Genomic DNA, 57671 nt, shown 5'->3' with positions numbered 1-57671 from the left:
AAGCGGGGTTCGCCCGGCTCGGTGGGGTCCGGGTAGCCGTGGAAGGCCCAGGCGTCGGCGTAGCGCACGACGTCGTTGGCGAGCATCAGGTCCTGGAAGGGGCCGGTTTGGGCGATGCCGGGCAGGACGACGAGGCAGGGTTCGCGCCCGTCCCTGATGCCGAGTGCGGCGGCCTTCACGAACGCGGCGTGGGCGTCTCCGGTGCTGCGGGTGGTGTCGACGTCCGGTTCGTTGGACAACTGGAGCGCTTCGGGAGCGGCGGCTGCGAGGCGCCGGGCGTAGCGGTAGGCGTGCCGGAGGTCCGCCGGGAGGGGCAGTGAGGCGTCGGTCATGGACCACTCGGGGGCGGCGGAGAGCACGTCGAGGACGGCCAGGCCGTGCGCGCGCAGGGTGCGGGTGCGGCGGTCGTGGTGGCCGGTGTCGTAGATGCCCGGTGCCGGCTCGGCCGCGGGCCAGGACTGGCCGTCGCGTACCCAGCCCGCTCCCATGTCCCGCAGGGCTGAGGCGAAGTCCGCCAGCCGGGACGGCGGGACGAGGGAGGACGCCCAGACGTTCACGCCGAAGCGGCCGGCCGGACCGGTGACGGCGGGTCGTGCCGGCAGGCAGGCGAACCGCCCCGTCACGCCGTCCGCCATCACGCGGTAGTGGCCCGGGTCAAGGGCGGGCAGGGTGGCCCTCGCGCTGACGTCGCCTGCGGCGACGGTGGCGTGGCCGACGGCCACACGGTGGCCGCGGTGGTCGCTCACGACATACCGCACGCGACGGTCGCGTGGGGTGTGCCCGTCGAGGGTCAGACGCAGCCATGCCCGTTCGCCTTCGCGGTGCCGGGGGACCGACAGGTCGCGCAGGGCGGGGCCGGTGTGCTGGTGGCGCAGGGTGAAGCGGTCCAGGGCCAGGACGTATGCCGTCGTGTCGTCCGAGACGACCGGTGCGCTGACGCGGAAGGTGAGTGTGTCGGCGCCGCCCCGCAGTTCGACCGGGCCCAGGTCCAGCTCGGACAGGTCTCCCCAGACGGGCCGTGACTCGTACCAGTGCGGTTGCGAGTACGCGATCTCGGTGAAGGGGCCGTCGTTCACGGACAGGTGCAGACAGGAGGCCACCGCCTCGGTGTGTGGCGTCTCGACCGGTGCTGTGGCCACTGCGGTCAGTGCGTACACCCCGGCCCGCGGCGCGCGCACGGTGTACGTCGCGTACCAGCCGGTTCGGGCGGGGGGTTTCCGCGTCGTCCGTAACCTCAGATACCGCCCTCCGGAGGCCCGGCGGTCCCTCACCACCGGGATGTTCGTCCGCACCGCGGACTCGCCCTGCACCGTCACCGTTGTGTGCGCTGCTGCCCGGGCGGTACCGCCGCTCGTCGCCGTCGCCGTCGCCGTCGCCGTCGCCGTCGCCGTCGCCGTCGCCGCCATCGCCCCGAGGCCCGCTGCCATCGCCGTGCGCCTGTTGAAGTCCATGCCACCAGCAGACACGCACGGCCCGTCACTCCGCGTCACTCGTAAGAGTGTGCGAACCCGGAAACGCGTCAGGGGCGAGCCCTAAGGGCCGTCGGGGGTGGTGTCGAGGAGCCGGCGCTCGTAGCGGACCCCCGGCTGTCCATCCACCGTCGTGTTCTCCACCCGGGTGAAGCCGCTGCGGGCCAGAACCCTCATGGAAGCCGGGTTGTCCAGAGTCGTGACCGCGGTCAGGGACGTCAGCCCGTAGTCGGTGACGGCCAGTCGGCACACCTGCGCGACCGCTGCCGTCGCCACGCCCCGGCCGGCGGCCTGTTCGCCGACGCGGTAACCGAGTTCGGCGTTGCCGTCCACCAGGTCCATCAGGTTCACTCGGCCGATCAGCTCGCCGTCCTCCCCGAGGACCACATGGAAGCGGCACACGCGCGCGTGCTGCTCGTCGAGGAGCGCCCGGAGACGTGCGGCGAACCCCTCCGCCGTGAAGAAGGCGTCCCCGCGGTCCGGCACCGTGCGGGCGAAGTACGCCCGGTTCTCCCGCTCGAAGGCGAGCAGGGCGTCCGCGTGATCCGCCCGCAGGGGCTGCAAGGTCACCATGGGCGGGAGGATACGGAGGTTCAGTCCGTCAGCACCGGGAATTTCCGGGGCGCGAGGAACAGCAGCACCAGGAACGCCAGGGCCGCCGCGCACGCCGCCCCCAGGTAGACCGCGTGCACCGCCTCGGCGATCGCCCGCCGGGTCGCCTCCGGCGCGCTGCCCGAGTCGAGCGCCCGCGTCACCGAGTCCAGGTCGCCCGCGCCGCCGAGCCGCGCGGCCAGCACCCCGTTGGCGACCGCGCCGAACACCGCCGCGCCGATCGTCTGGCCGGTCTGGCGGCAGAACAGCACGGACGCGGTCGTCGTGCCGCGCTCCGCCCATCCCACCGTCGACTGCACCCCGACGATCAGCGGCAACTGGAACAGGCCCAGCGCGGCGCCGAGCAGCAGCATCAGCAGCGTCGGCTGCCACGCCTGCCCGGGGTAGGGCAGGAAGGGGAACGCGAACAGGATCAACGCGGCGGTGCCGATGCCCAGCATCGCCGTGTTGCGGAAGCCGATCCTGCGGTACACGTGCTGGCTCAGGGCCGCCGACACCGGCCAGCTCAACGTCCACACGGACAGGACGAATCCGGCGGCCACGGGTGGGAGGCCCAGCACCGACTGGGCGTAGGTGGGCAGGAAGACCGACGGCGCGACCATCAGCAGCCCCAGCGCGCCCAGAGCCAGGTTGACGGCGGCGATCGTACGGCGCCGCCACACCCAGCCCGGGATGATCGGTTCCGCCGCCCGGCGTTCCACCAGCACCACGACCGCGACCAGGGCGAGTCCCGCGCCGAACAGTGCCAGGGAGGGCGCCGACAGCCACGGCCACGCCACCCCGCCCTGCACCAGTGCCGTGAGCAGCACGCCGCCGCAGGCGAACACCGCGAGCGCGCCGGCCCAGTCCACGCGCGCGTGCCCGGTGATGTCCCGCTCCGGCTCGTGGAGGTGACGGACGATCAGCCACAGCGCGACCGCGCCGATCGGCAGATTGATCAGGAAGATCCACCGCCAGTCCGCGTACGCGGCGAGCACCCCGCCCAGGCCCGGGCCGGCGACCGCGGACACCGCCCACACCGTGGAGAGCTTCGACTGGATCCGGGGGCGGTCCTTCAGCGGGTACAGGTCGGCGGCGAGGGTCTGCACCGTTCCCTGCAGCGCGCCGCCGCCGAGGCCCTGCACGACGCGGAAGGCGATGAGCGCCCCCATGTTCCACGCCAGCGCGCACAGCAGGGACCCGAGCAGGAAGACCACCGAGCCGACTACGAGGACCGGTTTGCGGCCGAAGGTGTCGGAAAGCTTGCCGTACACGGGCAGGGTGACGGTCACGGCCAGCAGATAGCCGGAGAACAGCCAGGAGAAGACGGAGAAGCCGCCGAGGTCCCCGACGATCTGCGGGACGGCGGTCGAGACGATGGTCGCGTCGAGCGCCGCCAGCGCCATCGAGAGCATCAACGCCGCGACGACGGCTCCGCGCCCGCCGGTCGCGGCGGGACGTGCGGCCTCACGCGCTGCGGAACTGGCGCTGCCCACCCCGGTGCCTCCCCCTCGCCCCGGCCGCGCCCGCGCCACGGGTCCCCTCGCATGTCTGCCCCTTGCAGCTATCTGTCGCGGACAGCTTCCCACTTGACCCGGACGCAGCGGGAGGGTGGAGCCTGATCGGGCCGACGGGTGGAGCCAACCCTGAGACGACCTCCACCCTCCGGTGGAGTGCCCCTAGGGGTACCTCCGTACTACGACCTGGGGAGGGTTCGTACCGACGGAGGACGAGAGGGTCAGGGGGCCCTCCTTAACCTGGCTTTACGCCGCCGGGGGGCGGTACGGAACACCGGCGGGGGTGGGGTTTTCCACAGCAAAAGACTGCGCTGAACACCAGGGCGCGGTACCCCTCCCCGCCGCGAGACTGAAACGCGTCGGACGGATTCCTGATCCGGCGCCGCGCACAGCGGCTGCCGACCAGGCGACCGCCTTCACCATCTGCTGACCGATATAGGAGACATACCGTGACTTCGGCTGTGACCATTCCCAGGCACGGGGGTACTGGAGGGCGTACGGCCGTTGCCGCGCGGGCGCGGCAGGTCGTGAAGGCGTACGGATCCGGAGAGACCCGCGTCGTCGCCCTCGACCACGTCGACGTGGACATCGCACGCGGCCAGTTCACCGCGATCATGGGTCCCTCGGGATCCGGCAAGTCCACCCTCATGCACTGCCTCGCCGGCCTCGACACCGTGACGGGCGGCCAGATCTATCTCGACGAGACCGAGATCACCGGGCTGAAGGACAAGAAGCTCACACGGCTGCGCCGGGACCGGATCGGGTTCATCTTCCAGGCGTTCAACCTGCTGCCGACGCTGAACGCGATCGAGAACATCACCCTGCCCATGGACATCGCGGGCCGCAAGCCCGACAAGGAGTGGCTGACGCGGGTCGTGGAGACCGTCGGGCTCGCCGACCGCCTCAAGCACCGGCCCACCCAGCTGTCCGGCGGCCAGCAGCAGCGCGTCGCCGTGGCGCGGGCGCTCGCCGCCCGTCCCGAGATCATCTTCGGGGACGAGCCGACCGGAAACCTCGACTCCCGCGCCGGCGCCGAGGTCCTCGGCTTCCTGCGCAGGTCCGTCGACGAGCTGGGCCAGACCATCGTGATGGTCACCCACGACCCGGTGGCCGCCAGTTACGCGGACCGGGTGCTGTACCTCGCCGACGGCCGCATCGTCGACGAGATGTACAAGCCGACCGCGGACGCCGTCCTCGACCGCATGAAGGACTTCGACGCCCGGGGGCGCACGTCATGACCGTCATGAAGACCTCGATGCGCAACTTCTTCGCGCACAAGGGGAGGATGGCGCTCTCCGCGATCGCCGTCCTGCTGTCGGTCGCCTTCGTCTGCGGCACGCTCGTCTTCACGGACACCATGACGACCACGTTCGACAAACTCTTCGCGGCCACCTCCTCCGACGTGACGGTGAGCGCCAAGGGCGCCTCCGACAGCGGTGAGACGACCGCGGACAACGGCAAGCCGCCGGTCATGCCGGCTTCCGTGCTGAGCGAGGTCCGCAAGGCGCAGGGCGTGAAGTCGGCCGAGGGCACGGTGTTCGCCACCTCCGTGACCGTCGTCGACGGCGACAAGGACAACCTGTCGCCCTCCAGCGGCGCCCCGACCGTCGTGGGCAACTGGAACGACACCGACGCCCGCACCATGAAGATCACCTCCGGTGCGGCGCCCAAGGGCCCCGCACAGATCATGGTCGACGCCGACACCGCCGACAAGCACGACCTGAAGCTCGGCGACGAGATCGGCGTGATCAGCGCGGTCGGCACGCACGAGGCGAAGATCTCCGGCATCGCCGACTTCACCGTCACCAACCCCGGCGCCGCGATCTTCTACCTCGACACCAAGACCGCCCAGCAGGCCCTGGTGGGCGAGAGCGACGTCTACACCAACGTCAACGTCACCGCGGCCGCCGGCGTCAGCGACGCACAGCTGAAGAAGAACGTCAGTGCCGAACTCGGCGCCGGCTTCCAGGTGAAGACGGCCAAGGAGACCGCCGACGCCAACCAGAAGGACGTCGAGGGCTTCATGAACGTCATGAAGTACGCGATGCTCGGCTTCGCCGGGATCGCCTTCCTCGTCGGCATCTTCCTGATCATCAACACCTTCTCCATGCTGGTCGCCCAGCGCACCCGGGAGATCGGCCTGATGCGGGCCATCGGCTCCTCCCGCAAGCAGGTCAACCGCTCCGTGCTGACCGAGGCGCTGCTGCTCGGCGTCGTCGGATCGGTGCTCGGTGTCGCCGCGGGCGTCGGCCTCGCCGTCGGCCTGATGCAGGTCATGGGCACGGTGGGCATGGAACTGTCCACCGACGACCTGACCGTGGCCTGGACGACCCCGGTGGTCGGCCTCGTCCTCGGCGTGGTCGTCACCGTCCTGGCCGCCTACCTGCCCGCCCGGCGCGCCGGCAAGATCTCCCCGATGGCCGCCCTGCGCGACGCGGGAGCCCCCGCGGACGCCAAGGCCGGCTGGATCCGGGCCGCCGTCGGCACCGTCCTCACCGGCACCGGCGGCTTCGCCCTGTACCTCGCGGCCGCGGCCGACAAGGCCAAGGACGGCTCGATGTGGCTCGGCCTCGGCGTGGTGCTGTCGCTGATCGGCTTCGTCGTCATCGGCCCGCTGCTCGCCGGTGCCGTGGTCCGCGTCCTGGGCGCCGTGCTGCTGCGCATGTTCGGCCCCGTCGGCCGCATGGCCGAGCGCAACGCCCTGCGCAACCCGCGCCGCACCGGCGCGACCGGCGCCGCACTGATGATCGGCCTCGCCCTGGTGGCGTGCCTGTCCGTGGTCGGCTCCTCCATGGTGGCGTCCGCCACCGACCAGCTCGACAAGACCGTCGGCACGGACTTCATCATCCAGTCCGACCGTGGCCAGCTGATCACCGCGCAGGCCGTCAAGGCCGCCAAGTCGGCGCCGGACGTCGAGCGGGTCACCGAGTACAAACTGGGCAAGGCCGACTTCACCACCCCCGACGGCAAGACGCTCAAGGACACGTCGATCACCGCGGCGGACCCGTCGTACGCGACCGACCTGCGCACCGAGACCGTCGCCGGCAAGCTCCCCGACGCGTACAAGCCCGACTCGATGTCGGTCCACGAGAAGTTCGCCCAGGACCACGGCATCACCCTCGGGTCCAAGATCAAGGTCGACTTCAAGGACGGCTCCGCGGCCGACCTGACGGTCCGCGCGATCACCAGCAGCGACGTCGTGATCGACGCGGGCGCGATGTACACCTCCATCTCGACGATGGCCGAGTACGTCCCGGCCGACAAGATGCCGCTGGACTCGCTGGTCTTCGCCAGCGCCAAGGACGGGCAGCAGGACGCCGCCTACAAGTCCCTGAAGTCGGCGCTCCACGACTACCCGCAGTACATCGTGCGCGACCAGACCGACTACAAGGACGCCCTGAAGGACCAGATCGGCCAGCTGCTCAACATGATCTACGGCCTGCTGGCCCTGGCGATCATCGTCGCCATCCTGGGCGTCGTGAACACCCTGGCCCTGTCGGTCGTGGAGCGCACCCGCGAGATCGGCCTGATGCGGGCCATCGGCCTCTCCCGTCGCCAGCTGCGCCGCATGATCCGCATGGAGTCGGTCGTCATCGCCCTCTTCGGTGCCCTGCTGGGCCTCGGACTGGGCATGGGCTGGGGCGCCACGGCACAGCAGCTGCTCGCCCTGGAGGGCCTGATGATCCTGGACATCCCCTGGCCGACGATCATCGGCGTCTTCGTCGGCTCGGCGTTCGTGGGACTGTTCGCGGCACTCGTCCCGGCGTTCCGCGCGGGCCGGATGAACGTCCTGAACGCGATCGCGACGGAGTAGCGGGCCGCCGCCGAGAACCACCGCACACGGGGGTTGCGGGGGAACCGGGCGCCGGGGAGTCCAGTCCAGGGCTCCCCGGCGCCGGGTGTTTCGACGAGCCGCGAGTCCGGCTTCCTGCCCGTTCGTCCTGGGCGGCGGGTGGGCACAGGTCCCGGGGGTCAGGGGCGGAGCCCCCTGGGGGCCTTGCGGCAACGCCGAGCACCTCACACCCGGTGCGTCATCCACAGGCCCCGACGCCGAGCCGCGCAGCGACGTACGCTGGAGACCCCCCGGCCCGCGGCGCGCGTCGGGCCCGTGGTGTTGCCCACCCCCCTGGACGGAAAGCCCCGAATGAGCCTGCACGGTCTGCTCGACGCCGTAGTCAAGGACGCCGCCCTCGCGGAAGCGATCAGGGCGGCCGCAGACGGCAACCGCATGCACGTCGACCTGGTCGGCCCCCCTGCCGCCCGCCCCTTCGCGGTCGCCGCCCTGGCCCGTGAGACGGCCCGCCCGGTGCTGGCGGTCACGGCGACGGGCCGTGAGGCGGAGGACCTGGCCGCGGCCCTGCGCTCCCTCCTCCCGGCCGAGGGGGTCGTGGAGTACCCGTCCTGGGAGACGCTCCCGCACGAGCGGCTCAGCCCCCGCAGCGACACCGTCGGCCGTCGCCTGGCCGTGCTGCGGCGCCTGGCCCACCCCCGCCCCGACGACCCCGAGACCGGCCCCGTCTCGGTCGTCGTCGCACCCGTCCGGTCCGTGCTCCAGCCGCAGGTCAAGGGCCTCGGCGACCTGGAGCCGGTCTCCCTGAGAACCGGGCAGAGCGCGGATCTCGGTGAGATCGTCGAAGCCCTCGCGGCAGCCGCCTACGCGCGCGTGGAGCTCGTCGAGAAGCGCGGCGAGTTCGCCGTGCGCGGCGGCATCCTCGACGTGTTCCCGCCCACCGAGGAACACCCCCTGCGCGTCGAGTTCTGGGGCGACGACGTCGAGGAGATCCGCTACTTCAAGGTCGCCGACCAGCGCTCCCTCGAAGTCGCCGAGCACGGCCTGTGGGCGCCGCCGTGCCGCGAGCTGCTGCTCACCGAGGACGTCCGCACCCGCGCGCGTGCCCTGGCCGAACAACACCCCGAGCTCGGTGAGCTGCTCGGCAAGATCGCCGAGGGCATCGCCGTCGAGGGCATGGAGTCCCTCGCGCCCGTCCTCGTCGACGACATGGAGCTGCTGCTCGACGTGCTGCCCAAGGGCGCCATGGCCGTGGTGTGCGACCCGGAGCGGGTGCGTACGCGCGCGTCGGACCTCGTGGCCACCTCGCAGGAGTTCCTGCAGGCCTCCTGGGCGGCCACCGCCGGTGGCGGCGAGGCTCCCATCGACGTCGGCGCGGCCTCCCTGTGGTCCATCGCGGACGTCCGGGACCGGGCCCGCGAGCTGGACATGATGTGGTGGTCGGTGTCGCCGTTCGCCGCGGACGAGGAGCTCACGGAGAGCTACGGCGCCGACGCGGCGGGAGACACCCTCAAGCTGGGCATGCACGCCCCGGAGACCTACCGCGGCGACACCGCCAAGGCCTTGGCCGACACCAAGGGCTGGCTCGCCGACGGCTGGCGCGCCGTGTTCGTCACCGAGGGCCACGGCCCCGCGGCCCGTACGGTCGAGGTGCTGGGCGGCGAGGGCATCGCCGCCCGCCTCGACTCCGACCTCGCCGAGATCTCCCCGTCCGTCGTGCACGTGGCGTGCGGCTCGATCGACCACGGCTTCGTCGACCCGGCCCTCGGACTCGCCGTCCTGACCGAGACGGACCTGTCGGGCCAGAAGGCGTCCGGCCGCGAGGGCGCCCGCATGCCGGCCCGCCGTCGCAAGACCATCGACCCGCTCACCCTGGAGCCGGGCGACTACATCGTCCACGAGCAGCACGGCGTGGGCCGCTACATCGAGATGGTGCAGCGCGCCGTGCAGGGCGCCACCCGTGAGTACCTGGTCGTCGAGTACGCCCCCGCCAAGCGAGGCCAGCCCGGCGACCGCCTGTACATCCCCACCGACCAGCTGGAGCAGATCACCAAGTACGTCGGCGGCGAAGCCCCCACCCTGCACCGCCTCGGCGGCGCCGACTGGACGAAGACCAAGGCCCGCGCGAAGAAGGCCGTCAAGGAGATCGCCGCCGATCTCATCAAGCTCTACAGCGCGCGCATGGCCGCCCCCGGGCACGCCTTCGGGGCGGACACCCCCTGGCAGCGCGAACTGGAGGACGCCTTCCCCTACGCGGAGACGCCCGACCAGCTCACCACCATCGCCGAGGTCAAGGAGGACATGGAGAAGACGGTCCCGATGGACCGCCTGATCTGCGGCGACGTCGGCTACGGCAAGACCGAGATCGCGGTCCGCGCCGCCTTCAAGGCCGTCCAGGACGGCAAGCAGGTGGCCGTCCTGGTGCCCACGACGCTGCTGGTGCAGCAGCACTTCGGGACCTTCAGCGAGCGGTACGCGCAGTTCCCGGTGAAGGTGAAGGCGCTGTCCCGCTTCCAGACCGACACCGAGGCCAAGGCGACCTTGGAGGGCCTGCGCGAGGGCTCGGTCGACATCGTCATCGGCACCCACCGCCTGTTCTCGTCCGAGACGAAGTTCAAGGACCTGGGCCTGGTCATCGTCGACGAGGAGCAGCGCTTCGGCGTCGAGCACAAGGAGCAGCTGAAGAAGCTCCGGGCGAACGTCGACGTGCTGACGATGTCCGCGACGCCCATCCCCCGGACCCTGGAGATGGCGGTCACCGGAATCCGCGAGATGTCGACGATCACCACCCCGCCGGAGGAGCGCCACCCGGTGCTCACCTTCGTCGGCCCCTACGAGGAGAAGCAGATCGGCGCCGCGATCCGCCGTGAGCTGCTGCGCGAGGGCCAGGTCTTCTACATCCACAACCGCGTCGAGTCGATCGACCGCGCGGCGGCCCGGCTGCGCGAGATCGTCCCCGAGGCGCGCATCGCCACGGCCCACGGCCAGATGTCGGAACAGGCGCTGGAGCAGGTCGTCGTCGACTTCTGGGAGAAGAAGTTCGACGTGCTGGTGTCCACCACGATCGTGGAGTCCGGCATCGACATCTCCAACGCCAACACCCTGATCGTGGAGCGCGGCGACAACTTCGGGCTCAGCCAGCTCCACCAGCTGCGCGGCCGGGTGGGACGCGGCCGCGAGCGCGGCTACGCCTACTTCCTCTATCCGCCGGAGAAGCCGCTGACCGAGACGGCGCACGAACGGCTCGCGACCATCGCCCAGCACACGGAGATGGGCGCGGGCATGTACGTGGCGATGAAGGACCTGGAGATCCGCGGCGCGGGCAACCTGCTCGGCGGCGAGCAGTCCGGTCACATCGCGGGCGTCGGCTTCGACCTGTATGTGCGGATGGTCGGCGAGGCGGTGGCGGACTACCGGCGCCAGCTGGAGACCGGTGAGATCGAGGAGGAGCCGCCGCTCGAGGTCAAGATCGAGCTGCCCGTCGACGCGCACGTCCCGCACGACTACGCGCCCGGCGAGCGGCTCCGCCTCCAGGCGTACCGCGCCATCGCCTCCGCCAACTCGGAGGAGGACATCAAGGCGGTCCGCGAGGAACTCGTCGACCGCTACGGCAAGCTGCCCGAGCCGGTGGAGAACCTGCTGCTCGTCGCCGGACTGCGGATGTTCGCGCGCGCGTGCGGGGTCGGCGAGATCGTGCTGCAGGGCAACAACATCCGCTTCGCGCCGGTGGAGTTGCGCGAGTCGCAGGAGCTGCGGCTCAAGCGGCTCTACCCCGGGGCGGTCATCAAGCCGACGGTCCACCAGGTGCTGGTGCCGCGCCCGAAGACCGCGAAGGTGGGCGGCAAGCCGCTGGTCGGGCGGGAACTGCTGGCGTGGGTCGGGGAGTTCCTCACGTCGGTGCTGGGGTCCTGAAGCCCGGGGCTGCCGGGGCGGAACGCGACGGACACGGCGAACGGGGCGACGCCGACAGCTCGGTGGCCAGGGCTCGCCGGCAACTCGGTGACCGGGTCCGGGGAACGGGACGTTGCTGACGCCCTGGTTCCCTGAGCCGCCGTCAGGCCACCGGCCGTACGGACGTGCCGCCGCCGGCTCGCCGCAAGGCCTCCGCGAGCCGGTCGCGGACCGCGATCTGCGCCGCGATACGGGCCTCCAGCACCGCGAGACGGTCGGCGGCCACCCGCACCCCCTTCCCGGAGGGGGGACCGGCCATGACGTCGCCGTCCAGACACGGCAGGAACACTCGTGCGTCGTCGAGCGTCAGCCCCACGTCGAGCAGCTGCCGGATGTTGCGCACCCGCACGGCCGCACCGGAGTCGTAGAGGCGATAGCCGTTCGCGGCCCGTTCGGAGGCGATGAGACCCGCCTGCTCGTAGTGGCGCAGGGCGCGAGGTGTCGTGCCGGTCGCCTCGGCGAGTTCACCGATCCGCATACGAGGGACCGCCCTGGGCGTACGAGGTTCTGCCATGCGCGCCAGTCTCATGTGACGACCGCGCCGCCGTCCACCGGAAGGATCACGCCCGTGATGAACGAGGCCTGCGGCGAGGCCAACCGGGCGATCGCCCACGCCACCTCCTCGGGGCGGCCGACCCGCCCGAGCGGCGTGTGAGCGAGCTGCCAGGCCCTGATCGCGGCCTGCTGCTCGCGGGTGTGGCCGGCGTGTTCACCGATGGGTGTGTCGATCGCGCCCGGGGCCACGGCGGCGACCCGGATCCCGAGGGTCGCGAGCTCGACGGCCCAGCTGCGGGTGAGCACCTCCAGGGCCGCCTTCCCGGCGGCGTACAGGGAATTGCCGGGCCAGCCGCGCTGTCCCACCGATGTCGTCACGTTCACGATGACGCCCCGGCCGGCCTCCAGTGCCGGGAGCGCGGCCTGGGTGAGCAGGACGGGCGCGAGGAGGTTCGTGGCGAGCAGGGGCTCGGCGGTGGCGCGCGTGTAGGTGCGCAGCGAACGGGAGTCGACGATCCCGGCGTTGTTCACCAGCACGTCGATACGGCCGTGCCGGTCGAGTGCCGTACGGACGACGGTCTCGGGGCCGTCGGCGGCCGTGATGTCGGCGACGAGCGGGCTGATGCGGGCCGGCGCGTGGCCGGCGGTCTCCATCAGGGGCGCCTCGCGGCGGCCCACCGCCACGACGTGTGCGCCCTCGTCGGCGAAGGCCTGCGCGGTGGCGCGGCCGATACCCGTACCGGCGCCGGTGACGAGCACCGTTCGCGGGGTCGTTCGCGCGTCGTGCTGCTTGTTCGGATGCGGGGAGGTCATGCGGGGATCGTCCGACCCTGACGTCAGTGTCAAGGTCAAGCGTCAAGGCCGAAGGGCGACCACGGAGGGGCCGGCCGCACACACTCCGGGCAGGGAAGCGGACATGGAAGCCGCCCGCTGGAGATGCGTCCGGATCTCCGCGGACGGCCTCGGAGTGGAGGCCTTACTGCTGTTCGGGCCGGTTGCGATCGCGGTCGCGGTCCATGCCCAGCGAGCCCTCGACGCGCTGCTGGCCGGAGTCGACCTGGTCCTCGTACTTGCCGCCGGTCCTCTCGTTGATCCGCTGTTCCGCGGTGTCAGAGCCCTGCTTGCCCTTGTGCCGCGCCTGACTCTTGAACTTGTCGAAGATGCCCATGCAAAGCTCCCTCCGGAACTGAGTCAGAACCGACGATACGCGCGAGATGCGAAGAATGCGCCTTGAGGCCCGATGTGGTCTGAACCTCTTCCTCGCTACCGTGGGACCTGGCACGGGCCGCCCGTGCCGGAGCGGAACAGGCAGACAGAGGAGGGGCGCAGGGTGAGGCGTCTGAGGGGCGGGGCGGCAGTGGCTGTCGTCATGGTGTTCACCGGTTCGGCACTGGCCGGCTGCGAGGGCCTGGCCCCGCCGGTGGAGGGCGGCGGAGCCTCCGCTTCCGGCGCCCCGGCCGCCGGCGACGGACGGGCCGCGAACCCGCTGGACAACCCGGACGGCACCGAACCGGGGCTGGCGGCGATCACTTCCGGCGCCGACAAGGAGCGGGCGCGTGCCCTCATCGAGAAGGTGGCGACCAAGGGCCGCGGCCCCAGGACGGGCTACGAACGGGACAAGTTCGGCTACGCCTGGATGGACTCGGCACCGCGCGACGTGCCCTTCTCCCACAACGGCTGCGACACACGGAACGACCTCCTGAAGCGGGACGGTGAGAAACTGCGCTTCCGGTCGGGATCGGACTGCGTCGTCACCTCGCTGACGCTGCACGACCCGTACACCGGGGAGGTCATCGAGTGGACCAAGTCCCATGCGATCAAAGTCCAGATAGACCACGTCATGCCGCTGTCGTACGACTGGCAGATGGGCGCCTCGCGCTGGACCGAGGACAAGCGGGAGTCCATCGCCAACGACCCGCTCAACCTCGTCCCGGTGGACGGGCCGACCAACGGCTCGAAGGGAGACTCCGGCCCGGCGTCCTGGCTGCCCCCGAACAAGCGGATCCGCTGCGCCTACTCGGTGCGCTTCGCCCAGGTGTCGCTGAAGTACGAACTCCCCGTGACGGCGCCCGACAAGGAGATGATGCTGAAGCAGTGCGGCGGGTAAATCGGTTCCGGTGTTCGCCACCTGTGCCTACCGTGATCACATGCAACCGAAGATATCGAGCCTCGCCGACCGCCCGGACATGCTGGAGCGGGTCGTCGGGATGGCGGACAGCTGGCCGGAGTTCGTGATCCAGGACCTCGTGGGCGCCGCCCACTTCCCGCGGATCGCCGCCGAACTCCCGGAGTACGTCCTGTTCGCCGAGGACGAGCAGGGCGAGATCGTGGCGAACGCCTACAGCGTGCCCTTCGCGCTCGACACCGAGCACCGCGGCGGCCGGCTGCCGGCCAACGGCTGGGACGCGATACTGGTGTGGGCGTTCTCCGACCTTCGGCGCGGGGTCCGGCCGGACACCGTCAGCGCGATCTCGGTCTCCATCGCCCCGCAGGCACAGGGCCGCGGCCTGTCCGCGGTGATGCTCTCGGCCATGCGCGACAACGCCCGGGCCCGCGGCTTCCGCGAGGTCGTCGCCCCCGTCCGCCCCAACGCCAAACACCTGGAACCGCACACGCCGATGGAGGAGTACGCCCACCGCGTCCGCCCCGACGGCCTGCCCCAGGACCCGTGGCTGCGCGTGCACGCCCGGGCCGGAGCCACCATCGACTCGGTGGCACCGGCGTCCATGACGGTGTCCGCCCCGCTCGCGGACTGGCGCCGCTGGACGGGCCTGCCCTTCGACTCCGACGGCGACATCGAGGTGCCGGGCGGTCTGGTACCCGTGCGCTGCGAGACGGAGCGCGGATACGCGGTGTACGTCGAACCCAACGTGTGGATGCGGCATCCCTTGTAGGCGGCATCCCTTGTAGGCGGCATCCCTTGTAGGCGGTATGCGTCTGTAGGCGGTATGTGTCTATAGGCGGCAAGCGTCTGTAGGCGGCGTGCGTCATGGGGCGTGACGCACGTTCCCGGCCGTACGGCCCATGACCGGCTCAGGGGCGGGTGTTCGCACGAAGTGATCAGCATGACAACGGTTCGGTACAACCCGTGACCGGTTGTCCGTGTCGGGCTATACGCTCGGAATCCCGACAGGGGTCCCTGTCATCCGCACGTCCGTCCCATCGGCCACACCGGTCCAGGAGCAGTCATGTACGGCCACGGCGCGGCGCCGCCTCCTCGCAGCGCGGCAACGGTCATCTCCCTGCGCGTGCTGTTCGCCGCAGCCGGTTTCCTCACGTGCGGCGTGCTGGCCTGCGTCCCGCTGTTCCGGGTGGCCGTCCTGCGCGGCCGCGCCCTCGACTGGGTGCTGGCCTGGGTGAGCCTGCCGCTGTCCATCGCCTGCTTCGCCGTGATCGGTTCGCTGCCGGAGGACGACGTCCGCACCGACGTCGCGCTGGCCGTGATCCTGCTGCTCGGGGCGGGTGCCGCCATCTACTTCCTCGTCGTGGACATCGGCCACCACGGCGAGCGGCGGACGTTCGCCGGTTACGCGTCGCCCCACGCGCCGACCGTCCCGACCGCAGCGCACACCCCGTACGGCTACCCGCATCCCGCGTCGCCCTACACCCCGGCGTCCACCCCCGTCCCGCGGCCTCCCGCACCCCACGCACCCGCCCCGCACGACACGCCCCCGGTTGCGATGCAGCCGCCCCCTTCCCCCCAGCGGCCGGCCCCCGCCCGCATCGACCAGGTCCGCGCCGAACTCGACGAGCTCAGCGACTACCTGCGCCGGCACGAGGGCGAAGGTCACAGGGACGGCCATCACGAGGACGGAAGGTGACCGCGGCGGCAGGACGTGTCGTCGCCGGCCGCTACGAGCTCGCCACCGTCCTCGGGCAGGGCGGCATGGGCCAGGTCTGGACGGCGTACGACCAGCGGCTCGACCGGCGTGTGGCGGTGAAGCTGCTGCGCCCCGACAAGGTCGCCGGTCAGGACGCGGAGGAGCTGCGCCGCCGTTTCGTGCGCGAGTGCCGGGTGACCGCGCAGGTCGACCACCCCGGCCTGGTCACCGTTCACGACGCGGGAAGCGAGGGCGAGGAGCTGTTCCTCGTCATGCAGTACATCGACGGCGCCGACCTCGCCGGCCACCTCGCCGAGCACTCCCCGTACCCCTGGCAGTGGGCGGTCGCGGTCGCCGCGCAGTTGTGCGCCGTGCTGAGCGCCGTGCACGCCGTGCCGATCGTCCACCGCGACCTCAAGCCGCGCAACGTGATGGTGAAGCAGGACGGCACCGTCACCGTCCTCGACCTCGGCGTCGCCTCCGTCATGGACGCGGACACCACCCGCCTCACCCACACCGGCACCCCGATCGGCTCGCCCGCCTACATGGCACCGGAGCAGGCGATGGGCGGCGCGGTCGGCCCGTACACCGACCTGTACGCGCTCGGCGTGGTCCTGCACGAACTGCTCAGCGGGGACGTGCCCTTCTCCGGCTCCACGGCCCTCGGCGTCCTGCACCGGCACCTGTACGAAGCCCCGCTGCCCGTGCGCCGCATCCGCCCCGAAGTGCCCGAGGCCCTGGAGGCCCTCGTCCTGCGCCTCCTCGCCAAGGATCCGCAGCACCGGCCCGCCTCCGCGCAGGAGGTCTACGAGCACCTGGAGCCGCTCCTGCCGGCGCGCGGCACGCCCACCGGAGCGGCCCTGGACCCCACCCGCCCGTTCCTGCGCCCGCACGCCCCCTGGCCGGATCGTGCGCGCACCCCCGCTCCCCAGCCCACTCCGGCGACACCCGTCACCGAGGCTCCGGGGCAGACGGACATCGCCCGCGCCGTCGACGAGGTCAAACGGCTCCTCGGCGAGGGCCGGGTCACCCAGGCCGTCGACATCCTGGGCGGAATCCTGCCCGCCGCGGCCGAACAGCACGGCGCGCACTCCCCGGTCGTCCGCACCCTGCGCAAGCAGTACGCGGCGACACTCCTGGACGACGGCCAGTACCGGCGCGCGCTGCCCGAGCTGCGCCGCCTCGCCGACGAACGCGCCGCCGAGGCGGGCCAGGCCGACCCACAGGCGCTGCGCTTCCGCTACGAGGCCGCCCAATGCCTGGAACAGATGGGGGAACCGGCCGCCGCGCTCGCCGAGTACCGGGCGGTGCTGCCGTACTACGAGAACCAGTACGTCGCCGCGGGCGGACCCGAGCTCGCGCACGACGTCCGGCGCCGGATCGGGCACCTCCAGCTCGCCCTCGGCGACCGCGGCGCCGCGCACGACACCCTGGCCCGGCTGCTGCACGACGTGGAACGCACCCACGGCCCCGGGCACCCGCTCGGCGCGGAGATCCGCAGGACGCTCCAGTGGCTGGGGCAGGTCCGCGGCTGACGACCGCCCGGGGGTGGGGCGCGGCGGTGCCGGAAGTCCCGGCGAATCGTTGGTCGAATGGGTTGGCCAGAGCCTGGTCACTGCCTACCATCGATCACCGCAAGACCTTGTGCACCGTCGCACAATCTCCTCAGGAGGTCTCCTTGCACCGCCGCCGTCGCACCGCGCTCCTCTTCACCGCCGCGATCGCCGCCGCGGCGCCCCTGCTCACCGCCTGCGGGAACGACGCGCATCCCGGCGCGGCAGCCGTGGTGGGCGGCCAGCGGATCACCGTCTCCCAGCTGGAAGAGCGGGTCGGCGAGGTACGCGCGGCCCAGCGGGCGGCCGTCCAGGACGAGGCCCAGTACCAGCAGGCCATCGCCAGAACCGGCACCCTCACCCGCGACACCCTGCACACCATGGTCCTGGACCGGGTGCTGCACCGTGCCGCCGAGGACGCCGGAGTGACCGTCTCCCGCAAGGAGATCCAGGCGATGCGGGCCGGTCTGGAACAGCAGGCCGGTGGCGCCAAGGGCCTGGAGACGACCTGGCTCCAGCAGTACGGCGTCCCGCCGCAGCGCCTCGACGACAACCTCCGCCTCCAGCTGGAGGCCCAGAAACTCGCCGAGAAGCTGGGCACGAACACCGACCGTCCCGAGTTCTGGAAGGCCCTCTCCGACGCCTCCAAGGACCTGAACGTCGACCTCAACCCGCGCTACGGCACCTGGGACGCCCAGAAGAGCAGGCCTGCCGACGCCAAGACGCCGTGGGTACGGGACGTCACGGCGGCGGCACAGACGCAGCAGGGGATGTAGAGCAGGCACGGCACGCCCGGGCGCACCCGCCCCCCGGCACGCCCGGGCGCACCCGCCCCCCGGCACGCCCGGCGCACCCGCCCCCCGGCCCGCCCGGGCGCACCCGCCCCGCACGGGCGCACCCGCCCCGCGATCCGGAAAATGCCGCTGTTGCCCTCCCCCTCCAGGCGGATCAGGTCGCCCTCCGGGCCCCTGTGGACAACTTCGGGCACGGTCGGCGGCGTGGGATAGCTTCGAACCGTGAACGCCAACAGCCCCGAAGCCACCCCGGGCCCCGAGCGGACCGCTCCCGACGCGGCCGTCGCCCCCGGCCGCATCGTCCTGCTCACCACCAGTCACCGCGTCGCCCCCGGTCTGCTCTCCTGGCCGGCGTGGCAGGCCCTGCACGAGGCCGACCAGGTGCTGTGCGCGGACGGCACACATCCGCAGCTGCCGTATCTGCGCGAGGCGGGGATCACCGTCGCCGAGGCGTCCCCGACCGCGCAGGATCTCCTCGACGCCTGCGCCGGCGGAAACACGGTGGTCGTGGTGGCGACGGGCGAGGGCGAACCGGCCCTCACGGACGGCCTGGCCCGTCTCGCCGGCACCGGCCGTATCGCCATGCCCGAGCTGGAGCTGCTGCCCGCCTCCTACGACCTCCCCGGTGCCCGCCTCCTCGACCTCGTCCAGGTCATGGACCGCATCCGCGTCGAATGCCCCTGGTCCTCCCGGCAGACCCACGAGGGCCTGGCGAAGTACGGCATCGAGGAGGCGTACGAGCTCGTAGAGGCGATCGAGGAGGGCGACCGCGACGAACTGCGCGAAGAGCTCGGCGACGTCCTCCTCCAGGTCGTCTTCCACGCCCGCATCGCCGAGGAGGGGCGGCCGGAGGACGGAGCGGAACCCTTCTCCATCGACGACGTGGCCGGCGGCATCGTCGCCAAGCTGATCCACCGCCATCCACATGTCTTCGGCGACGCGACGGCCACCACCCCCGAGGAGGTCAAGGAGCACTGGCTGCGCACCAAGGCGGTCGAGAAGCAGCGCACCTCGATCACCGAGGGCATCCCCCTCGGCCAGCCCGGCCTGGCCCTCGCCGCCAAGCTGGCCTCCCGCGTCCGCACAGCGCACCTGGAGATACCGCTCCCACCCGTCGAGGGCATCGGCTACGAGCTGCTGGCCCTGGCCGTGCGAGCCGAGTCGGAGGGCGTCGACCCGGAGGCGGCCCTCAGAGCGGCGGCCCGCGCGTACCGCGATGCGATCCGGCAGGCCGAGGGCTGAGCGACTCGGGGCGGGCTGAGCGACCCGGGGCGGGCTGAGCGAGCCGGGGCGGGGACCGAGGCGGTCCGGGGTGGCCCGGGGCGGGGCTGAGCGACCCGGGGCGGGGACCGAGGCGGTCCCGGGTGGCCCGGGGCGGGGCTGAGCAGCCGAGGCGGGGACCGAGGCGGCCCGGGGCGGGGCTGAGCGGCCGGGGCGGGGGCTGAGCGGTCTGTGCGGGGGAGGGGGAGGCCGCGGAAGCCGCCCGGCCGAGCCGTGACGGTGGAGGGCCGCTGCCGGAAGCCGGATACGGTCGACACGTGACCGACCAGCCCCAGCCCAGCCCAGCCGCGACCGCTCCCGATCTCTTCACCTGGGAGTTCGCGAGCAACCCCTACCCCGCCTACGCCTGGCTCCGCGAGCACAGCCCCGTCCACAAGACGCGACTGCCCAGCGGTGTGGAGGCCTGGCTGGTCACGCGGTACGCCGACGCCAAGCAGACGCTCGCCGACAACCGGCTCTCCAAGAACCCGGCGCATCACGACGAACCGGCGCACGCCAAGGGAAAGACGGGCATCCCCGGCGAGCGCAAGGCCGAGTTGATGACGCATCTGCTGAACATCGACCCGCCGGACCACACCCGGCTGCGGCGGCTGGTGTCCAAGGCGTTCACACCCCGCCGGGTCGCCGAGTTCGCGCCGCGGGTGCAGGAGCTCACCGACACCCTGATCGACGGCTTCGCGGCGAAGGGATCCGCCGACCTCATCCACGAGTTCGCCTTCCCGCTCCCCATCTACGCCATCTGCGACCTGCTCGGCGTCCCGCGCGAGGACCAGGACGACTTCCGCGACTGGGCGGGCATGATGATCCGTCACCAGGGCGGCCCCAGGGGCGGTGTGGCGCGGTCGGTGAAGAAGATGCGCGGCTACCTCGCCGACCTCATCCACCGCAAGCGCGAGGCGCTGCCCGCCGAAGCCGCCCCCGGCGAGGACCTCATCTCCGGTCTGATCCGCGCCTCCGACCACGGCGAGCACCTCACCGAGAACGAGGCGGCGGCCATGGCCTTCATCCTGCTGTTCGCCGGTTTCGAGACAACCGTCAACCTGATCGGAAACGGCACCTACGCGCTGCTCACCCACCCCGGGCAGCGCGCCCGGCTCCAGGCGTCCCTCGCCGCCGGGGAGAGCGGCCTCCTGGAGACCGGCGTCGAGGAACTCCTCCGCTACGACGGCCCCGTCGAACTCGCCACCTGGCGTTTCGCCACGCAGCCGCTCACCCTCGGTGGGCAGCGCATCGAGGCGGGCGACCCCGTCCTCGTCGTGCTGGCCGCCGCGGACCGCGACCCGGAGCGGTTCGCCGATCCGGACGTACTGGACCTCTCCCGCCGCGACAACCAGCACCTCGGATACGGCCACGGCATCCACTACTGCCTCGGCGCCCCGCTCGCCCGCCTGGAGGGCCAGACCGCCCTCGCCACCCTCCTCACCCGCCTCCCGGACCTTCGGCTCGCTGCGGATCCGGCCGAGCTGCGATGGCGCGGCGGCCTCATCATGCGCGGGCTGCGCACGTTGCCGGTGGAGTTCACACCGGCAGCACCGGCAGCACCGGCAGCACCGGCCGAACGTGACGAAACATCAGACCTGTGATCTTCACGTGATCTGCGCGGCATGAACTTGTGACAAGTGATCGTCTGCCGATACGTTCACCCATCAACGCGGAGGGATTCACGCCGCGTCGGTCACTGCTGTCGCGTGAAAGGTCTCCGTATGCTCTCCGGGAACGGTCGGCACCGTCGCCCCCGCCAGGCTCCGGCTCTCCTCGTCGCGGCCGGAGTGACCGGCTCCGCCATCGCGATCCCGCTCCTCGGGGCCTCCGGTGCCAGTGCGGCAGACGGCACGACCTGGGACAAGGTCGCCGATTGCGAGACCGGCGGTGCGTGGAGCGAGAACAGCGGCAACGGTTACTACGGCGGCCTGCAGTTGTCCCAGGAGGACTGGGAGAACCACGGCGGCCTCGACTACGCCGCGAGCGCCGATCTGGCCAGCCGCTCCCAGCAGATAGCCGTGGCCGAGAGAATCCTCGCCGACCAGGGAGTCGGCGCGTGGCGCACCTGTGGACTGCTCTCCGGCCTCGAGCAGGGCAAGGGGTCGGACTCGTCCGGGTCATCCGATTCGTCCGGCTCGTCCGGCGAGGTCGACTCGCCCGGCCTGCTCGACTCGCTCGGTTCGTCCCCCTCGGGCAGCCCTTCCTCCTCTCCTTCGTCATCGCCTGACGCGACATCGACCTCGAAGGATGAAACCGCCAAGACGGACAAGTCGACCGAATCCGCTGGTTCGTCACAGAAGCGGCAGTCCGACAGCTCATCGCCGGACGCCTCCGAGAGTGGCAAAGCCGGCAAGGCCCAGCAGGGCGACGACTCCTCGCGGCTGACCGACACCGGCTCCGGCCGTCATCGCGGTCCCAGTGCCGACGAAACCGGCGCGCCCGGCAGCGATCGCGCGGAGAAGTCCACGGGGCGTCACTCCGCGGGCGCCGACGAGGGTTCCGGGGACGCGTCCGAAGGTGCCTACATCGTGGGTATCGGCGACAGCCTCTGGTCCATCGCCGACGCCCTTCGGGTCGGCGGCGGATGGCAAGAGCTCTACGAGAGCAACGAGAACGAGGTCGGCGCCGACCCGGACCTCATCCACCCCGGTCAGGCGCTCACGGTCGAGGGCGAAGCGGACGAGAGGTAGCTGTTCGGGCAGTGCGGAAACGGCGGTCGAAGTCGCCCCGAAACCGGGTGAGTTCACGTCATGTTTCGCGCCGAATGTCCCGTATAAGCGCGGTGAGAGATAGATCTCAGAAGCCCTGATCGTCTTTGAAATTCGGCGGATCACCTGTCTACGGTCGTGATCGCTCGTCACCGCGAGCCCCGGCTGCCGCAACGCCGAATCCTGCCAGCGGCCGTACGGGAACAGTCGTCGCGTCAAGCGCCGTAGGCAGGAGCGGGGGACCCAAGGTAGGTGCCCGACCGGCCGGTTGTGCCGGAAGGGCTTGGGGTGAAGCCGTGTCCCGGGAGGGGCGCGGCCGGGCAACTCAACCGGCCCGAACCCGACAGCTCACCTCGCAGGCGTCGGTGAGGGGATCTCTCCATGCTGTTTTCCGGCAAGGGCACGCACCGCCGTCCGTCCAAGGCCTCTCGGGTCATCGCCATCGCCGGTGTCACCGGTGCCGCCGTCGCCGCCCCGCTGATGGCGGCCGGCAACGCCTCCGCCGCCACCGCGTCCGAGTGGGACGCGGTCGCCCAGTGCGAGTCCGGCGGCAACTGGTCCATCAACACCGGCAACGGCTACTACGGCGGTCTGCAGTTCTCCGCCTCCACCTGGTCCGGCTACGGCGGCACCAAGTACGCCTCCACCGCCGACCAGGCCACCAAGGACCAGCAGATCGAGATCGCCGAGAAGGTCCTCGCGAGCCAGGGCAAGGGCGCCTGGCCGGTCTGCGGCAAGGGCCTGTCGAGCGCCGGTTACACCGGTGGCGGCTCCTCCAGCGACTCGGGCAGCTCCTCGCAGAGCCAGAGCCAGAGCACCGAGACCCGCGAGACCCAGCAGCAGCCGGCCTCCCGCTCCGACGAGCGCCCGGCGGCCAAGAAGACCGTCACCACCCCGACCGGCAAGAAGGTCAAGAAGGGTGACGGCGAGTACAAGGTCACCAAGGGCGACACCCTCAGCTCGATCGCCGCGGACCAGAAGGTCAAGGGCGGCTGGGAGAAGCTCTTCGAGCTGAACAAGGACATCGTCGAGGACGCCAACCTCATCTACCCGGGCCAGCAGCTGCACCTGAAGTAAGCAGCGGCCCGCACGGGCCCCCCGGGGTCCACGGTCTCCCCGCCCCGGTGCGTCATCCCCCGTACGCACCGGGGCGGGGTTTTTTCGGGAACCGGCTTTGTTCCGTTCGGAAACAATTTACTCTCGGTTCTGTCCATGGGGTGGGCGACCCGGTGGCCGATCGCCCGGAGCCGGTTAGGCTCATGTCGCGAGCCACCACGGCCCGCACCTCGCCGGGTCCACGCGACCCGCGTCACCGCGTCACATTCAAGAAGGAGATGCTCGTGCCGTCCATCGACGTCGTCGTAGCCCGGGAAATCCTGGACTCCCGAGGCAACCCCACGGTCGAGGTCGAGGTCGGCCTCGACGACGGCAGCACCGGTCGTGCCGCCGTCCCGTCCGGCGCCTCCACGGGCGCCTTCGAGGCCATCGAGCTCCGCGACGGCGACTCGAACCGCTACCTCGGCAAGGGTGTGGAGAAGGCCGTCCTCGCGGTCATCGAGCAGATCGGCCCGGAGCTGGTCGGCTACGACGCCACCGAGCAGCGCCTGATCGACCAGGCCATGTTCGACCTGGACGCCACCGACAACAAGGGCTCGCTCGGCGCCAACGCCATCCTCGGCGTCTCCCTCGCCGTGGCCCACGCCGCCTCCGAGGCCAGCGACCTCCCCCTCTTCCGCTACCTGGGCGGCCCCAACGCGCACCTGCTTCCGGTGCCGATGATGAACATCCTGAACGGCGGCTCGCACGCCGACTCCAACGTGGACATCCAGGAGTTCATGATCGCCCCGATCGGCGCGGAGTCCTTCTCCGAGGCCCTGCGCTGGGGCGCCGAGGTCTACCACACGCTGAAGAAGGTCCTGAAGAGCAAGGGCCTGGCCACCGGCCTCGGCGACGAGGGCGGCTTCGCCCCGAACCTCGGCTCCAACCGCGAGGCCCTCGACCTCATCCTGGAGGCGATCAAGGAGGCCGGTTACACCCCCGGCGAGCAGATCGCCCTGGCGCTCGACGTCGCCGCCTCCGAGTTCTACAAGGACGGCGCCTACACCTTCGAGGGCAAGAACCGCTCGGCCGCCGAGATGACCGAGTACTACGCGGAGCTCGTCGACGCGTACCCGCTCGTCTCCATCGAGGACCCGCTGTTCGAGGACGACTGGGAGGGCTGGAAGACCATCACCGACAAGCTCGGTGACAAGGTCCAGCTCGTCGGCGACGACCTGTTCGTCACCAACCCCGAGCGCCTCGCCCGCGGCATCGAGGAGGGCGCGGCCAACGCGCTCCTGGTGAAGGTCAACCAGATCGGTTCGCTCACCGAGACCCTGGACGCCGTCGAGCTGGCCCAGCGCAACGGCTTCAAGTGCATGATGTCCCACCGCTCCGGCGAGACCGAGGACGTCACCATCGCCGACCTGGCCGTCGCGACCAACTGCGGCCAGATCAAGACCGGCGCCCCGGCCCGCTCCGAGCGCGTCGCCAAGTACAACCAGCTGCTGCGCATCGAGGAGATCCTCGACGACGCCGCGGTGTACGCCGGCCGCAGCGCGTTCCCCCGCTTCAAGGGCTGATCGCCAAAGGCCCGGCCAAGGCTGCGCCAGTCGTACGTACGTCCCCGTACCCGGTCCCGTACCGTGTCCGGGGACGTACGCGCGTATGACGGCGGAGCGGGAGGCGGACTGACATGGCCGTGAAGGACCGGGACCGGTTCTCCACCGCGACCAGGATCCGGTTGCTCGGCGAGCAGACCGCGGCCCGGGTCTACCGCTCCCAGACCAGGCGCCAGGCCCGCCGCTCGCGGCTGACCGGCCGGGCCGCGCTGCTCGCCCTGGTGATGTGCTCGCTGATCGTGGCCCTGGCCTACCCGATGCGGGAGTACGTCTCGCAGCGCGCCGAGATCGACGACCTGCAGCGGGAACAGCAGCAGGCCCGCGAGCGCGTCGAACGGCTGCGCGACCTGAAGGCGCGCTGGCAGGACGACGCGTACGCCGAGCAGCAGATCCGGCAGCGGTTGCACTACGTGATGCCGGGGGAGACGGGCTTCATCGTCGTCGACCCGCACGCGGCGAAGCAGTCGCGCACCGACCTGGGAGCGGCCGACCGCCCCTGGTACTCGAACGTCTGGGACGGGGTCGACAAGGCCGACGCCTCCGACCGGTGACCCAGCCCCAGCCAGTGACCTGAACCCAGAGAAAGACAGCCTGAAGACAGTCATGGAAACGCCCCCGCCGACCACCCCGCGCACCGAGCCGACCGACTCCGACGTCGAGGCCTTCAAGCAGCAGCTCGGTCGGCCCCCGCGCGGCCTGCGCGCGATCGCGCACCGCTGCCCGTGCGGACAGCCCGACGTCGTCGAGACGGCCCCCCGGCTGCCGGACGGGACGCCGTTCCCCACGCTGTACTACCTGACGTGCCCGAAGGCGAACTCGGCCATCGGCACGCTGGAGGCCAACGGCGTGATGAAGGAGATGACCGAGCGGCTGGCCTCGGACCCGGAGCTGGCGGCGGCGTACCGGGCCGCGCACGAGGACTACATCCGGCGCCGTGACGACATCGAGGAGCTGAAGAACTTCCCGAGCGCGGGCGGCATGCCGGACCGGGTGAAGTGCCTGCACGTCCTGGTGGCCCACTCCCTGGCCGCGGGTCCGGGCGTGAACCCGCTGGGCGACGAGGCGCTGGCGATGCTGCCGGAGTGGTGGCGCAAGGGCGCCTGTGTGATGACTGCCGAGGAGGACGCCCAGTGACCCGTGTCGCCGCCGTGGACTGCGGTACGAACTCCATCCGGCTCCTGGTCGCCGACGCCGACCCGGCGACCGGTGAGCTGGTCGACCTGGACCGCCGGATGACGATCGTGCGACTCGGGCAGGGCGTCGACCGCACCGGCCGGCTCGCCCCCGAGGCGCTGCAGAGGACCTTCGCGGCGTGCCGTGAGTACGCCGGGATCATCAAGGAGCACGGGGCGGAGCGGCTGCGGTTCGTGGCGACGTCCGCCTCCCGGGACGCCGAGAACCGTGACGAGTTCGTGCGCGGTGTGCTGGACATCCTGGGCGTCGAGCCCGAGGTGATCACCGGCGACCAGGAGGCCGAGTTCTCCTTCACCGGCGCCACCAAGGAGCTCGCCGGGGGCGACCACCTGCCCAAGCCCTACCTGGTCGTGGACATCGGCGGCGGCTCGACCGAGTTCGTCGTGGGCGACGACCACGTCCGGGCGGCCCGCTCGGTGGACATCGGCTGTGTCCGCATGACCGAGCGGCACCTGGTCCGGGACGGGGTGGTGAGCGACCCGCCCTCCGAGGAGCGGATCGCGGCGATGCGGGCCGACATCGAGGCCGCCCTCGACCTCGCCGAGCAGAGCGTTCCGCTGCGCGAGGCGCGCACGCTGGTCGGCCTGGCCGGCTCGGTGACGACCGTGTCGGCGATCGCCCAGGATCTGCCCGAGTACGACTCGCAGGCCATCCACCACTCCCGCGTCTCCTACGACCGGGTCCGCGAGATCACCGAGTGGCTGTTGCGCTCCACCCACGCCGAGCGCGCGGCCGTGCCCTCCATGCACCCGGGCCGGGTCGACGTGATCGGGGCGGGCGCCCTCGTACTCCTGTCGATCATGGAGCGAATCGGCGCGCAGGAGGTCGTGGTGAGCGAGCACGACATCCTCGACGGCATCGCGTGGTCGGTCGCCTAGCCCGCTTCTGAGCAGGCATGGATCACGAATGAGCGTCTCCGGGGGGCTCGGAGGGCCCCCCGGAGACAGCCCGTCGGAAAAGTTCGTGAAGTTCTTCACAAGGAATTCGGCCCTCCCGGGCGACGAGAGGGGCCCCGTTGACCCGTCCGGGGGCTGAACAGGCCTTTGAACATGTTCAGAAGCATGGTATGGAGGGGTCCGGGAAGGTGCCCGGAATGGCGCTCGAGGAGTGCCTCACGGAGGCTCCTCCGGCACAGAGAGGCAGCTCACGCGGCATTGACAACGCTTCGGGGTGCATAAAGGAGCCCGGTTGTCACCATGACGTGGATCACGCGGGCCGCGGAGGATAGCACACACCCTGCAAGAGCTTGTGAAGGGGCGCACGAGCCACCCCCCTGAGACGGGTGGATACTCGATGGCATGAGCACCACGGAGCGTCCCAGGATCCTCGTAGTAGGCGGTGGGTACGTAGGCCTGTACGCAGCTCGGCGCATCCAGAAGAAGATGCGCTACGGCGAGGCGACCGTCACGGTCGTCGACCCCCGGTCGTACATGACCTACCAGCCCTTCCTCCCCGAAGCCGCCGCCGGCAACATCTCCCCGCGCCACGTCGTCGTCCCGCTGCGACGCGTGCTGCCCAAGGCGGAGGTTCTCACCGGCCGGGTCACCACCATCGACCAGGACCGCAAGGTCGCCACGGTCTCCCCGCTGGTCGGCGAGGCCTACGAGCTGCCCTTCGACTACCTGGTGATCGCGCTCGGCGCGGTCTCCCGCACCTTCCCGATCCCCGGCCTCGCCGAGCAGGGCATCGGTATGAAGGGCGTCGAGGAGGCCATCGGCCTGCGCAACCACGTCCTCGAGCAGCTCGACAAGGCCGACTCCACCACCGACGAGGAGATCCGCCGCAAGGCGCTCACCTTCGTCTTCGTGGGCGGCGGATTCGCCGGTGCGGAGACCATCGGCGAGGTCGAGGACATGGCCCGCGACGCCTCGAAGTACTACAAGAACGTGTCCCGCGAGGACATGCGCTTCATCCTGGTCGACGCCGCCGACAAGATCCTCCCCGAGGTCGGCCCCAAGCTCGGCAAGTACGGCAAGGAGCACCTCGAGGGCCGCGGCGTCGAGGTCTACCTGTCCACCTCCATGGACTCCTGCGTCGACGGCCACGTGGTGCTGAAGAACGGCCTCGAGGTCGACTCCAACACGATCGTCTGGACCGCCGGCGTCAAGCCCAACCCGGCCCTGGCCCGCTACGGCCTGCCGCTGGGCCCCCGCGGTCACGTCGACTGCGAGCCGACCCTCCAGGTCAAGGGCACCGACTACATCTGGGCCGCCGGCGACAACGCCCAGGTCCCGGACCTCGTCGGCCGCAAGGCGGGCAACGAGAACGCCTGGTGCCCGCCGAACGCCCAGCACGCGCTGCGCCAGGCCCGGGTCCTCGGCGACAACGTGGTGTCCGGCATGCGGGGCTTCCCGCAGAAGGACTACTCGCACGCCAACAAGGGCGCGGTGGCCGGTCTCGGCCTCCACAAGGGCGTCGCGATGATCGTCATGGGCAAGATGAAGATCAAGCTCAAGGGCCGTCTCGCCTGGTACATGCACCGTGGCTACCACGGCCTGGCCATGCCGACCTGGAACCGCAAGATCCGCGTCTTCGCCGACTGGACCCTCGGCATGTTCCTCAAGCGCGAGGTCGTCTCGCTCGGCGCCATCGAGACGCCGCGCGAGGAGTTCTACGAGGCCGCCAAGCCGGCCCCGGTCGCCGCCGCGCCGAAGGAGAAGACCGAGGAGAAGGCCAAGGCCTCCTGACCTCCGGTCGGTCGTCCGCCTGACGAAGGGCCTCCCGCCATCCGTGGTGCGGGAGGCCCTTCGGCGTGCCGGGGCCCTGTCGAAGTCCTTCGGTACGTCAGGGAGCCGCGTCCGGGCGGGCGAAGCGGCGGTTTTGCGCAGACATGACGCGTGCCGGGGACTGCGCCGAAGCCCCGCAGGTGTTTACGTGGTGTCGGACATTCCGGGATTCCTCGTCACGGAGGTGTACACCATGGCAGACGCCGCGCCGCGGCTGCAGGGCCTTTTCACACAGCTGCTGGGAGCACCGCTCCCGGTGCGCATCCGCGCTTGGGACGGTTCGCAGGCCGGCCCGCCGGGCGCGCCGACCCTGGTCGTACGCAACCGCCGCGCGCTGCGCCGCCTGCTGTGGAAGCCGGGTGAACTGGGCCTGGCCCGCGCCTGGGTGGCGGGGGACCTCGACATCGAGGGCGACCTGTACGCGACCCTCGATCTGCTGGCCGGTCTCATCTGGGAGCGGGGCGAGGACGCCCGCACCCTCGCCCAGGCCCTGCGCGACCCCGAGGTCCGCGCCGCCGTCCGCGGACTGGTCAAGCTCGCCGGACTCCCGCTGCCGCCCGCCCCGCCCCGCGAGGAGGCCCGCAGCCCCCGCCGCCACCTGCACACCAAGCACACCGACCGACGCGCCATCAGCCACCACTACGACGTCGGCAACAACTTCTACGAGATCGTCCTCGGCCCGTCCATGGTGTACTCCTGCGCCTACTGGCCCACCCCGGACAGCACCCTCGAACAGGCCCAGCACGACAAGCTCGAACTCGTCTGCCGCAAGCTCGGTCTGAGACCCGGCCTGCGGCTGCTCGACGTCGGCTGCGGCTGGGGCTCCATGGCCGTCCACGCCGCCCGCGAGCACGGCGTGCGCGTCGTCGGCGTCACGCTCTCCCAGGAGCAGGCCGCCTACGCCCGCAAGCGCGTCGCCGACGAGGGCCTCACCGACATGGTCGAGATCCGCGTCCAGGACTACCGCGACGTCCGCGACGGTCCCTACGACGCCATCTCCTCCATCGGCATGGCCGAACACGTCGGCGCCGAGCGGTACCTGGAGTACGCCGCCGACCTGTACGACCTGCTCAAGCCCGGCGGGCGCCTGCTGAACCACCAGATCGCCCGCCGCCCGCAGCGGGACGAGACGACGTACAGCGTCGACGCCTTCATCGACTCCTACGTCTTCCCCGACGGTGAACTCCAGCCGATCGGCGCCACCGTGACCCAGCTGGAGCGCTCCGGGTTCGAGGTGCGCGACGTGGAGGCGCTCCGCGAGCACTACGCCCTCACCCTGCGCCAGTGGGTCGCCCGCCTGGAGGACGACTGGCAGCGGGCCGTCCAGCTGGCCGGCGCCGGCCGGGCTCGCGTCTGGCGTCTGTACATGGCCGCCTGCGCCCTGGCCTTCGAACGCAACCGCATCGGAGTCAACCAGGTCCTGGCCGTTCGCGCCCCCGAGTCCGGGGCGTCGGGCCTGCCGCTGCGCGCCCGCACCTGGACCTGAGAACGCCGAAGGGCCCCTCTCCCACCCGTGGGAAAGGGGCCCTTCGCGCGTCCGCTACTCCGCCTTGATGGCCTCCAGCATGTTCAGCCGGGCCGCCCGCCGGGCCGGCCACAGCGCCGCGAGGACACCCACCGTCGCGGCCAGCAGCAGGAACACACCCATCCGCGCCCACGGCAGGACCAGCTCGTACGTCGCCATCTTCGAGGCCAGCAGCTCACCGGCCGCCCAGCCGAAGAACACGCCCAGGCCGATCCCCAGCACCGCGCCGAACAAGGAGATCACCAGGGACTCGATGCGGACCATCCGCTTGATGCCCTTGCGGTCCAGGCCGATCGCGCGGAGCATGCCGATCTCCTGCGAGCGCTCGAAGACGGACATGGCCAGGGTGTTGACGACGCCGAGGACCGCCACGACCACCGCCATCGCGAGCAGGCCGTAGACCATGTTCAGCATCAGGGTGAACATCTGCGCGATCTCGTCGGAGATGTCGTCCTTGGACTGGACCTTGATCGCCGGGTTGGTGCCGAGAGCCTTCTCCAGCTTGTCCTGCACCGCGCCGGACGTGCCGTCGGAGGTCTTCACCATGACCTTCATGTTGTACGGGTCCGACGTGTGCGGGGCGAGGGTCTTCTCGTCGAGCAGGATGCCGCCCAGGAAGTCGTTGCGCTCGTACGTTCCCGCGACCGTGAACTTCTGCTTCTTGCCGTCCTCGAAGGCCATGGTGAAGGCGGAACCGGCCTTCCAGCCGTAGGACTTGGCGGTCTCGCTGTCCACGACGACATCGCTGCCGCCGACCTTGAAGGAGCCTTCGTCGACCTTCGGGCCGACCAGGTCGCGGACCGCGGCGCCGTTGACGCCGGTCACGTACTCGCTCTGCCCGTCGATCCGGGTCTCGGCGTTGAGCATCGGGCTGGTGGCGGTGACGTCACCGGCCTGCTTCAGCTTCTTCTCGACGTCCGGCGACAGCGGGTTGCCGTTCGCCATGGACACCACGTAGTCGGCCTTGATCGACGCCGACGCCATCTTCTCGATGGCCTGCTGCAGGCTGCCCGCCATCACCGTCATGCCGGTGATCAGGGTCAGGCCGATCATCAGGGCGGAGGCGGTGGCGGCCGTGCGGCGCGGGTTGCGCACCGAGTTCTGCCGGGCCAGCTTGCCCGAGATGCCGAAGGCGCGCAGCACCGGCGCCGCGGCGGCGATCAGCGGGCGGGACAGCAGCGGGGTCAGGATGAACACGCCGATGATCAGCAGCACCGCGCCGAAGCCCATCGGCATCTGGCCGTCCGAGCCGTCCATGGTCGTGGCCACCAGGACCACCGCGATGCCCGCGGCCGAGACCAGGGCGCCCAGCGTGTTGCGCAGCACCAGCGACTTGGTCGTGGCCTTGGCGTGCACGCTGCTCATGGCCGCCACCGGCGGGATCTTCGCGGCCCGGCGGCCCGGGAGCCACGCCGCCAGCATGGTCACCAGGATGCCGACAGCGAGCGCGGCGACGATCGTGCCGGGCGTGATGACCAGCGGCCCGTCGGGCACGGTCGCGTCGAACGTACCCATCAGGGAGCGCAGTCCGGCCCCGATGCCGATGCCCGCGACCAGCCCGGTCACGGCGGCGACCGCGCCGACCACGAACGCCTCGATGAGCACCGAGCGCGTCACCTGCCGGCGCGAGGCGCCGACCGCCCGCATCAGTGCCAGCTCCTTGGTGCGCTGGGCGACCAGCATGGTGAAGGTGTTGGCGATGATGAACGTGCCGACGAACAGGGCGATGCCGGCGAAGACCAGCAGGCCCGTCTGCATGCCGCTCATCGACCGGGAGATCATCTCCGCCTGGTCGTCGGCGAGCTGCTTGCCGGTGGTGGTCGAGACGGTGCCCTCGGGCAGTGCCTTGTCCAGCTCCGCCTTCAGCGCGGCCTGCGTGACGCCCGGCTTCGCCTTGACGGCGATCTCGTCGTACACGCCCGGCTTGCCCAGCAGCTTCTGGGCGGTCGCCGTGTCGAACAGGGTGAGGCTGCCGCCGGCCGCGACGTTGCCGTCGTCGGTGGTGAAGATGCCGGTGATCCTCGGGGTCAGGACCGGCCCGTCGACGGACATCCGTACCGTGTCGCCGACCTTGTAGCCGGCGCGCTTCGCCGTCGCGGAGTCGATGAGGATCTCACCGGGGCCCTTGGGGGCGTGTCCGCTGACGAGCGGGTAACGCGGGTCCTTCGTGCCCCAGTAGTTGCCGCCCTGCGACTGGAAGCCCTCGCCGATCAGTTTGCCGTTCTTGTCGGCTATGGCCGTGAAGTTCTGCACGACCCCGATGGCGGACGCGGCGCCGGGCACCCGCTCGCTCTTGTCGAGGGTGGCCCGGGTCAGCTCGTGGAGCTTTCCGGCCTTGTCGCCCTCGGCGTCGTCGTAGTCCGCGGTCATGGAGACGTCGACCTGGTCGAAGCCCTTGGCGGAGCTCTTCTGGTAGGCGTCGGAGATGGTGTTGGTGAAGACCAGGGTCCCCGACACGAAAGCCACGCCGAGCATCACGGCGAGCACGGTCATCAGGAGCCGGGCCTTGTGCGCGAGCACATTGCGCAAGGCGGTACGGAACATGGGTTCTTCTTCTCAGTCCTGTCGGTCCTGACGGGGGATCAGCTGGTGCGGCCCTTGGCGTCGAACGCCTTCATGCGGTCGAGCACGGAGTCGGCCGTCGGCCCGTGCATCTCGTCGACGATCCGGCCGTCCGCCAGGAAGATCACCCGGTCCGCGTAGGCCGCGGCCACCGGGTCGTGCGTCACCATCACCACCGTCTGGCCCAGTTCGCGCACGGAGTTGCGCAGGAAGCCCAGTACCTCGGCGCCGGAGCGCGAGTCGAGGTTTCCGGTGGGCTCGTCGCCGAAGATGATCTCGGGCCGGGAGGCCAGCGCCCGGGCCACCGCGACGCGCTGCTGCTGACCGCCGGACAGCTGGGACGGCCGGTGGCCGAGTCGGTCCGCCAGGCCGACCATCCGGATGACGGAGTCCAGCCACTGCTTGTCCGGCTTGCGTCCCGCGATGTCCATCGGAAGGGTGATGTTCTCCAGGGCCGTCAGGGTCGGCAGCAGGTTGAACGCCTGGAAGATGAAGCCGATCTTGTCCCGGCGCAGCTTGGTCAGCTGCTTGTCCTTCAGCGAGCCGAGCTCGGTGTCGCCGATGCGCACCGATCCGGAGGAGAAGGAGTCGAGGCCGGCCACGCAGTGCATCAGGGTGGACTTGCCGGAGCCGGACGGGCCCATGATCGCGGTGAACTCGGCCTGCCGGAAGTCGACGGAGACGCGGTCCAGGGCGACCACCTGGGTCTCACCCTGCCCGTAGATCTTCGACAGATCCGTGGCGCGCGCGGCCGCTGCGGTGGCCCGGTCGGTGAGGGAAGCGGTGGTCACGGGATGGCACTCCTGTCGGACGGCTGTGCATGGGGGAAGGACGTGTTCCATCGTCCGGGTCCCACGCCGCCGTGTAGTCCCCCGTTGTTCCGGTTCCGAGGACCGACTGCGGTCTGACCGCGCGGGGCAGTGTCATACCTGGGGATGACGAACACCCCTGAGGCGGCCCCGGTGTCGGGAACAAATGCTTCCGGGTGTCGAGAACAGGTGGAGTGCCCTCGTTCAGGCGGTGAAATTCCGTCATTCCGCATACACGGCAGACCGCCGCACGCAAGGCTGTTGGCAAGTGCGGATGGCGTGTTCCGTGTGCTGATGCACCCTCAGACGTCAATAAAATAAGACAACATCGGTCCACGCTTCCGCTGTTCGGGGGACCCGTCCGGATAGTCTCGGAACCTCGATGCGGAGCCCACGGCCTGCCCGGATGGTGGAATGCAGACACGGCGAGCTTAAACCTCGCTGCCCCTTCGCGGGCGTGCCGGTTCGAGTCCGGCTCCGGGCACCTTCCGATCCCTGTGTGGTCCATTGAAGAGTTCACGGCGTGCCCGTTGACAGCACCCGCATGCCGTCGGAGACTCACACCCACGCGGTGAAAAAAATTTCACCTGACGAACGTGGATGAGAAGAGGTCGTCCGATGCGCACCACCGTCGGCATCATCGGAGCGGGCCCCGCCGGCCTCCTCCTCGCCCGGCTGCTCCACAACGCCGGCATCGACTCGGTCGTCCTGGAGAGCCGCGACCGCTCCTACGTCGAGCGACGGCAGCGGGCCGGGATCCTGGAACAGGGCACGGCGGACGTGCTGCGCGCGGCCGGCGCCGGGGAGCGCATGGACCGCGAGGGGCTGCGCCACGACGGCATCGAGCTCCGCTTCGACCGCAGCCGCCACCGCGTCGACTTCCCCGCCCTCACCGGCGGCCGATCGGTGATGGTCTACGCCCAGACCGAGGTCTGCAAGGACCTCATCGCCCTGCAGCTCCGGGAGGGCGGCCCGCTGCTCTTCGAGGCGGAGGCGCTGGCCGTGGAGGGCGCCGGCACCGAGGCACCGCGGATCCGCTTCCGGCACGGGGGCCGCGAGGACGTCCTGGAGTGCTCGTACGTCGTCGGCTGCGACGGTTTCTGGGGCGTTGCCCGCAAGGCGATCCCCGCCCGCCTCACCCAGGTCTTCGAGCGGACGTACCCCTTCGGCTGGCTCGGCATCCTCGCCGACGTGCCGCCCTCCCACGACGAGCTCGTCTACGCCCGCCACGACCGCGGCTTCGCGCTCCTGTCCATGCGCTCCTCGTCGGTCTCCCGCCTCTACCTCCAGGTGCCCGACGGCACCGACCCCGGGTCATGGGGCGACGAGGAGATCTGGGACGAGCTGGAGCGCCGGTTCGAGACCGCCGACGACTGGAGCCTGGAGCGCGGCCCGATCACCCAGAAGTCGGTCACGCCCATGCGCTCCTACGTCCACGAGCCCATGCGCCACGGCCGCCTCTTCCTCGCCGGTGACGCCGCGCACATCGTCCCCCCGACCGGGGCCAAGGGCCTGAACCTCGCCGTCGGCGACGTCGTGACCTTCGCCCGGGCCCTGATCCACCGGCAGGAGACCGGATCGGCGGAGCTGCTCGACGCCTACTCCGCGACCTGCCTGCGCCGCGTCTGGCAGGCCGAGCGGTTCTCCTACGACATGACGACCCTGCTGCACCGCGCGCCCGGCGCGACACCCTTCGAGGACCGGCTCCAGCTCGCCCGCCTGGAGCGGATCGCCTCCTCCCGCGCCGCCGAGACGGACCTGGCGGAGGCGTACACGGGCTTCCCCTTCGGGTGAGTCACCGGAGGACCCCCTCCGGTGAGGGGAATCACCACGCCACGTAGCGTGTTGCGCAGCATGACGAGGGAAAGATCCTCCCCAAGCAGTAGGGTCATTCCTTTGCCTACCTATTACTCTTGAGCCAAGGCCACGCCTGGTGGCCATGGAGGAGTGAAATGAGGAGCAGAAACCCGGTCTTCTCGCGACGGGGGTTCAGCCGCGACAACGGCTACGCGGGCTTCAACACCGCGCCGCAGGCCGGGGGTCCCGCTGTCGCCACCCAGGGCAACCCGTACGCCCAGCCGACGGGCAACCCGTACGCGCAGAACCCTTACGCGCAGAACCCTTACGCCCAGCAGCAGGACCTGCAGTACGGCGCGCCGCCGCAGGCCCCGGCCACCACCGGCCGGATGACCATCGACGACGTCGTCCTGCGCACGGCGAGCACGCTCGGCGTGCTCATCCTCACCGCGGCGCTCTCCTGGGCCCTGCTGCCGATCGACGACGCCAACATCAGCCGTAGCTACGGCATCGGTATCGGCGCCGCGCTGATCGGCATGGTCCTGGCGTTCGTGCAGTCCTTCAAGCGCAAGGCCTCGCCCGCGCTGATCCTGACGTACGCCGCGTTCGAGGGTGTCTTCCTCGGCGTCGTGTCCAACATCGTCGACAACCGCATCGCCGACGGTGCGGCCATGCAGGCCGTGATCGGCACCATGGCGGTCTTCGCCGGTGTGCTGATCGCATACAAGGCCGGCTGGATCCGCGTCAACCGCCGCTTCTACGGCTTCGTGATGGCGGCCGCGCTCGGCTTCATCCTGCTGATGACCGTGAACCTGCTGTTCGCGGTGTTCGGCGGCGGTGACGGCCTCGGCTTCCGCAGCGGTGCCCTCGGCGTCGTCTTCGGCGTCATCGGCATCATCCTCGGTGCCTGCTTCCTCGCCCTGGACTTCAAGCAGGTCGAGGACGGCGTCGCCTACGGCGCACCGCGTGAGGAGGCCTGGCTCGCGGCCTTCGGCCTCACGCTGACGCTGGTGTGGATCTACCTGGAGTTCCTGAGGCTCCTCTCGATCCTCAACAGCAGCGACTAGTCCTCGACGGTCGTAGCGCGAAGGGCCCCGGCTTCGGCCGGGGCCCTTCGTCGTCGGGGGGAGGGTGCGCGCGCCTCAGAGGAGTTTGCGCGCGGCCCTCCTCAGGTCGTACTCGTGGACGATCGCCTTGGCGTGGCCGTACGCGAGGTTGTGTTCGTGCCGGAGCCAGCTGACCTTTTCCTCGAAGCGGAAGAGCGCCGGGCCTTCGTCGACGGTGCGCAACCAGTCGGAGATCTGACGACCGGTGCAGTGGGGGATGCGGGCGAGCATGTTGCGATGGGTCTCTTCGGAGAAGACTTGGGACATCGGCGCCTCCGGACGCTGGGATGTAAGCCGGTCCTTCAGGTCACCGTGCCTGAGTGTTCGCCCGTTGGCAACAGTCCCGGCTCGGCGCGTACGCTCGCGGCGTGGTTGATACGACGCCTCTGACCCGTGCGGTGGAGCACTTCGCCGATCGATTGAGGGCCGCGCCCCAGAGCCGGTTGCAGCGGGGCGCTGCCGCCGAGGCTCTGGAGCTGGCCCGGGAGTTGGCCCGGAGGGCGCAGGTCCTCGAGGGCGTGGAGCCTCGGGAGATGCCGGATGCGGGGATGTTTGCGGCAGCAGATCAGATCACCGTGGCCGGACATGATCTGGCGGTGGTGATTCCGGCGGACGCCGATGTCGATGAGGCGGTGCGGCTGGTGGAAGAGGCGCAGAAGCGGGCGGGGGTCTAGCGCCGCTCGCGGGCGCGGGTGCGTCGTGGTTGTTCGCGCGGTTCCCCGGCGCCCCTGTTCGCGCGGTTCCCCGCGCCCCTGACGGGGCGCTCCACGAGGGGGCGCTTCCCTACAGGGAAGCGATGACGCGGTCCGCCAGGATGTAGACGTTCTCCTCGCCGCACTCGAACGTCAGGGTGTACGCGCCCGAGATGCCGGAGCCGCCCAGGAGGACCGGGGTGGCGCCCGCGCGGAGGGCCGCGGCGAGGTGCTCCGCCGTCTCCCGGTGGCCCGGGGTCATGCACAGGGTCGTGCCGTCGGCGAAGACGTAGACGTCCAGCGTGCCCAGCGGGCCGGGGCGCACGTCCGTCAGCTGGACGCGGGAGGAGGCCAGCTCCTCCAGGGTGGCGACGGTGCGCTCGTGGTCGTTCACGACCGGGGACTGGGCCGGCACGAAGTCCGGGTGGGAGGGGTGGCGACGGCGGGCCGCGGCCAGCTCCGGGGACTCGGCGGCGGGTTCCTCGGTGTCGGCGCCGGGCTCGGACACCGGCTCCAGGCCCGCGAAATCGGCCTGGCGGGGCAGAAACAGATCGTGCTCGGGCAGGCCCAGCAGCGGGGGTGCGTCGGAGGCGTCGCGGGCCTCCTGGGCGGCCCAGAACGCCCGCGCCTCGGCGAGTTCCCGCTCCCGCTCCTCGGCGAGCGCCGCGGCCACGGCGGCGCGTATCTCATCGGTGTCGGCAGTGGTACGAGCGGCGGGCAGCAGCGCACGGGTGGTGGCGGCGCGGCTCTCGGCCAGCGCCGTGTGCAGGGCCGCGACCTGTCGGCGCAGCTGCAGGACGGTGCGCAGGACGGCGACGCCCACGGCGCCCGTGGCGGCCGTGGTGACCAGCAACGCGATCGGCATGGCGCTCACTGACGTACTCCCGGTTCAAAGTCGACCCCCCGACTTCCTACATCAGCTTGAAGGGCGGACTAACCAGCTGTCAGTGCGTAACGTCACGAAACGGACAGGGCTTCGGTGCCGGGGGAGGGGGTGGGGCTACTGTGACCTGCGCTTCTCCCCTGGCGGAGGGAGATAGGTCACATCCTGGGGGAGATTGGATCACAAAACAGCCCAGAACCCTGGTGTTTCCAGGGTTCTGGGCTCAAGGCTCACAGCGGGTGCTATAGCGGCTACGGCCTGCCGCTCAGCTGAGGCGCTCGATGACCATGGCCATGCCCTGGCCGCCGCCGACGCACATCGTCTCCAGACCGAACTGCTTGTCGTGGAACTGGAGGGAGTTGATCAGCGTGGTCGTGATGCGGGCGCCGGTCATGCCGAAGGGGTGGCCGACGGCGATCGCGCCGCCGTTGACGTTCAGCTTCTCCAGCGGGATGTCCAGGTCGCGGTAGGAGGGGATCACCTGGGCGGCGAACGCCTCGTTGATCTCGACCAGGTCGATGTCGCCGATGGTGAGCCCGGCGCGGCGCAGGGCCTGCTTGGTGGCCTCCACCGGGCCGAGGCCCATGATCTCGGGGGACAGGCCGGAAACGCCGGTCGACACGATCCGGGCGAGCGGGGTGAGGCCGAGCTCGCGGGCCTTGGTGTCGGACATGATCACGAGGGCCGCGGCACCGTCGTTCAGCGGGCAGCAGTTGGCGGCGGTGACCATGCCGTCGGGGCGGAAGACCGGCTTGAGGCCCTGCACGCCCTCCAGGGTGACGCCGGCGCGGGGGCCGTCGTCCTTGGAGACGACCGTGCCGTCGGGGAGGGTGACCGGGGTGATCTCGCGCTCCCAGAAGCCGTTCTTGATGGCTTCCTCGGCGAGGTTCTGCGAGCGGACGCCGAACTCGTCCATGTTCTGGCGGGTGACGCCCTTGGAGCGGGCCAGGTTCTCGGCGGTCTGGCCCATCGCGATGTACGGGTCGGGCAGCAGGCCGTCCTCGCGCGGGTCGTGCCAGGTCGAGCCCTCGGACTCGGCGACCGCGGCGGTACGGGCCTCGGCGTCGGCGAACAGCGGGTTGTGCGTGTCCGGAAGGCTGTCGGAGTTGCCCTTGGCGAAACGGGAGACCGTCTCCACGCCGGCCGAGATGAAGACGTCGCCCTCACCGGCCTTGATGGCGTGCAGGGCCATCCGGGAGGTCTGCAGGGACGACGAGCAGTACCGGGTGATGGTGCAGCCCGGCAGGTGGTCCATGCCCATCTGGACGGCGACGACGCGGCCGAGGTTGTGGCCCTGCTCGCCGCCGGGCAGGCCGCAGCCGAGCATCAGGTCGTCGATGTCCTTCGGGTCCAGCTCGGGGACCTTGGCCAGTGCGGCCTGGATGATCGTGGCGGTCAGGTCGTCCGGTCGCACGTCCTTCAGGGAGCCCTTGAAGGCGCGGCCGATGGGGGAGCGGGCGGCTGAGACGATCACGGCTTCGGGCATCACGGCTCCATTGACGTACCGGGTGGTCTGGCAGGGCTGACTGGGAAGTTACCCGTACGTATGGTCTGGGTCACGGGTGTCACGGTGTGACCCTGACCGCAGTTTCCAAGCGCTTGCTTTTCGATGCTCCTCCACTCGAAGCGGTGTCCTCGACCCGAAGCGGTGCCCTCGACCGAAGCGGTGTCCTGGACCGAAGCGGTGTCCTCGACCGAAGCGGTGCTCCTCAGCTCGAAGGGGTCGCGGGGGCCGGCTCCTGCTCGGGTACCCGCCGGCGCCGCCGGCGCTTCAGCAGGGCCCACGGGCCGCGCGGCCCGCTCGGCATCGCCGCGGCGACCTCCGTGCCCGCCTCCGAAGCGGCCTCCGCCGCCGCCCGTGCCACCGGCAGGAAGCCCTCGCGGCGCGAGGCGTCCGGGCGCTCCTCCTCGGCGGGCCACAGGCCCAGGGACGCGCAGACGGTCGGCAGCACCGCCATCGCCGCCGTCGCGTAGCCCTCGGCCGAGGGGTGGTAGCTGTCCGGGCCGAACAGCTCGCGCGGGTTCTCGGCGAACTCGGGGCCCAGCAGGTCGCCCAGTGACACGGTGCGGCCGCCCTGTTCGACGACTCCGATCGTCTGGGCCGCGGCCAGCTGGCGTGAGGCCCGCCGCGCCAGCCAGCGCAGGGGCTGCCGGACCGGCTCGATCGTGCCGAGGTCCGGGCAGGTGCCGACCACGACCTCCGCACCGGCCGTGCGCAGCCGCCGCACCGCCGAGGCCAGGCAGCGCACCGAGCGGGTCGCCGGCATGCGGTGGGTGACGTCGTTCGCCCCGACCATGATCACGCAGATGTCGGGCACCGGAGCGGGATCGGCCAGCACCAGGGACACCTGGCGGTCCAGGTCGTCCGAACAGGCCCCCGGGGTCGCCACCGTGCGCAGCACCACCGGGCGCTCCGCCAGCGCGGCCAGCCCCGATGCCAGCAGCGCCCCCGGTGTCTGCCCGCCCCGGTGTACGCCCTGGCCCGCGGCCGTGGAGTCACCCAGCATCGTCAGCCTCAGCGGTGCCCCGGCCGGACCGGCGTACGTACGGCCGTACAACCCGTCCGCGTGCGGCACATGAGGAGACGTGCCGTTGCCCACCCGGCGCCGCGCCAGCTGCACCTCGGCCAGCACCAGCCCCAGTGCGGCCGCCCCGGCCAGACCGACCCCGCCGCCGCCGTACGCCGCGCCGGCCGCGATCCGCCGGGCCACCCTCGCCCTCGACATGCTCGTCATGCGTCGCTGCCACCTCCTCGAACCCGTACACCCAGTGCTTGCCCCGTACAGCCCGTCGCCCAATCTCAACGGGGAGTGAACGACCGTCACGGACCACGGCGAGGTCATAGGCTGGCGGCACCATCAGGATCACTTCTTTGCGGCATCCGGAGACAACGGTGCAATTCCACGACTCGATGATCAGCCTCGTCGGCAACACCCCGCTGGTGAAGCTCAACAGCGTGACCAAGGGCATCAGGGCGACCGTCCTGGCCAAGGTGGAGTACTTCAACCCCGGCGGTTCGGTGAAGGACCGCATCGCCCTGCGCATGATCGAGGCGGCGGAGGAGAGCGGCGCGCTCAAGCCCGGCGGCACGATCGTCGAGCCGACCAGCGGCAACACCGGCGTCGGGCTCGCCATCGTGGCGCAGCAGAAGGGCTACAAGTGCATCTTCGTGTGCCCCGACAAGGTGAGCACCGACAAGATCAACGTGCTGCGTGCCTACGGTGCCGAGGTCGTCGTCTGCCCGACGGCCGTCGACCCCGAGCACCCGGACTCGTACTACAACGTCTCGGACCGGCTGGTCCGTGAGACGCCCGGGGCCTGGAAGCCGGACCAGTACTCCAACCCCAACAACCCGCTCTCGCACTACCACTCGACCGGCCCCGAGCTGTGGGAGCAGACGGAGGGGAAGATCACCCACTTCGTGGCGGGCGTGGGCACCGGCGGCACCATCTCCGGGACCGGCCGCTACCTCAAGGAGATCAGCGACGGCTCGGTGAAGGTCGTCGGCGCGGACCCCGAGGGCTCCGTCTACTCCGGCGGCTCCGGCCGGCCCTACCTCGTCGAGGGCGTCGGTGAGGACTTCTGGCCGACCGCCTACGACCGGACCGTCGCGGACGAGATCGTCGCCGTCTCCGACAAGGACTCCTTCCAGATGACCCGCCGCCTCGCCAAGGAGGAGGGCCTCCTGGTGGGCGGCTCCTGCGGCATGGCGGTCGTCGCCGCGCTGGAGGTCGCCGAGCGGCTCGGCCCCGACGACGTCGTGGTGGTGCTGCTGCCGGACAGCGGCCGCGGTTACCTCAGCAAGATCTTCAACGACGAGTGGATGGCCGACTACGGCTTCCTGGAGGACACGGGCCCGAGCGCCCGGGTCGGCGACGTCCTCGCCGACAAGGAGGGCGACCGCATGCCCTCCCTCGTCCACATGCACCCGGAGGAGACGGTCGGTCAGGCCATCGAGGTGCTGCGCGAGTACGGCGTCTCGCAGATGCCGGTCGTCAAGCCGGGCGCCGGCCACCCCGACGTGATGGCGGCCGAGGTCGTCGGCTCGGTCGTGGAACGCGAGCTGCTGGACGCGCTGTTCAGCAAGAGCGCCTCGCTGGAGGACCCGCTGGAGAAGCACATGTCCGGCCCGCTGCCCCAGGTCGGCTCCGGTGAGCCGGTCGCGGACCTGATGGCCGTGCTGGGCAAGGCGGACGCGGCGATCGTCCTCGTGGAGGGCAAGCCGACCGGTGTGGTCAGCCGGCAGGACCTGCTGTCCTTCCTCGCCCGCACGGGGAAGTGACGGCGAACCTCCGGTGAACTGCCCGTGAACCGGGTGAACTTGCGGCGTCCGTGATCTTCGCGGACGTCGCGGAACCGGTACGCGGGTGTCACGTTCGCGCAGCACCCGCTTAACACGCGTCCTGCACATTGGTGGGTGTCGGCAAGGGCGGGAGCGGCTCCCCGCCCGGGCCGGCGGCGAACGGCGTCAAACGGACCTCCGGAGCGGCTCCCGGACCTCCACGGACGCCATGGACGCGCACGCCCGGCCCTGACCGGGCCCGCGTCCTTCGCGGGGACCGCCGTCGTCCCGCCCCCCGTTCACGGGGGTGCGGCGGTCCCCGCGCATCTCATCTCCCGCATCTCATGCGCGCATCTCACCCGCGCGGTGTCAGCCCGTGTGGCTCGTCGCCCAGCTCCCCAGCAGCGCCAGGCGCTCCGCCGTCTCCGAGCCCGGTTCGGGCGAGTACGCCACGATCGTCTGGTCCGGGGCCGCCGGGATCGTCAGGGTCTCGTACGGGAGGGTCAGCAGGCCCGCGACTGGGTGCCGCAGGAGCTTCACGCCGTGGTCGCAGGGCTTGACCAGGTGGTCGGCCCACAGATGGCGGAACCGCTCGCTGGCCCGGGTGAGTTCGGCGACGAGCTCGCCCGTGGCCGGGTCGCCGGGGTGGTGGCCCGCCTGCAGACGCAGGTGCGCGACCGTCTGGGCGGTGACGTCGGCCCAGTCCGGGTAGAGCTCGCGCGAGGCGGGGTCGAGGAAGAGGCGCCGCGGCAGACTGGGGTCGTCGCCCGGGCCGCCGAAGCCGAGCACGGCGTCGGCGAGGGCGTTCCAGGCGAGCACCTCCATGCGGTGGTCCAGGACGTAGGCCGGGGTGCGGTCCATGCCGTCCAGCAGCAGCTGGACACCCGGGCGCACCCGGGACGCGGCCGGCTTGCCCGGGGAACCGGGCCCGTCCTGCCGGCGGGGCCGGGCGACCGCCCGCAGATACGCGTGCTCGGACTCGTCCAGCCGCAGCACCCGCGCGATCGCGTCCAGCACCGCGTCCGACACACCCCCGGACCGGGTCCGCGAGGGGTCGCCGGGCCCCCTGCCCTGCTCGAGGCGGACGTAGTAGTCGACACTCACCCCGGCCAGCTGCGCCACCTCCTCGCGGCGCAGGCCCGGGACCCGGCGGCGTCCGTACGACGGCAGCCCCACCTCCTCCGGCCGGATCCGGGCGCGACGCGAGCGCAGGAAGTCTCCCAGTTCTCCGTCCATGGGCCCGAGCCTAGGCCGTCCCCGCCCGGCGAACCTGGTACTGGCGGACCCAGGATGAGCGCAGCCCTGGGTGAGGCGGGCGCAGCCGCCGAGGGTGGTGCCCGAGGCCGGGGAGACGCCCCGGCCGGCACCGAGGAGGAACCCATGTCGTACGACAGCCTGGCCGGCCGTACCGCCGTCGTCACCGGAGCCGCGAGCGGGATCGGCGAGGCCGTCGCCGTGCTGCTGGCCGCCCAGGGCGCCCGGGTGGCCCTGGTGGCCCGGCGCGCGGAACGGCTCACCGCGATCGCCGGGAAGATCCGGGCCGACGGCGGGCAGGCCCTGGCCGTCGCGGCCGACATCACCGACGAAACCTCCGTGGCGGACGCCGCCGACCGCGTCCACGCGGAGTACGGGACCGTCGACCTGGTCGTGAACTGCGCCGGTGTCATGCTGCCGCACCCCGTCGAGGCCCGGCGCACCGACGAGTGGCAGCGGATGCTCGACACCAACGTCGCCGGGGTGCTGCGGATGATCGGCGCCTTCACCGGCGACCTGGTGAGCGCCGCCGCGGACGGCCGTACGGCCGACATCGTGAACATCTCGTCCATCGCCGCGCACGTCAGCTTCCCGAACTACGCGGTGTACGGCGCGTCCAAGGCCGCCGTCACCTACCTGTCGGAAGCCCTGCGCGGGGAGTTCGGGCCGCGGGACGTCCGGGTCACCAACATCGAGCCCGGGTTCGTCGAGAGCGAGCTGCGCACCCACATCTCCGACGCGGAACTGTCCCGGCAGGTCGAGGGCATGCTCGACGTGGTGGGCGCACTGTCCGCGGAGGAGCTGGCCGACCTGGTGGCCTACGTGACGAGCCGGCCTCGCCGGGTCAATCTGCGGCAGATCGTCGCGCTGCCGACGCGGCAGGTCTGAAGCGGGCCGGGCGCTCAGTCCTCCCAGCCACTGTCCCGGGAGGACCTGGGGCGGCGGCCGAAGAGGTTCGGATTGGTACGGGCCGCCTGGGCGACGTTGACGCCGACGATGCCCGCCCAGGCGACCAGCATGCCGGGCCCCTGGGCCAGGGCCCCGGCGATCGCCGACAGCGGCACCGCGAGGACCAGGGAGACGATCCCGAAGCCGAACCGCTCGCCCCAGGAGTCCGTGGCCCTCGGTGACCGGGAGTCCCGGGCCGTCTGCATCTGCTGCTCCGCGAGCTGCCGGCGCACCCGGCGCTCCACCGCGCCGTCGATCCGCTGGTCGACCTTCTCCAGGAAGGAGTCGACCAGCACCGACTCGTAGTCCTCGCCCAGCTCCCTGCGGGCGTGCAGGGTGGCGTCGAGTTCCTTCTTCAGGTCGGTGTCCCGCGCGTCCATTCCCGTCATGCGGTCCACCGTAGAAAGCACCGCCATCGGCCGCACTGGGGTTAGCCCCCGTGTTCCGCAGGGGGATACCGGACGTACCGCCGCCGGCTTCCCGTCCGGCTTGCCGCTCTGCATATGCTCATGCAGAATCCTCAGCTACTGAATAGGCGAGGGGGAGCACGTCATGAGCGTGACCGACAGCCCTGCCGCGCGGCTGCAGGCGCTCTTCGAGGGTCACCGGCTGACGCCGACCCAGCGGCGCATCGCGCACAGCATGGTGCGGCGCGCGGCCGACGTGCCGTTCCTGTCGAGCGTGGAGCTCGCCGAGCTGGCCGGGGTCAGCCAGCCGTCCGTGACCCGCTTCGCCGTCGCCCTGGGCTTCGACGGCTACCCCGCCCTGCGCCGCCATCTGCGCGAGGTCGCCCCCGTCGAACCCGCCGAGGAGGCCGGGGCCCACAACGAGTACCAGCAGGCCGTCGAGGCCGAGATCGAGAACCTGCGGCACCTGGCGGAGGCGCTGGCCGACCCCGCGCCCGTGCAGCGCGCGGGGCGCCTCCTCGCGGCCTCCCGCCCCCTCCTCGTCCTCGGTCTGCGGGCGGCGGCCGCCCAGGCACACGGCTTCGCCTACTTCGCAGCCAAGGTCCATCCCGACGTACGGCTGCTCGGTGAGGGCGGCACGATGCTCCAGGACCGCATCGACGCCGCCGTCCGGGCCGGCGCGAGCGCACTGCTCTGTTTCGCACTGCCCCGGCACCCCCGCGAGGTCGTCGACACCCTGGCCTACGCCAAGGAGGCCGGGCTGACCGTCGTCACGGTCGCCGACTCCGCCTTCGCCCCCGTCGCCAAGGTGTCCGACCTGCTGCTGCCCGCCGCCGTCGGCACCGGCCTCGCCTTCGACACGGCTTGTGCGCCGATGCTGCTCGGCCGGGTCCTGCTGGAGGCCATGTGCGACGACCTGCCCCAGGCCCAGGCGCGCCTGGAGGAGTTCGACACGAGGGCGGCGGCGCGGGGCCTGTTCGTGGACTGACGGCACACCGCGGTTTCTCAGATTCGTCTCACATTGCGTCGCTACCCTACGGCTCCCCAAGGCTTCGGAGACCGGACGGAGGCTGGACGTGACACGCGGAGGACAGGGACTGGCCCGGGTGGCCGTCGTCGTACGGGCGGGCGCGGCCCCGCTGTGGTGGCTGGGAGTTCTCGCGGCGGGCATCGGCCTGCTCGCACCGGGCCTGACAGGACGCCGCATCGGCGTCCTGGCCGGAGCGGCCTTCTTCGTCCTGGCGACGGCCACCGTGGCCTGCAGTCGCCGCAAGCGCTACGCGGCCCTGGCCGCCTCGGCGTCCCGGGCCGGCAAACACGACGTGCTCCAGGACCGCGCGGTCACGGTACGCAACTGGCGCCGGGGACACCGCTGGTGGCTCCTCCTCGCCTTCCTCGCCGCCCTGGGCAGCGCGTTCGCCGCCCCGGCGGCCGGGGGCATGCTCCTGGCCGGCTGCGGCGTCGGCCTGTGGCTGAAGTCGGCCTGGCTGGGCCGCCGCGAGCAGACCGGTGAAGCGCTGCTGTGGGTCCGCGTCGACTGGCTGCGCGGGGGAGCGGCCCACCCGGCCGGCAAGCGGGTGAAGGCCTACCGCAGCACGGGCATCGCGGCGGGCGACGCGGCCCCGGGCGGGGCCCGGAGGAATACGCCGACGCTGGTGTGATCGAGCAGCGGTGCACCGCCCCAGGGGCGCGGGGAACTGCGCGACAAGCCACACCACACCGGCGGCCGGAAGCCTACGGAACCTCCCACGACGCCGGTGTCATCCGGCGGCCGGGATACTACGGAACCTCCCACGCTGCTCGCGTCAACGCATCCACCTCCGCCCCACCCGACTCCGCGACGACCTCCCCCACGGTCTGCGCCCGCCGCACCACCGCGAAGCGCCCACCCGGCCCGAACCCGTACACCCCGGGCCGCACCAGCGAGTTGTAGCCGTAGTGGTGCGCGAAGTAGTACGCCCCGGTGTCCAGCGCCGCCGCGTAGTCCCCCTGTTCCAGCAACGGCAGGGACCGGCCCTCCGCCAGCAGGTCCCCCGCGAAACAGGCCGGTCCCGCGACGTCCTGCACCACCACCGGCCCCTCCTTCGGCCGCCCCTTCGCGTCGTACGCGGAGATCCGCAAGGGCCAGCTCCCCGGCGCGTACACCGTCCGCGCCGCCACCTGCACCCCGGCATGCGTCACCGCCACCGCCCGACCGCCGGAGGCCTTCGCGTACTCGACCCGTGCCACCACCGTCCCGTGCTTCGCCAGCAGTGACCGCCCGAACTCGGTGACCAGCCCGTACCGCCCGTCGAACAGCCCCGGTACCTCTTCGGCCAGCAGTCGCGCGTACTGCGCGTACGTCGGGGTCGTCTCCTCCGACGCGAAGTTCACCGGCAGGCCGCCGCCGATGTCGAGCGTGTCGACCTGCCGCCGCCCGGCCCGCCGGTTGATCTCCTCCGCCAGCGCGTACGTCTCCGCCACGCCCCGTGCCATCAGTGCCAGGGGGACGCCCTGGGACCCGGTGTGCGCGTGCAGCCGGGTCAGCCACGGCCGGTCCAGATACGCCTGGACGACCCACTCCCGGGCCCCCTCGTCGCGCAGTGCCACGCCGAACTTCGAGGTGGCCGTCGCCGTGGACAACGCCTCGATGGAACCCCCGCCGACCTGCGGGTTCACCCGGATCCCCAGCGGGGAACGGCTGGTCGCCGACCGCATCAGGGCGTCGATCCGGTCCAGTTCCTGCGGGTTGTCGGCGTTGACGGCGATACCCAGGTCCAGCGCCTCGCGCAGCTCGTCCGGCGTCTTCGCGGGCGAGTCGAGCACCGTCGTCTCCACCGGCACGCCCGCCGCCCGTGCCAGGGCCAGCTCGCCGGGACTTGCGACCTCCGCGCCGACCCCCTCCTCCCGCAGCAGCCGCAGCACCGGCACCAGCGGGGTCGCCTTCACGGCGAAGGCGTGCAGCACGGGCGTGCCCGGCGCCACCACCGCGGCGAACGCCGCCCGCAGTTCCGCCGCCGACTCCCGGATGCCGACGACGTCCAGCAGCCCGACGACGGGGCTGCCGGGCCCGAGCAGCCCTTGTGCCACGGCGGCCCGCACCGCCTCGTCCCGCCGGGCCGCCCGCCCGGCCCCGGTGCCGTCCCGCTCTTCCGCCTCGATGTGTGCGCCCATGCATCCAGCCAAACATCCACGGCACCGCCGCGCCGACGCCCCGATGTATTGACTAGCTCTATTCATGAGGCCAGGATGTGAATAGAAGCGGCAACATTCCGCCGGGAGCACCCACCAGGAGGCAGACCATGTCAGGACCCCGCCCCGTCCGAGCGCCGCGCGGCACGGAACCGAGCGCCCTGGGATGGCAGCAGGAAGCCGCCCTGCGGATGCTGCAGAACAACCTCGACCCGGAGGTCGCCGAACACCCCGACAAGCTCGTCGTCTACGGCGGCACCGGCAAGGCGGCACGCGACTGGCGCTCCTTCGACGCCATGGTGCGCACGCTGAAGGGCCTGAAGCAGGACGAGACCATGCTGGTCCAGTCCGGCCGCCCCGTCGGCGTCATGCAGACCCACGAGTGGGCCCCGCGCGTCCTCATCGCCAACTCCAACCTCGTCGGCGACTGGGCCAACTGGGAGGAGTTCCGCCGCCTCGAACACCTCGGCCTGACCATGTACGGCCAGATGACCGCCGGCTCCTGGATCTACATCGGCACCCAGGGCATCCTCCAGGGCACCTACGAGACCTTCGCCGCCGTCGCCGCGAAGAAGTTCGGCGGGACTCTGGCCGGCACCATCACCCTCACCGCCGGTCTCGGAGGCATGGGCGGCGCCCAGCCGCTCGCCGTCACCATGAACGACGGCGTCGCGCTCTGCATCGACTGCGACCCCCGTGCCATCGACCGGCGCATCGAGCACCGCTACCTCGACGTGAAGGCCGACAGCCTGGACCACGCGCTGAAGCTGGCGACCGAAGCACGCGACGCCCGCCGCCCCCTCTCCATCGGCGTCCTCGGCAACGCCGCCGAGCTGCTCCCGCAGCTCCTCGCCATGGGCGCCCCCATCGACATCGTGACCGACCAGACCTCGGCCCACGACCCGCTGGCGTATCTGCCCCTGGGCACCGCCTTCGAGGACATGGCCGACGCCGCCGCCAAGGACCCGGCCGGCTTCACCACCCGGGCCCGCGAGTCCATGGCCCGGCACGTCGAGGCCATGGTCGGCTTCCTGGACGCCGGAGCCGAGGTCTTCGACTACGGCAACTCCATCCGCGGCGAGGCCCAACTCGCCGGATACGACCGGGCCTTCGCCTTCCCCGGCTTCGTCCCCGCCTACATCCGCCCGCTGTTCTGCGAGGGCAAGGGCCCCTTCCGCTGGGCCGCCCTGTCCGGCGAACCCTCCGACATCGCCAAGACCGACAAGGCGATCCTCGACCTCTTCCCGGAGAACGAGTCCCTGGCCCGCTGGATCAAGATGGCCGGCGAACGCGTCCACTTCCAGGGGCTGCCCGCCCGGATCTGCTGGCTCGGCTACGGCGAGCGGGACAAGGCCGGCGAGCGCTTCAACGACATGGTCGCGAGCGGGGAGCTCGCCGCGCCGGTCGTCATCGGCCGCGACCACCTCGACTGCGGTTCCGTCGCGTCCCCCTACCGCGAGACCGAGGCCATGCTCGACGGCTCCGACGCCATCGCCGACTGGCCGCTGCTGAACGCCATGGTCAACGTCGCCTCCGGCGCGTCGTGGGTGTCGATCCACCACGGCGGCGGGGTCGGTATGGGCCGGTCGATCCACGCCGGGCAGGTGACGGTGGCCGACGGCACGGCACTCGCGGGCGAGAAGATCCGCCGCGTGCTCACCAACGACCCCGGCATGGGCGTCATCCGGCACGTCGACGCCGGATACGACATCGCGGAGTCGGTGGCCGGGGAGCGGGGCGTCCGCGTCCCGATGCGCGAGGGTGACGGCGCGTGAGTTTCCACAACATGTGGGCGGAGCTGCTGCCGGTCGGCCGCAGCTCCGCGTCCGGCGGCTACCGTCGCTTCGCCTGGACGGACGCCGACGCCGACTGCCGCGCCTGGTTCGAGGACCAGGCCCACGCGCGGGGCCTCACCCACGAGGTCGACCGGAACGGCAACCAGTGGGCCTGGCTCGGGGACCCCGCCGAGGGCGACGCCGTCGTCACCGGGTCGCACCTCGACTCCGTGCCGGACGGCGGCGCCTTCGACGGCCCCCTCGGCGTCGTGTCCGCCTTCGCCGCGCTGGACGAACTGCGCGGCAGGGACGCCCGCTTCACCCGCCCCCTCGCCATCGTGAACTTCGGCGACGAGGAGGGTGCCCGGTTCGGACTCGCCTGCGTCGGGTCCCGGCTCACCGCCGGGCAGCTCACCCGCGAGCAGGCGCACCGCCTCACCGACGGCGACGGCGTGACACTGCCCCGGGCCATGGAGGCGGCCGGATACGACCCGGACGCCATCGGGCCGGACCCCGAACGGCTCGCCCGCATCGGTGCCTTCGTCGAACTGCACGTCGAGCAGGGCCGGGCCCTGGACCTGTCCGGCGACCGGGTCGGCATCGCCAGCGCCATCTGGCCGCACGGCCGGTGGCGGTTCGACTTCCGCGGCGAGGCCAACCACGCCGGCACCACCCGGCTCACCGACCGGCGCGACCCCATGCTGTCCTACGCCGAGACCGTCCTCGCCGCCCGGCGCGAGGCCGAACTCGCCGGGGCCGTCGCAACCTTCGGCAAGATCGCCGTGGAGCCCAACGGCGTCAACGCCATCCCCTCCCTGGTGCGCGGCTGGCTCGACTCCCGCGCCGAGGACCAGGTGAGCCTCGACACCGTGGTCGGCGGCATCGAGAAGGCGGCCCGGAGCTACGCGGACGCGCACGGCATCGAACTCGACATCGTCCGTGAGTCCTTCACCCCCGTCGTCGAGTTCGACCACGCCCTGCGTGACGAACTCGCCCGCATCCTCGGCACGGACACCGACCTCACGGTCCCCGTCCTCGGCACCGGCGCGGGACACGACGCCGGGATCCTGTCCGGGAGCATCCCGACCGCCATGCTGTTCGTGCGCAACCCCACCGGCGTCTCCCACTCCCCGGCCGAGTCCGCGAACGAGGACGACTGCGTGGCCGGGGTACTGGCACTCGCCGACGTACTGGAAGGACTGGCGTGCAGGTGACGACAGCAGCCCCGCGGACGTACTGGCTGGAACACGCCTGGCTCGGCACCGGGGTCGAGCCGGGTGTCGCCGTGGAGGTCGCGGACGGCCGCATCACCGCCGTCCGCACCGGGACCCCCGCACCACCGCCCGGCGCCGAGGTCCTGCGCGGGCTCACCCTGCCCGGCCTGGCCAACGCCCACAGCCACGCCTTCCACCGCGCCCTGCGCGGCACCGTCCAGGTCGGGTCCGGCACCTTCTGGACCTGGCGCGAGGTCATGTACGCCACGGCCGCCCGGCTCACCCCGGACCGCTACCACGCCCTCGCCCGCGCGGTGTACGCCGAGATGGCGCTGGCCGGCATCACGGCCGTCGGCGAGTTCCACTACGTCCACCACGCCCCCGGCGGCACCCCCTACGCCGATCCCAACGCGATGGGCGAGGCCCTCATCGCGGCCGCCGCCGAAGCCGGGATCCGCATCACCCTCCTCGACACCGCCTACCTCTCCTCCGGCTTCGGGCAGCCGCCCACCACCCACCAGCTCCGCTTCTCCGACGGGGACGCCGAGGCCTGGGCGGCACGCTCTTCACTTCTCAAGGAACGGGATCACGCACGGATCGGCGCGGCGATCCACTCCGTACGGGCCGTGCCCGCCGAGCAGTTGGAGACCGTCGCGCGGTGGGCCGGGGAGCGGCGGGCCCCGCTCCATGTGCACCTGTCCGAGCAGACCGCCGAGAACGAGGCGTGCCGGGAGATCCACGGCTGCACCCCGACCCAGCTCCTCGCCCTGCACGGCGTCCTCGGACCGCGCACCACGGGCGTCCACAACACCCACCTCACCGCCGAGGACATCTCCCTCATCGGCGGCAGCGGCACCGGCACCTGCATGTGCCCGACCACCGAGAGGGACCTCGCGGACGGCATCGGGCCGGCCGTCGCCCTGCAGAACGAGGGCTCACCGCTCTGTCTCGGCTCCGACAGCCACGCCGTGATCGACTTGCTCGAAGAGGCGCGGGCCCTGGAACTGAACGAGCGGCTGCGCACCCGCACCCGCGGTCACTGGACGGCGGCGGCCCTGCTGCGGGCGGCCTCGCCCGACGGCCACGCGGCCCTCGGCTGGGACGAGGCGGGGGCCCTGGAGACCGGCGCGCTCGCCGACTTCACCACCGTCGCGCTCGACTCGGTCAGGACGGCAGGGCCGCTTCCGCGGCTCGGGGCCGAGACGGCCGTATTCGCCGCGTCGGCAGCGGACGTGTCGCATACGGTCGTGGCAGGTCGGCACGTCGTACGGGACGGGGTCCACTCCCTCGTACCCGATGTGCCGCGGGCCCTCGCGGACGCCGTCGAAGCCCTGCGCGGATGACCGCGGGCCGCACGCCCGCGCGGCCCGCCTCCGCCCCCGAACCCGACCCCACCGCCGACCAGGCCACCAAGGACGCCATGAGCAACGCGACGACCGTCAGCCCCGCCCACTCCGCGAGCACCGCAAGCACGCTCATCACGAACATCGCCAGCCTGGTCACCAACGACCCCTCCTCCGGTGACGGTTCCCCCCTGGGACTGGTCCAGGACGCGGCCGTCGTCATCGAAGGCGACCGCGTCGTGTGGACCGGTGATCGAAGCAAAGCACCCGCCACTGACAATCGGGTCGACGCCGAAGGCCGGGCGGTCGTCCCCGGCTTCGTGGACTCCCACTCCCACCTCGTCTTCGCGGGCGACCGGACGCAGGAGTTCAACGCCCGGATGTCCGGGCGGCCGTACAGCGCGGGCGGCATCCGCACCACCGTCGCGGCCACCCGGGCGGCGAGCGACGAGGAACTCGAAGCCAGCGTCACCCGTTACCTCGCCGAAGCCCTCCGCCAGGGCACCACCACGTTCGAGACCAAGTCCGGCTACGGCCTGACGGTCGAGGACGAGGCCCGGGCCCTGCGCATCGCCGCCGCCCATACCGACGAGGTCACCTACCTGGGCGCCCACATCGTCCCGCCGGACTTCGCGGAGGACCCGGCCGGCTACGTCGCGCTGGTCACCGGCGAGATGCTGGACGCCTGCGCCCCGCACGCCCGCTGGATCGACGTCTTCTGCGAGAAGGGCGCCTTCGACGGCGACCAGGCCCGCGCCATCCTCATCGCCGGCAAGGCGAAGGGCCTCCACCCCCGCATCCATGCCAATCAGCTCTCCTACGGCCCCGGCGTGCAGCTCGCGGTCGAGCTCGACGCGGCCAGCGCCGACCACTGCACCCACCTCACCGACGCGGACGTGGACGCCCTGGCAGGCAGCCGTACGGTCGCCACCCTGCTGCCCGGCGCCGAGTTCTCCACGCGGGCGCAGTGGCCGGACGCGCGGCGGCTGCTGGACGCCGGTGTCACGGTGGCGCTGTCCACGGACTGCAACCCCGGCTCGTCCTTCACCTCGTCCGTCCCGTTCTGCGTCGCGCTGGCCGTACGGGACATGGGGATGACCCCGGACGAGGCCGTGTGGTCGGCGACGGCGGGTGGGGCAGCGGCCCTGCGGCGCGACGACATCGGCCGTCTCACCCCGGGCGCGTACGCGGACCTGACGCTCCTCGACGCCCCGAGCCACGTCCACCTGGCCTACCGCCCCGGCGTCCCGCTGGTCAGCGGGGTGTGGCGGCGCGGAGAGCGCGTGGTGTGATCACCGGCCCGCGATAATGCGATGCCGCGTCGGAGGACGACCGGCATCGGACGAGGGGCGGGACGGATGGCGAAGCACTGGTCGGCACCGTTGCTGGTGAACCTGCTGCTGGGGATTCCGGCCGTGGTGCCGGTCTGGCTGCTGTGGTACCTGGCGGCCAACTGGCCGCTGGCCGAACTCGGCCTGACGGTGCGGGAGCCCACGGAGAACGACGGCGTGCTGCCGTGGTTCCTCGTCGCCGGGCCGGTCGTCGCCGTGTTCGGGCTGCTCTGGTGGCTGGCCAACCGTCCGCTGCGGCGCAGTACGGCCCTGCCGCCGGGCCGCTACTGGGCGCTCGGCGTCCTCGCCACGCTGGTGCCGACGCTCGTCCTCGTCGCCGTCTCCGCGATGTGAGCGGGGCGACAGGGCATGCGCAGGGGGCGGACCGCACGGTCCGCACGGTCCGCCCCCTGAAGACAGCGTCATCCGGTGAGGATCACTCCTCGACGGTCAGCCCCTTGCGCAGCCGCACCAGCGTCCGCGACAGCAGACGCGAGACGTGCATCTGCGAGATGCCGAGCTCTTCGCCGATCTCCGACTGGGTCATGCCCGCGACGAACCGCAGGGACAGGATCTTCCGGTCGCGCGGCGGGAGTTCGGCGATCAGAGGCTTCAACGACTCGACGTACTCGATGCCTTCGAGTCCGTGGTCCTCGTAGCCGATGCGGTCCGCGAGCGCGCCCTCGGAGTCGTCCTCCTCCGGCTGGGCGTCCAGCGAGGAGGCGGTGTAGGCGTTCGAGGCGGCCATGCCCTCGACGACCTCGTCGTTGGAGAGGCCGAGTCGCTCGGCCAGCTCGGCCACCGTGGGGGCGCGGTCGAGCTTCTGGGCCAGCTCGTCCCCGGCCTTGGCCAGGTCGAGCCGCAGCTCCTGCAGCCGGCGCGGAACGCGCACGGACCACGAGGTGTCACGGAAGAAGCGCTTGATCTCGCCGATGATGGTCGGCATCGCGAACGTGGGGAACTCCACACCGCGGGACAGCTCGAAGCGGTCGATCGCCTTGATCAGGCCGATGGTGCCGACCTGGATGATGTCCTCCATCGGCTCGCTGCGGGAGCGGAACCGGGAGGCGGCGAACTTGACCAGCGCGAGGTTCAGTTCGACAAGCGTGTTGCGGACGTACGAGTACTCGTGGGTCCCTTCCTCCAGCGTCTCCAGACGCTCGAAGAGGGTCTTGGACAGCGCCCGGGCGTCGACCGCGTCGACTTCCTCGTACGGGGGGATGTCCGGAAGTCCGGCGAGGAGACCGTCCTGTGTGACGAGCATCTCGGCCTGCTCGATGGGATCCAGATGGTCCGGAGGGGGTGTCGACGTCGCTTTGTGGGTACGCGATCCGTCGAGCCGGGGTGACATGATGTCCTCCATCGTTCTCGGCATATGGCTGCCGGAGCCGTTAGGTGCACTGCGGTGTGCGGCGCCTCCAAAGCCGGCCGTGTCGGGTACGTGTCCTTACTAGGCCTACCCGCTTTCCCGAGCCCACCGCAAGTGCGTTCTGTGGGCATATGTCCGTTTGTGTGTAGTTGTTCGGGTGTCGGACCGTGCCGGGAAGGCGTAGTGTTCGAGGGCGTCAGCAACCAGCCTCGACGTCAGGAGAGAGAGACGGCATGGACCGCGGGACGGTCGGCAGCGCACAGTCTGGCCGGCTTCTGGTGGAGGTGCGGGAAGAGGGCTCTAGTGCCGTCGTGACCCCGGCGGGTGAGTTGGATCACCACACCGCCGATCTGTTGCGTGAGCCACTCGAGGACTGCCTCGCCAAGGGATTCAAGCGCCTGGTCATCGATTGCGCGCGCCTGGAGTTCTGCGACTCCACGGGGCTCAATGTGCTGCTCGGGGCGCGGCTGAAGGCGGAGGCCGCCGGTGGCGGCGTCTCGCTCGCCGGTATGCAGCCGGTGGTGGCACGCGTGTTCGAGATCACGGGTGCGGACGCGGTCTTCAGTGTCCATGACTCGCTCGAGGCGGCCCTGGCCGACGAGTCGGGCTGACCGGCGGTGCCTCGGCGCGCGGTGCCTCGGCGATCCCTCTGTGACCGGCATCCCGGCCCTGTCACGTCTTTCGTGCGGAATGCATGGGTGTTCAGCCGGTCCCCCAGGGCAGGAGACATCCTGAACCTGTCGGGTACCCGGGCGGCGGGAGCGCCGCGACACCGACGTGCCGCGCACTGCGTGACTGACTGTGTAGTGAATTTTTTGAATCGTGAACTGGTGAATCGGTGAGGTGAAGCGCTGATGAGCACCACCCGGCCTTACCCGCCGGGCGACCGCGGGCCGGAGCCCAGCGGCGCTTCCGGGGCGTCCGAGGGTGGCGTAGCGGCGACCGGTGCGTCCGGCGAGGGCGCGGGGGCGCCGTCCGGGGCCGCGGCTCCGCCGGCGGGCCCGCAGGTGCGTCGGCTGAGCTTCGACGACGAGAGCGGCGTCGTTCCGCTGGCCCGCGACTTCACCCGCCAGGCGCTGTACGCGTGGGGCTGGCTGCCCGCCGCCTCCGCCGACCAGCGGGCCGCCGCCGAGGATGTGCTGCTGGTCGTCTCCGAGCTGGTGACCAATGCCTGCCTGCACGCCGAGGGGCCGGACCAGTTGCGGATCTCCTGCGACAACAAGGTGATCCGCGTCGAGATCGCCGACCGGGGCACCGGCCAGCCCGCACCCCGTACGCCGCACCGCGCGGGACGCCCGGGTGGTCATGGCATGTTCATCGTCCAGCGCCTCTGCCTGGACTGGGGTGTGGTCCGTACGCCGGGGGTCTCCGGCAAGACGGTGTGGGCGGAACTGGGCGCACCTGCTTGATCCTGGGGTTCTCTGTTCGGACCCGGGCGCACTCGCGTGATCGCAGGTGCGCACCCGCGTGATCACGTGTGCGCACCTGCCTGCACGCGTTCTTCACCTCCCGCCCGGTGCGCTTTCGGTCGCGGTGCTCTCGCGGCGGCGCGTCCGAACGGGTGACCGCTCGTGCCGCTCCTCCGGGGCAGGAGCCGCCGCAGCACATCCCCGTACGTCGCTCGGCGCGGGCCGGATCCCTCGCAGATCCGCCGCGCGCTGTGTCTTCCTTCCTCAAGGCCCCGGGCGTACCTTGACGGCCCTATCTGATACGCCGTCAGGAACAGGAAGGGGAGCGGCACCGTGTCGTACCGGAAACGAACCGCCGCGCTCGCGTCCGCCGCGGCCCTGGCCGGCTCGGCGGTGTGGATGGCCGCCCCCGTAGCCCGGGCCGAGGTCGTCGACGTCAACTATCAGTGCAAGACGCCGATCGGCGACAAGAGTGCCGTCTCTCCCATCGACATCAAGGCCGTCAAGAGCGGCAACGGCTACCGGATCACCATGTCCTGGCAGAAGGGCGTCTCCTCCAGCCCGGTCGAACTGGGCAAGGGCGCGATGACGCCGAGCGCCACCATCGCCCTGGGCGGTGTGGACAGCGGCACCCTGTCGGTGACCGGCCCCGCCAACGACGCCGCGATCCCGGCCAACACGCCCATCAAGATCAGCGACCTCAGCGGCACGTACACCCCGAAGAAGAGCGGCGAGGTCGGCTTCACGGCCGGTGTGCTCACCATCAAGGCGCTCGGCACGACGACCACGTGCACCCCGACGAACGAACCGGGCCCGTCCCTCACCCTCGACGTCGAGGCCGCCGGGGGCGGCGGCCTCGACGTCGAGGGTGAGGGAGGCGGCTCCGGCCCCGACAGCGGCGCCGGACTGCCGCAGACCGGGCCCGAGGACTCCGCGGTCGCCCTCGGCACCCTCGGCGGCACGGTCCTGCTCGCCGGGGCGGCAGGTGCCCTGTGGCTGACTCGACGCCACCAGGGGGCCGGGGCAAGCGGTTGACCGGAAGCCCCCTGGCGGACGCACCGCTTCCGAGGCGCGGCCACCAGGGAGCCGGGGCAAGCCGTTGACCGGAAGCCCCCTGGCGGACGCACCGCTTCCGAGGCGCGGCCACCAGGGGGCCGGGGCAAGCCGTTGACCGGAAGCCCCCTGGCGGACGCACCGCTTCCGAGGCGCGGCCACCAGGGAGCCGGGGCAAGCCGTTGACCGGAAGCCCCCTGGCGGACGCG

At 71.4% G+C, this 57671-nt stretch carries 49 protein-coding genes, 1 tRNA gene and 1 riboswitch (1 of these 51 only partly in view); of the genes, 34 read left to right on the top strand and 16 right to left on the bottom strand.

Translation table 11 applies throughout. The features are described 5' to 3' along the window. From ACFY5B_RS29505 to ACFY5B_RS29495, 3 genes are all read right to left on the bottom strand, one after another. Nucleotides 1–1451 carry the 5' portion of a hypothetical protein gene (locus ACFY5B_RS29505; protein WP_389974960.1) on the bottom strand. It extends 958 nt beyond the left edge of the window, so the window shows 1451 of its 2409 coding nt (coding positions 1–1451); the start codon lies at nt 1449–1451; its stop codon lies off the left edge, out of view. Nucleotides 1452–1532: 81 nt separating this feature from the next. Next, the gene (locus ACFY5B_RS29500) at nt 1533–2042 is read right to left on the bottom strand and encodes a GNAT family N-acetyltransferase (protein ID WP_389974957.1); all 510 of its coding nucleotides are present in this window, start codon (nt 2040–2042) and stop codon (nt 1533–1535) included. 20 nt (nt 2043–2062) lie between these two features. Next, nucleotides 2063–3556: an MFS transporter gene (locus ACFY5B_RS29495; protein ID WP_389974954.1), complete on the bottom strand. Its 1494-nt coding sequence runs from the start codon at nt 3554–3556 to the stop codon at nt 2063–2065. A 470-nt stretch (nt 3557–4026) separates the two neighbouring features. On the opposite strand from ACFY5B_RS29495, the gene ACFY5B_RS29490 reads away from it, so the two are divergent. The 3 genes from ACFY5B_RS29490 to mfd all read left to right on the top strand — a co-directional run bounded on the left by ACFY5B_RS29490 (nt 4027) and on the right by mfd (nt 11279). Then, complete coding sequence (locus tag ACFY5B_RS29490; protein WP_389974952.1) at nt 4027–4815, top strand: ABC transporter ATP-binding protein; 789 nt, start codon at nt 4027–4029, stop codon at nt 4813–4815. After that, complete coding sequence (locus ACFY5B_RS29485) at nt 4812–7391, top strand: ABC transporter permease (protein ID WP_389974949.1); 2580 nt, start codon at nt 4812–4814, stop codon at nt 7389–7391. The genes ACFY5B_RS29490 and ACFY5B_RS29485 overlap by 4 nt, the downstream gene beginning before the upstream one ends. 330 nt (nt 7392–7721) lie before the next feature. Further along, nucleotides 7722–11279 (top strand): transcription-repair coupling factor, encoded by a 3558-nt coding sequence (gene mfd, locus ACFY5B_RS29480; RefSeq protein ID WP_389974946.1) that lies wholly within the window; start codon nt 7722–7724, stop codon nt 11277–11279. A gap of 142 nt (nt 11280–11421) precedes the next feature. Here mfd and ACFY5B_RS29475 read toward each other — a convergent pair whose 3' ends face one another. The 3 genes from ACFY5B_RS29475 to ACFY5B_RS29465 all read right to left on the bottom strand — a co-directional run bounded on the left by ACFY5B_RS29475 (nt 11422) and on the right by ACFY5B_RS29465 (nt 12981). After that, nucleotides 11422–11796: a MerR family transcriptional regulator gene (locus ACFY5B_RS29475; protein WP_389975274.1), complete on the bottom strand. Its 375-nt coding sequence runs from the start codon at nt 11794–11796 to the stop codon at nt 11422–11424. A gap of 47 nt (nt 11797–11843) precedes the next feature. Beyond that, nucleotides 11844–12626, bottom strand: coding sequence for an SDR family NAD(P)-dependent oxidoreductase (locus ACFY5B_RS29470; RefSeq protein ID WP_389974943.1), 783 nt, complete (start codon nt 12624–12626; stop codon nt 11844–11846). A 163-nt stretch (nt 12627–12789) separates the two neighbouring features. Continuing rightward, a complete protein-coding gene (locus ACFY5B_RS29465; RefSeq protein WP_389974940.1) occupies nt 12790–12981 on the bottom strand; it encodes an antitoxin in 192 nt (63 codons plus the stop codon). Nucleotides 12982–13143: 162 nt separating this feature from the next. On the opposite strand from ACFY5B_RS29465, the gene ACFY5B_RS29460 reads away from it, so the two are divergent. The 15 genes from ACFY5B_RS29460 to ACFY5B_RS29390 all read left to right on the top strand — a co-directional run bounded on the left by ACFY5B_RS29460 (nt 13144) and on the right by ACFY5B_RS29390 (nt 30018). Further along, nucleotides 13144–13920, top strand: a complete 777-nt coding sequence (locus ACFY5B_RS29460; RefSeq protein WP_389974937.1) for an HNH endonuclease family protein — start codon at nt 13144–13146, stop codon at nt 13918–13920. Nucleotides 13921–13960: 40 nt separating this feature from the next. Beyond that, a complete protein-coding gene (locus ACFY5B_RS29455; RefSeq protein ID WP_389974934.1) occupies nt 13961–14707 on the top strand; it encodes an N-acetyltransferase in 747 nt (248 codons plus the stop codon). A gap of 294 nt (nt 14708–15001) precedes the next feature. Next, nucleotides 15002–15634 (top strand): hypothetical protein, encoded by a 633-nt coding sequence (locus ACFY5B_RS29450; protein ID WP_389974931.1) that lies wholly within the window; start codon nt 15002–15004, stop codon nt 15632–15634. After that, nucleotides 15631–17169 (top strand): protein kinase, encoded by a 1539-nt coding sequence (locus ACFY5B_RS29445; RefSeq protein ID WP_389974928.1) that lies wholly within the window; start codon nt 15631–15633, stop codon nt 17167–17169. The genes ACFY5B_RS29450 and ACFY5B_RS29445 overlap by 4 nt, the downstream gene beginning before the upstream one ends. Before the next feature lie 143 nt (nt 17170–17312). Continuing rightward, nucleotides 17313–17963 (top strand): SurA N-terminal domain-containing protein, encoded by a 651-nt coding sequence (locus tag ACFY5B_RS29440; protein ID WP_389974925.1) that lies wholly within the window; start codon nt 17313–17315, stop codon nt 17961–17963. A gap of 240 nt (nt 17964–18203) precedes the next feature. After that, nucleotides 18204–19223 (top strand): nucleoside triphosphate pyrophosphohydrolase, encoded by a 1020-nt coding sequence (locus ACFY5B_RS29435; RefSeq protein WP_389974922.1) that lies wholly within the window; start codon nt 18204–18206, stop codon nt 19221–19223. 296 nt (nt 19224–19519) lie between these two features. Then, nucleotides 19520–20845 (top strand): cytochrome P450, encoded by a 1326-nt coding sequence (locus ACFY5B_RS29430; RefSeq protein WP_389974919.1) that lies wholly within the window; start codon nt 19520–19522, stop codon nt 20843–20845. Between the two features lie 120 nt (nt 20846–20965). After that, nucleotides 20966–21934, top strand: a complete 969-nt coding sequence (locus ACFY5B_RS29425; RefSeq protein ID WP_389974916.1) for a transglycosylase family protein — start codon at nt 20966–20968, stop codon at nt 21932–21934. Between the two features lie 228 nt (nt 21935–22162). Beyond that, nucleotides 22163–22329, top strand: a riboswitch (cyclic di-AMP (ydaO/yuaA leader). Nucleotides 22330–22333: 4 nt separating this feature from the next. Beyond that, nucleotides 22334–23029, top strand: a complete 696-nt coding sequence (locus ACFY5B_RS29420) for a transglycosylase family protein (protein ID WP_389974913.1) — start codon at nt 22334–22336, stop codon at nt 23027–23029. A 263-nt stretch (nt 23030–23292) separates the two neighbouring features. Continuing rightward, nucleotides 23293–24573 (top strand): phosphopyruvate hydratase, encoded by a 1281-nt coding sequence (gene eno / locus ACFY5B_RS29415; RefSeq protein ID WP_389974910.1) that lies wholly within the window; start codon nt 23293–23295, stop codon nt 24571–24573. Between the two features lie 113 nt (nt 24574–24686). Further along, complete coding sequence (locus ACFY5B_RS29410; protein ID WP_344464052.1) at nt 24687–25163, top strand: septum formation initiator family protein; 477 nt, start codon at nt 24687–24689, stop codon at nt 25161–25163. A 52-nt stretch (nt 25164–25215) separates the two neighbouring features. Continuing rightward, the gene (locus ACFY5B_RS29405; RefSeq protein ID WP_389974907.1) at nt 25216–25746 is read left to right on the top strand and encodes a DUF501 domain-containing protein; all 531 of its coding nucleotides are present in this window, start codon (nt 25216–25218) and stop codon (nt 25744–25746) included. Next, on the top strand, nt 25743–26684 hold the full coding sequence (locus tag ACFY5B_RS29400) for an exopolyphosphatase (RefSeq protein WP_389974904.1): 942 nt from the start codon (nt 25743–25745) through the stop codon (nt 26682–26684). The genes ACFY5B_RS29405 and ACFY5B_RS29400 overlap by 4 nt, the downstream gene beginning before the upstream one ends. A 420-nt stretch (nt 26685–27104) precedes the next feature. Beyond that, complete coding sequence (locus ACFY5B_RS29395) at nt 27105–28493, top strand: NAD(P)/FAD-dependent oxidoreductase (protein ID WP_104780223.1); 1389 nt, start codon at nt 27105–27107, stop codon at nt 28491–28493. 232 nt (nt 28494–28725) lie between these two features. Beyond that, nucleotides 28726–30018, top strand: coding sequence for a class I SAM-dependent methyltransferase (locus tag ACFY5B_RS29390; protein ID WP_389974901.1), 1293 nt, complete (start codon nt 28726–28728; stop codon nt 30016–30018). Between the two features lie 54 nt (nt 30019–30072). Here the strand turns inward: ACFY5B_RS29390 and ACFY5B_RS29385 are convergent, their stop codons facing one another. Next, nucleotides 30073–32601, bottom strand: a complete 2529-nt coding sequence (locus ACFY5B_RS29385; protein ID WP_389974898.1) for an ABC transporter permease — start codon at nt 32599–32601, stop codon at nt 30073–30075. Nucleotides 32602–32639: 38 nt separating this feature from the next. Continuing rightward, nucleotides 32640–33410: an ABC transporter ATP-binding protein gene (locus ACFY5B_RS29380; RefSeq protein ID WP_389974895.1), complete on the bottom strand. Its 771-nt coding sequence runs from the start codon at nt 33408–33410 to the stop codon at nt 32640–32642. A 418-nt stretch (nt 33411–33828) separates the two neighbouring features. Between ACFY5B_RS29380 and ACFY5B_RS29375 the strand changes: the two genes are divergently transcribed. The 3 genes from ACFY5B_RS29375 to ACFY5B_RS29365 all read left to right on the top strand — a co-directional run bounded on the left by ACFY5B_RS29375 (nt 33829) and on the right by ACFY5B_RS29365 (nt 36292). Next, a tRNA-Leu gene (locus ACFY5B_RS29375) sits at nt 33829–33912 on the top strand. Nucleotides 33913–34046: 134 nt separating this feature from the next. Further along, entirely contained in the window at nt 34047–35222 is a 1176-nt protein-coding gene (locus ACFY5B_RS29370) for a 4-hydroxybenzoate 3-monooxygenase (protein WP_389974892.1), read from the top strand. 158 nt (nt 35223–35380) lie between these two features. Further along, on the top strand, nt 35381–36292 hold the full coding sequence (locus ACFY5B_RS29365) for a Bax inhibitor-1/YccA family protein (protein WP_389974889.1): 912 nt from the start codon (nt 35381–35383) through the stop codon (nt 36290–36292). Between the two features lie 75 nt (nt 36293–36367). Here ACFY5B_RS29365 and ACFY5B_RS29360 read toward each other — a convergent pair whose 3' ends face one another. Then, on the bottom strand, nt 36368–36598 hold the full coding sequence (locus ACFY5B_RS29360) for a DUF4287 domain-containing protein (protein WP_003990751.1): 231 nt from the start codon (nt 36596–36598) through the stop codon (nt 36368–36370). Between the two features lie 101 nt (nt 36599–36699). On the opposite strand from ACFY5B_RS29360, the gene ACFY5B_RS29355 reads away from it, so the two are divergent. Then, the gene (locus ACFY5B_RS29355) at nt 36700–37005 is read left to right on the top strand and encodes a hypothetical protein (protein WP_389974886.1); all 306 of its coding nucleotides are present in this window, start codon (nt 36700–36702) and stop codon (nt 37003–37005) included. A gap of 109 nt (nt 37006–37114) precedes the next feature. Here the strand turns inward: ACFY5B_RS29355 and ACFY5B_RS29350 are convergent, their stop codons facing one another. The 3 genes from ACFY5B_RS29350 to ACFY5B_RS29340 all read right to left on the bottom strand — a co-directional run bounded on the left by ACFY5B_RS29350 (nt 37115) and on the right by ACFY5B_RS29340 (nt 40641). Then, complete coding sequence (locus ACFY5B_RS29350; RefSeq protein WP_389974883.1) at nt 37115–37897, bottom strand: hypothetical protein; 783 nt, start codon at nt 37895–37897, stop codon at nt 37115–37117. A gap of 274 nt (nt 37898–38171) precedes the next feature. Then, the gene (locus ACFY5B_RS29345) at nt 38172–39392 is read right to left on the bottom strand and encodes an acetyl-CoA C-acetyltransferase (RefSeq protein ID WP_389974880.1); all 1221 of its coding nucleotides are present in this window, start codon (nt 39390–39392) and stop codon (nt 38172–38174) included. Between the two features lie 223 nt (nt 39393–39615). Continuing rightward, nucleotides 39616–40641: an SGNH/GDSL hydrolase family protein gene (locus ACFY5B_RS29340; protein WP_389974877.1), complete on the bottom strand. Its 1026-nt coding sequence runs from the start codon at nt 40639–40641 to the stop codon at nt 39616–39618. 158 nt (nt 40642–40799) lie between these two features. Between ACFY5B_RS29340 and ACFY5B_RS29335 the strand changes: the two genes are divergently transcribed. After that, nucleotides 40800–42188, top strand: a complete 1389-nt coding sequence (locus ACFY5B_RS29335) for a cystathionine beta-synthase (protein ID WP_389974874.1) — start codon at nt 40800–40802, stop codon at nt 42186–42188. Nucleotides 42189–42557: 369 nt separating this feature from the next. Here the strand turns inward: ACFY5B_RS29335 and ACFY5B_RS29330 are convergent, their stop codons facing one another. Then, nucleotides 42558–43424, bottom strand: a complete 867-nt coding sequence (locus tag ACFY5B_RS29330; protein WP_389974872.1) for a helix-turn-helix transcriptional regulator — start codon at nt 43422–43424, stop codon at nt 42558–42560. Between the two features lie 144 nt (nt 43425–43568). Between ACFY5B_RS29330 and ACFY5B_RS29325 the strand changes: the two genes are divergently transcribed. Further along, entirely contained in the window at nt 43569–44330 is a 762-nt protein-coding gene (locus ACFY5B_RS29325) for an SDR family oxidoreductase (RefSeq protein WP_389974869.1), read from the top strand. A gap of 14 nt (nt 44331–44344) precedes the next feature. On the opposite strand, the gene ACFY5B_RS29320 is transcribed toward ACFY5B_RS29325, so the two are convergent. Beyond that, nucleotides 44345–44770: a hypothetical protein gene (locus ACFY5B_RS29320; protein ID WP_389975271.1), complete on the bottom strand. Its 426-nt coding sequence runs from the start codon at nt 44768–44770 to the stop codon at nt 44345–44347. A gap of 172 nt (nt 44771–44942) precedes the next feature. Here ACFY5B_RS29320 and ACFY5B_RS29315 point away from each other — a divergent pair, with 172 nt between their 5' ends. Further along, nucleotides 44943–45785: a MurR/RpiR family transcriptional regulator gene (locus tag ACFY5B_RS29315; RefSeq protein ID WP_389974866.1), complete on the top strand. Its 843-nt coding sequence runs from the start codon at nt 44943–44945 to the stop codon at nt 45783–45785. An 88-nt stretch (nt 45786–45873) separates the two neighbouring features. After that, a complete protein-coding gene (locus tag ACFY5B_RS29310) occupies nt 45874–46458 on the top strand; it encodes a hypothetical protein (RefSeq protein WP_389974863.1) in 585 nt (194 codons plus the stop codon). 118 nt (nt 46459–46576) lie between these two features. On the opposite strand, the gene ACFY5B_RS29305 is transcribed toward ACFY5B_RS29310, so the two are convergent. Then, nucleotides 46577–47950, bottom strand: coding sequence for a diaminopimelate decarboxylase (locus ACFY5B_RS29305; RefSeq protein WP_389974860.1), 1374 nt, complete (start codon nt 47948–47950; stop codon nt 46577–46579). A 128-nt stretch (nt 47951–48078) separates the two neighbouring features. Between ACFY5B_RS29305 and hutU the strand changes: the two genes are divergently transcribed. From hutU to ACFY5B_RS29280, 5 genes are all read left to right on the top strand, one after another. Further along, a complete protein-coding gene (gene hutU, locus ACFY5B_RS29300) occupies nt 48079–49743 on the top strand; it encodes a urocanate hydratase (RefSeq protein WP_389974857.1) in 1665 nt (554 codons plus the stop codon). Further along, on the top strand, nt 49740–50957 hold the full coding sequence (locus tag ACFY5B_RS29295; protein ID WP_389974854.1) for an allantoate amidohydrolase: 1218 nt from the start codon (nt 49740–49742) through the stop codon (nt 50955–50957). Before hutU ends, ACFY5B_RS29295 begins: the two co-directional genes overlap by 4 nt. Continuing rightward, nucleotides 50948–52300, top strand: a complete 1353-nt coding sequence (locus tag ACFY5B_RS29290; RefSeq protein ID WP_389974851.1) for a formimidoylglutamate deiminase — start codon at nt 50948–50950, stop codon at nt 52298–52300. Before ACFY5B_RS29295 ends, ACFY5B_RS29290 begins: the two co-directional genes overlap by 10 nt. After that, entirely contained in the window at nt 52297–53592 is a 1296-nt protein-coding gene (gene hutI / locus ACFY5B_RS29285) for an imidazolonepropionase (RefSeq protein ID WP_389974848.1), read from the top strand. Before ACFY5B_RS29290 ends, hutI begins: the two co-directional genes overlap by 4 nt. A gap of 66 nt (nt 53593–53658) precedes the next feature. Next, nucleotides 53659–53985, top strand: a complete 327-nt coding sequence (locus ACFY5B_RS29280) for a hypothetical protein (RefSeq protein ID WP_389974845.1) — start codon at nt 53659–53661, stop codon at nt 53983–53985. Between the two features lie 82 nt (nt 53986–54067). Here ACFY5B_RS29280 and ACFY5B_RS29275 read toward each other — a convergent pair whose 3' ends face one another. Next, entirely contained in the window at nt 54068–54982 is a 915-nt protein-coding gene (locus ACFY5B_RS29275) for an RNA polymerase sigma factor SigF (RefSeq protein WP_389974842.1), read from the bottom strand. A gap of 251 nt (nt 54983–55233) precedes the next feature. Between ACFY5B_RS29275 and ACFY5B_RS29270 the strand changes: the two genes are divergently transcribed. From ACFY5B_RS29270 to ACFY5B_RS29260, 3 genes are all read left to right on the top strand, one after another. Beyond that, nucleotides 55234–55611 carry an STAS domain-containing protein gene (locus ACFY5B_RS29270; protein ID WP_031102780.1) on the top strand — a complete coding sequence of 126 codons (378 nt, stop codon included), beginning with the start codon at nt 55234–55236 and terminating at the stop codon, nt 55609–55611. A gap of 243 nt (nt 55612–55854) precedes the next feature. Beyond that, the gene (locus ACFY5B_RS29265; RefSeq protein ID WP_389974839.1) at nt 55855–56409 is read left to right on the top strand and encodes an ATP-binding protein; all 555 of its coding nucleotides are present in this window, start codon (nt 55855–55857) and stop codon (nt 56407–56409) included. 333 nt (nt 56410–56742) lie between these two features. Then, nucleotides 56743–57444, top strand: a complete 702-nt coding sequence (locus ACFY5B_RS29260; RefSeq protein ID WP_389974836.1) for an LPXTG cell wall anchor domain-containing protein — start codon at nt 56743–56745, stop codon at nt 57442–57444. Nucleotides 57445–57671: the final 227 nt, after the last annotated feature.

This window comes from Streptomyces sp. NPDC013187 (genome assembly GCF_042899705.1).
GTDB classification, from domain to species: domain Bacteria; phylum Actinomycetota; class Actinomycetes; order Streptomycetales; family Streptomycetaceae; genus Streptomyces; species Streptomyces hawaiiensis_A.
The sequence above is the reverse complement of the archived record's forward strand: the minus strand, read 5'-3'. Positions and strand labels throughout refer to the sequence as shown.

Bases quoted from the DNA above. Each gene is read 5' to 3' on its own strand.
- ACFY5B_RS29305 (WP_389974860.1), bottom strand. From the start codon at position 47,950: ATGGGCGCACACATCGAGGCGGAAGAGCGGGACGGCACCGGGGCCGGG.
- ACFY5B_RS29465 (WP_389974940.1), bottom strand. From the start codon at position 12,981: ATGGGCATCTTCGACAAGTTCAAGAGTCAGGCGCGGCACAAGGGCAAG.
- hutU (WP_389974857.1), top strand. From the start codon at position 48,079: ATGTCAGGACCCCGCCCCGTCCGAGCGCCGCGCGGCACGGAACCGAGC.
- ACFY5B_RS29270 (WP_031102780.1), top strand. From the start codon at position 55,234: ATGGACCGCGGGACGGTCGGCAGCGCACAGTCTGGCCGGCTTCTGGTG.
- ACFY5B_RS29390 (WP_389974901.1), top strand. From the start codon at position 28,726: ATGGCAGACGCCGCGCCGCGGCTGCAGGGCCTTTTCACACAGCTGCTG.
- ACFY5B_RS29475 (WP_389975274.1), bottom strand. From the start codon at position 11,796: ATGCGGATCGGTGAACTCGCCGAGGCGACCGGCACGACACCTCGCGCC.
- ACFY5B_RS29325 (WP_389974869.1), top strand. From the start codon at position 43,569: ATGTCGTACGACAGCCTGGCCGGCCGTACCGCCGTCGTCACCGGAGCC.
- ACFY5B_RS29330 (WP_389974872.1), bottom strand. From the start codon at position 43,424: ATGGACGGAGAACTGGGAGACTTCCTGCGCTCGCGTCGCGCCCGGATC.
- ACFY5B_RS29425 (WP_389974916.1), top strand. From the start codon at position 20,966: ATGCTCTCCGGGAACGGTCGGCACCGTCGCCCCCGCCAGGCTCCGGCT.
- ACFY5B_RS29395 (WP_104780223.1), top strand. From the start codon at position 27,105: ATGAGCACCACGGAGCGTCCCAGGATCCTCGTAGTAGGCGGTGGGTAC.
- ACFY5B_RS29500 (WP_389974957.1), bottom strand. From the start codon at position 2,042: ATGGTGACCTTGCAGCCCCTGCGGGCGGATCACGCGGACGCCCTGCTC.
- hutI (WP_389974848.1), top strand. From the start codon at position 52,297: ATGACCGCGGGCCGCACGCCCGCGCGGCCCGCCTCCGCCCCCGAACCC.
- ACFY5B_RS29485 (WP_389974949.1), top strand. From the start codon at position 4,812: ATGACCGTCATGAAGACCTCGATGCGCAACTTCTTCGCGCACAAGGGG.
- ACFY5B_RS29280 (WP_389974845.1), top strand. From the start codon at position 53,659: ATGGCGAAGCACTGGTCGGCACCGTTGCTGGTGAACCTGCTGCTGGGG.
- ACFY5B_RS29450 (WP_389974931.1), top strand. From the start codon at position 15,002: ATGTACGGCCACGGCGCGGCGCCGCCTCCTCGCAGCGCGGCAACGGTC.
- ACFY5B_RS29420 (WP_389974913.1), top strand. From the start codon at position 22,334: ATGCTGTTTTCCGGCAAGGGCACGCACCGCCGTCCGTCCAAGGCCTCT.
- ACFY5B_RS29340 (WP_389974877.1), bottom strand. From the start codon at position 40,641: ATGACGAGCATGTCGAGGGCGAGGGTGGCCCGGCGGATCGCGGCCGGC.
- ACFY5B_RS29360 (WP_003990751.1), bottom strand. From the start codon at position 36,598: ATGTCCCAAGTCTTCTCCGAAGAGACCCATCGCAACATGCTCGCCCGC.
- ACFY5B_RS29320 (WP_389975271.1), bottom strand. From the start codon at position 44,770: ATGGACGCGCGGGACACCGACCTGAAGAAGGAACTCGACGCCACCCTG.
- ACFY5B_RS29345 (WP_389974880.1), bottom strand. From the start codon at position 39,392: ATGCCCGAAGCCGTGATCGTCTCAGCCGCCCGCTCCCCCATCGGCCGC.
- ACFY5B_RS29370 (WP_389974892.1), top strand. From the start codon at position 34,047: ATGCGCACCACCGTCGGCATCATCGGAGCGGGCCCCGCCGGCCTCCTC.
- ACFY5B_RS29405 (WP_389974907.1), top strand. From the start codon at position 25,216: ATGGAAACGCCCCCGCCGACCACCCCGCGCACCGAGCCGACCGACTCC.
- ACFY5B_RS29275 (WP_389974842.1), bottom strand. From the start codon at position 54,982: ATGTCACCCCGGCTCGACGGATCGCGTACCCACAAAGCGACGTCGACA.
- ACFY5B_RS29315 (WP_389974866.1), top strand. From the start codon at position 44,943: ATGAGCGTGACCGACAGCCCTGCCGCGCGGCTGCAGGCGCTCTTCGAG.
- ACFY5B_RS29265 (WP_389974839.1), top strand. From the start codon at position 55,855: ATGAGCACCACCCGGCCTTACCCGCCGGGCGACCGCGGGCCGGAGCCC.
- ACFY5B_RS29410 (WP_344464052.1), top strand. From the start codon at position 24,687: ATGGCCGTGAAGGACCGGGACCGGTTCTCCACCGCGACCAGGATCCGG.
- mfd (WP_389974946.1), top strand. From the start codon at position 7,722: ATGAGCCTGCACGGTCTGCTCGACGCCGTAGTCAAGGACGCCGCCCTC.
- ACFY5B_RS29470 (WP_389974943.1), bottom strand. From the start codon at position 12,626: ATGACCTCCCCGCATCCGAACAAGCAGCACGACGCGCGAACGACCCCG.
- ACFY5B_RS29365 (WP_389974889.1), top strand. From the start codon at position 35,381: ATGAGGAGCAGAAACCCGGTCTTCTCGCGACGGGGGTTCAGCCGCGAC.
- ACFY5B_RS29455 (WP_389974934.1), top strand. From the start codon at position 13,961: ATGCAACCGAAGATATCGAGCCTCGCCGACCGCCCGGACATGCTGGAG.
- ACFY5B_RS29385 (WP_389974898.1), bottom strand. From the start codon at position 32,601: ATGTTCCGTACCGCCTTGCGCAATGTGCTCGCGCACAAGGCCCGGCTC.